At 40.1% G+C, this 57,671-nt stretch carries 54 protein-coding genes and 1 tRNA gene (1 of these 55 running past the window's edge); 32 read left to right on the top strand and 23 right to left on the bottom strand.

What is annotated here, in order from left to right:
* The 9 genes from H6G06_RS11800 to H6G06_RS27385 all read left to right on the top strand — a co-directional run.
* Positions 1-320, top strand: partial view of a CTB family bacteriocin gene (locus tag H6G06_RS11800; RefSeq protein WP_190560266.1) — the 3' portion only. 31 nt of this gene lie to the left of the window's left edge; 320 of the gene's 351 nt are visible here — the last part of the coding sequence; its start codon lies beyond the left edge, outside the window; the stop codon is at positions 318-320.
* Between the two features lie 20 nt (positions 321-340).
* Entirely contained in the window at positions 341-661 is a 321-nt protein-coding gene (locus H6G06_RS11795) for a CTB family bacteriocin (RefSeq protein ID WP_190560264.1), read from the top strand.
* A gap of 25 nt (positions 662-686) precedes the next feature.
* Complete coding sequence (locus H6G06_RS11790; RefSeq protein ID WP_190560262.1) at positions 687-1,007, top strand: hypothetical protein; 321 nt, start codon at positions 687-689, stop codon at positions 1,005-1,007.
* Between the two features lie 1,116 nt (positions 1,008-2,123).
* Positions 2,124-3,647 (top strand): beta-barrel domain-containing protein, encoded by a 1,524-nt coding sequence (locus tag H6G06_RS11785; RefSeq protein ID WP_190560260.1) that lies wholly within the window; start codon positions 2,124-2,126, stop codon positions 3,645-3,647.
* Between the two features lie 63 nt (positions 3,648-3,710).
* Positions 3,711-5,879 carry a peptidase domain-containing ABC transporter gene (locus H6G06_RS11780; protein ID WP_190560258.1) on the top strand — a complete coding sequence of 723 codons (2,169 nt, stop codon included), beginning with the start codon at positions 3,711-3,713 and terminating at the stop codon, positions 5,877-5,879.
* Positions 5,880-5,907: 28 nt separating this feature from the next.
* Entirely contained in the window at positions 5,908-6,225 is a 318-nt protein-coding gene (locus H6G06_RS11775) for a hypothetical protein (protein ID WP_190560256.1), read from the top strand.
* A 342-nt stretch (positions 6,226-6,567) separates the two neighbouring features.
* On the top strand, positions 6,568-6,756 hold the full coding sequence (locus tag H6G06_RS11770) for a hypothetical protein (RefSeq protein ID WP_190560254.1): 189 nt from the start codon (positions 6,568-6,570) through the stop codon (positions 6,754-6,756).
* 497 nt (positions 6,757-7,253) lie between these two features.
* Positions 7,254-7,490: a hypothetical protein gene (locus tag H6G06_RS11765; RefSeq protein WP_190560252.1), complete on the top strand. Its 237-nt coding sequence runs from the start codon at positions 7,254-7,256 to the stop codon at positions 7,488-7,490.
* Positions 7,491-7,862: 372 nt separating this feature from the next.
* Positions 7,863-8,087 (top strand): pentapeptide repeat-containing protein, encoded by a 225-nt coding sequence (locus H6G06_RS27385; protein WP_422387049.1) that lies wholly within the window; start codon positions 7,863-7,865, stop codon positions 8,085-8,087.
* A gap of 146 nt (positions 8,088-8,233) precedes the next feature.
* Here the strand turns inward: H6G06_RS27385 and H6G06_RS11755 are convergent, their stop codons facing one another.
* Positions 8,234-9,127, bottom strand: a complete 894-nt coding sequence (locus H6G06_RS11755; protein WP_190560431.1) for an alpha/beta fold hydrolase — start codon at positions 9,125-9,127, stop codon at positions 8,234-8,236.
* 348 nt (positions 9,128-9,475) lie between these two features.
* Here H6G06_RS11755 and H6G06_RS11750 point away from each other — a divergent pair, with 348 nt between their 5' ends.
* The 4 genes from H6G06_RS11750 to H6G06_RS11735 all read left to right on the top strand — a co-directional run bounded on the left by H6G06_RS11750 (position 9,476) and on the right by H6G06_RS11735 (position 12,615).
* Entirely contained in the window at positions 9,476-10,042 is a 567-nt protein-coding gene (locus H6G06_RS11750) for a thioredoxin family protein (RefSeq protein WP_190560247.1), read from the top strand.
* Between the two features lie 81 nt (positions 10,043-10,123).
* Complete coding sequence (gene pyrH, locus H6G06_RS11745; RefSeq protein ID WP_190560245.1) at positions 10,124-10,852, top strand: UMP kinase; 729 nt, start codon at positions 10,124-10,126, stop codon at positions 10,850-10,852.
* Positions 10,839-11,387 (top strand): ribosome recycling factor, encoded by a 549-nt coding sequence (frr, locus tag H6G06_RS11740; RefSeq protein ID WP_190560243.1) that lies wholly within the window; start codon positions 10,839-10,841, stop codon positions 11,385-11,387. Before pyrH ends, frr begins: the two co-directional genes overlap by 14 nt.
* 106 nt (positions 11,388-11,493) lie before the next feature.
* A complete protein-coding gene (locus tag H6G06_RS11735) occupies positions 11,494-12,615 on the top strand; it encodes a geranylgeranyl reductase family protein (protein WP_190560241.1) in 1,122 nt (373 codons plus the stop codon).
* Here the strand turns inward: H6G06_RS11735 and H6G06_RS11730 are convergent.
* From H6G06_RS11730 to H6G06_RS11715, 3 genes are all read right to left on the bottom strand, one after another.
* Positions 12,612-13,508 (bottom strand): CPBP family intramembrane glutamic endopeptidase, encoded by an 897-nt coding sequence (locus H6G06_RS11730; RefSeq protein ID WP_190560239.1) that lies wholly within the window; start codon positions 13,506-13,508, stop codon positions 12,612-12,614. The genes H6G06_RS11735 and H6G06_RS11730 overlap by 4 nt on opposite strands.
* 191 nt (positions 13,509-13,699) lie before the next feature.
* Positions 13,700-14,137 (bottom strand): AbrB family transcriptional regulator, encoded by a 438-nt coding sequence (locus H6G06_RS11725; RefSeq protein ID WP_190560237.1) that lies wholly within the window; start codon positions 14,135-14,137, stop codon positions 13,700-13,702.
* A 449-nt stretch (positions 14,138-14,586) separates the two neighbouring features.
* Positions 14,587-14,733 (bottom strand): hypothetical protein, encoded by a 147-nt coding sequence (locus H6G06_RS11715; RefSeq protein ID WP_190560233.1) that lies wholly within the window; start codon positions 14,731-14,733, stop codon positions 14,587-14,589.
* A gap of 920 nt (positions 14,734-15,653) precedes the next feature.
* On the opposite strand from H6G06_RS11715, the gene H6G06_RS11710 reads away from it, so the two are divergent.
* A complete protein-coding gene (locus tag H6G06_RS11710) occupies positions 15,654-16,652 on the top strand; it encodes a succinate dehydrogenase/fumarate reductase iron-sulfur subunit (RefSeq protein WP_190560231.1) in 999 nt (332 codons plus the stop codon).
* A 98-nt stretch (positions 16,653-16,750) separates the two neighbouring features.
* Here H6G06_RS11710 and H6G06_RS11705 read toward each other — a convergent pair whose 3' ends face one another.
* From H6G06_RS11705 to psbX, 4 genes are all read right to left on the bottom strand, one after another.
* Entirely contained in the window at positions 16,751-17,278 is a 528-nt protein-coding gene (locus H6G06_RS11705; RefSeq protein WP_190560229.1) for a TolB family protein, read from the bottom strand.
* Positions 17,279-17,389: 111 nt separating this feature from the next.
* Positions 17,390-17,950 carry a PD40 domain-containing protein gene (locus H6G06_RS11700; RefSeq protein ID WP_190560227.1) on the bottom strand — a complete coding sequence of 187 codons (561 nt, stop codon included), beginning with the start codon at positions 17,948-17,950 and terminating at the stop codon, positions 17,390-17,392.
* Between the two features lie 58 nt (positions 17,951-18,008).
* Positions 18,009-18,929 (bottom strand): Ycf66 family protein, encoded by a 921-nt coding sequence (locus tag H6G06_RS11695; protein WP_190560225.1) that lies wholly within the window; start codon positions 18,927-18,929, stop codon positions 18,009-18,011.
* Between the two features lie 195 nt (positions 18,930-19,124).
* Positions 19,125-19,244: a photosystem II reaction center X protein gene (gene psbX / locus H6G06_RS11690; RefSeq protein WP_190560223.1), complete on the bottom strand. Its 120-nt coding sequence runs from the start codon at positions 19,242-19,244 to the stop codon at positions 19,125-19,127.
* A gap of 213 nt (positions 19,245-19,457) precedes the next feature.
* On the opposite strand from psbX, the gene H6G06_RS11685 reads away from it, so the two are divergent.
* Positions 19,458-19,751 carry a YggT family protein gene (locus H6G06_RS11685; RefSeq protein WP_190560221.1) on the top strand — a complete coding sequence of 98 codons (294 nt, stop codon included), beginning with the start codon at positions 19,458-19,460 and terminating at the stop codon, positions 19,749-19,751.
* 127 nt (positions 19,752-19,878) lie between these two features.
* Here H6G06_RS11685 and accC read toward each other — a convergent pair whose 3' ends face one another.
* The gene (gene accC, locus H6G06_RS11680; RefSeq protein ID WP_190560219.1) at positions 19,879-21,225 is read right to left on the bottom strand and encodes an acetyl-CoA carboxylase biotin carboxylase subunit; all 1,347 of its coding nucleotides are present in this window, start codon (positions 21,223-21,225) and stop codon (positions 19,879-19,881) included.
* Positions 21,226-21,483: 258 nt separating this feature from the next.
* Here accC and H6G06_RS11675 point away from each other — a divergent pair.
* Positions 21,484-21,564: transfer RNA gene (locus tag H6G06_RS11675), tRNA-Leu, on the top strand.
* Between the two features lie 222 nt (positions 21,565-21,786).
* Here H6G06_RS11675 and H6G06_RS11670 read toward each other — a convergent pair.
* Positions 21,787-22,785 carry a metal ABC transporter solute-binding protein, Zn/Mn family gene (locus H6G06_RS11670; protein WP_190560217.1) on the bottom strand — a complete coding sequence of 333 codons (999 nt, stop codon included), beginning with the start codon at positions 22,783-22,785 and terminating at the stop codon, positions 21,787-21,789.
* Between the two features lie 66 nt (positions 22,786-22,851).
* On the opposite strand from H6G06_RS11670, the gene H6G06_RS11665 reads away from it, so the two are divergent.
* Complete coding sequence (locus H6G06_RS11665) at positions 22,852-23,571, top strand: metal ABC transporter ATP-binding protein (protein WP_190560216.1); 720 nt, start codon at positions 22,852-22,854, stop codon at positions 23,569-23,571.
* Positions 23,572-23,640: 69 nt separating this feature from the next.
* Here the strand turns inward: H6G06_RS11665 and H6G06_RS11660 are convergent, their stop codons facing one another.
* A complete protein-coding gene (locus H6G06_RS11660; protein WP_190560214.1) occupies positions 23,641-24,030 on the bottom strand; it encodes an SCO5389 family protein in 390 nt (129 codons plus the stop codon).
* Positions 24,031-24,329: 299 nt separating this feature from the next.
* Here H6G06_RS11660 and H6G06_RS11655 point away from each other — a divergent pair, with 299 nt between their 5' ends.
* The gene (locus tag H6G06_RS11655; RefSeq protein WP_190560212.1) at positions 24,330-25,214 is read left to right on the top strand and encodes a metal ABC transporter permease; all 885 of its coding nucleotides are present in this window, start codon (positions 24,330-24,332) and stop codon (positions 25,212-25,214) included.
* Between the two features lie 43 nt (positions 25,215-25,257).
* Here the strand turns inward: H6G06_RS11655 and H6G06_RS11650 are convergent, their stop codons facing one another.
* Positions 25,258-26,331 (bottom strand): WD40 repeat domain-containing protein, encoded by a 1,074-nt coding sequence (locus H6G06_RS11650; RefSeq protein WP_190560211.1) that lies wholly within the window; start codon positions 26,329-26,331, stop codon positions 25,258-25,260.
* Between the two features lie 168 nt (positions 26,332-26,499).
* On the opposite strand from H6G06_RS11650, the gene H6G06_RS11645 reads away from it, so the two are divergent.
* Complete coding sequence (locus H6G06_RS11645) at positions 26,500-27,708, top strand: NupC/NupG family nucleoside CNT transporter (protein WP_190560209.1); 1,209 nt, start codon at positions 26,500-26,502, stop codon at positions 27,706-27,708.
* A 140-nt stretch (positions 27,709-27,848) separates the two neighbouring features.
* Here H6G06_RS11645 and H6G06_RS11640 read toward each other — a convergent pair whose 3' ends face one another.
* The 8 genes from H6G06_RS11640 to hemB all read right to left on the bottom strand — a co-directional run bounded on the left by H6G06_RS11640 (position 27,849) and on the right by hemB (position 35,287).
* Complete coding sequence (locus H6G06_RS11640; RefSeq protein WP_190560207.1) at positions 27,849-28,580, bottom strand: metallophosphatase; 732 nt, start codon at positions 28,578-28,580, stop codon at positions 27,849-27,851.
* Between the two features lie 103 nt (positions 28,581-28,683).
* The gene (locus H6G06_RS11635) at positions 28,684-29,493 is read right to left on the bottom strand and encodes a metallophosphoesterase family protein (RefSeq protein WP_190560205.1); all 810 of its coding nucleotides are present in this window, start codon (positions 29,491-29,493) and stop codon (positions 28,684-28,686) included.
* On the bottom strand, positions 29,490-30,263 hold the full coding sequence (locus tag H6G06_RS11630; protein ID WP_190560203.1) for a CobW C-terminal domain-containing protein: 774 nt from the start codon (positions 30,261-30,263) through the stop codon (positions 29,490-29,492). Before H6G06_RS11630 ends, H6G06_RS11635 begins: the two co-directional genes overlap by 4 nt.
* Before the next feature lie 12 nt (positions 30,264-30,275).
* Positions 30,276-30,623: a phosphoribosyl-AMP cyclohydrolase gene (gene hisI / locus H6G06_RS11625; RefSeq protein ID WP_190560201.1), complete on the bottom strand. Its 348-nt coding sequence runs from the start codon at positions 30,621-30,623 to the stop codon at positions 30,276-30,278.
* A 391-nt stretch (positions 30,624-31,014) separates the two neighbouring features.
* Positions 31,015-31,665, bottom strand: a complete 651-nt coding sequence (gene folE / locus H6G06_RS11620; protein ID WP_190560199.1) for a GTP cyclohydrolase I FolE — start codon at positions 31,663-31,665, stop codon at positions 31,015-31,017.
* 96 nt (positions 31,666-31,761) lie between these two features.
* A complete protein-coding gene (locus tag H6G06_RS11615; RefSeq protein WP_190560197.1) occupies positions 31,762-32,865 on the bottom strand; it encodes a CobW family GTP-binding protein in 1,104 nt (367 codons plus the stop codon).
* A gap of 89 nt (positions 32,866-32,954) precedes the next feature.
* The gene (locus tag H6G06_RS11610) at positions 32,955-34,184 is read right to left on the bottom strand and encodes an FAD/NAD(P)-binding protein (protein WP_190560195.1); all 1,230 of its coding nucleotides are present in this window, start codon (positions 34,182-34,184) and stop codon (positions 32,955-32,957) included.
* 92 nt (positions 34,185-34,276) lie between these two features.
* Entirely contained in the window at positions 34,277-35,287 is a 1,011-nt protein-coding gene (hemB, locus tag H6G06_RS11605; RefSeq protein ID WP_190560193.1) for a porphobilinogen synthase, read from the bottom strand.
* Between the two features lie 312 nt (positions 35,288-35,599).
* On the opposite strand from hemB, the gene H6G06_RS11600 reads away from it, so the two are divergent.
* The 3 genes from H6G06_RS11600 (at position 35,600) to ccsB (ending at position 39,488) form a co-directional block, all read left to right on the top strand.
* On the top strand, positions 35,600-36,220 hold the full coding sequence (locus tag H6G06_RS11600; RefSeq protein WP_190560191.1) for a chorismate lyase: 621 nt from the start codon (positions 35,600-35,602) through the stop codon (positions 36,218-36,220).
* A 316-nt stretch (positions 36,221-36,536) separates the two neighbouring features.
* Entirely contained in the window at positions 36,537-38,240 is a 1,704-nt protein-coding gene (locus tag H6G06_RS11595) for a DUF3352 domain-containing protein (protein ID WP_190560189.1), read from the top strand.
* A gap of 204 nt (positions 38,241-38,444) precedes the next feature.
* Positions 38,445-39,488, top strand: a complete 1,044-nt coding sequence (ccsB, locus tag H6G06_RS11590; protein WP_190560187.1) for a c-type cytochrome biogenesis protein CcsB — start codon at positions 38,445-38,447, stop codon at positions 39,486-39,488.
* A gap of 90 nt (positions 39,489-39,578) precedes the next feature.
* Here the strand turns inward: ccsB and H6G06_RS27380 are convergent, their stop codons facing one another.
* On the bottom strand, positions 39,579-39,797 hold the full coding sequence (locus H6G06_RS27380) for a hypothetical protein (RefSeq protein ID WP_242039667.1): 219 nt from the start codon (positions 39,795-39,797) through the stop codon (positions 39,579-39,581).
* 151 nt (positions 39,798-39,948) lie between these two features.
* On the opposite strand from H6G06_RS27380, the gene H6G06_RS11580 reads away from it, so the two are divergent.
* The gene (locus H6G06_RS11580; protein WP_190560185.1) at positions 39,949-40,113 is read left to right on the top strand and encodes a hypothetical protein; all 165 of its coding nucleotides are present in this window, start codon (positions 39,949-39,951) and stop codon (positions 40,111-40,113) included.
* On the opposite strand, the gene H6G06_RS27990 is transcribed toward H6G06_RS11580, so the two are convergent.
* Positions 40,053-40,235 carry a hypothetical protein gene (locus H6G06_RS27990; protein WP_338422936.1) on the bottom strand — a complete coding sequence of 61 codons (183 nt, stop codon included), beginning with the start codon at positions 40,233-40,235 and terminating at the stop codon, positions 40,053-40,055. The two genes, H6G06_RS11580 and H6G06_RS27990, sit on opposite strands and share 61 nt — an antisense overlap.
* 955 nt (positions 40,236-41,190) lie before the next feature.
* Between H6G06_RS27990 and H6G06_RS11570 the strand changes: the two genes are divergently transcribed.
* The 4 genes from H6G06_RS11570 to tilS all read left to right on the top strand — a co-directional run bounded on the left by H6G06_RS11570 (position 41,191) and on the right by tilS (position 44,865).
* Complete coding sequence (locus H6G06_RS11570; RefSeq protein ID WP_190560183.1) at positions 41,191-42,225, top strand: tetratricopeptide repeat protein; 1,035 nt, start codon at positions 41,191-41,193, stop codon at positions 42,223-42,225.
* 308 nt (positions 42,226-42,533) lie between these two features.
* Complete coding sequence (locus H6G06_RS11565; RefSeq protein ID WP_190560181.1) at positions 42,534-42,962, top strand: hypothetical protein; 429 nt, start codon at positions 42,534-42,536, stop codon at positions 42,960-42,962.
* Between the two features lie 374 nt (positions 42,963-43,336).
* Entirely contained in the window at positions 43,337-43,849 is a 513-nt protein-coding gene (locus tag H6G06_RS11560) for a type 1 periplasmic-binding domain-containing protein (RefSeq protein WP_190560179.1), read from the top strand.
* Between the two features lie 26 nt (positions 43,850-43,875).
* Entirely contained in the window at positions 43,876-44,865 is a 990-nt protein-coding gene (gene tilS / locus H6G06_RS11555) for a tRNA lysidine(34) synthetase TilS (protein WP_190560177.1), read from the top strand.
* Positions 44,866-44,888: 23 nt separating this feature from the next.
* Here the strand turns inward: tilS and hmpF are convergent, their stop codons facing one another.
* The gene (hmpF, locus tag H6G06_RS11550) at positions 44,889-46,649 is read right to left on the bottom strand and encodes a pilus motility taxis protein HmpF (RefSeq protein ID WP_190560175.1); all 1,761 of its coding nucleotides are present in this window, start codon (positions 46,647-46,649) and stop codon (positions 44,889-44,891) included.
* 389 nt (positions 46,650-47,038) lie between these two features.
* Here hmpF and H6G06_RS11545 point away from each other — a divergent pair, with 389 nt between their 5' ends.
* The 5 genes from H6G06_RS11545 (at position 47,039) to H6G06_RS11525 (ending at position 57,655) form a co-directional block, all read left to right on the top strand.
* Entirely contained in the window at positions 47,039-48,244 is a 1,206-nt protein-coding gene (locus tag H6G06_RS11545; RefSeq protein WP_190560174.1) for a response regulator, read from the top strand.
* 195 nt (positions 48,245-48,439) lie between these two features.
* Positions 48,440-48,805, top strand: coding sequence for a response regulator transcription factor (locus H6G06_RS11540; RefSeq protein WP_013193093.1), 366 nt, complete (start codon positions 48,440-48,442; stop codon positions 48,803-48,805).
* Between the two features lie 13 nt (positions 48,806-48,818).
* A complete protein-coding gene (locus H6G06_RS11535) occupies positions 48,819-49,379 on the top strand; it encodes a chemotaxis protein CheW (protein ID WP_190560172.1) in 561 nt (186 codons plus the stop codon).
* 16 nt (positions 49,380-49,395) lie between these two features.
* Complete coding sequence (locus H6G06_RS11530) at positions 49,396-52,515, top strand: methyl-accepting chemotaxis protein (RefSeq protein WP_190560170.1); 3,120 nt, start codon at positions 49,396-49,398, stop codon at positions 52,513-52,515.
* A 289-nt stretch (positions 52,516-52,804) separates the two neighbouring features.
* Positions 52,805-57,655: a hybrid sensor histidine kinase/response regulator gene (locus H6G06_RS11525; RefSeq protein WP_190560168.1), complete on the top strand. Its 4,851-nt coding sequence runs from the start codon at positions 52,805-52,807 to the stop codon at positions 57,653-57,655.
* The last annotated feature ends 16 nt before the right edge of the window (positions 57,656-57,671 follow it).

Here is a 57,671-nt window from a genome sequence, read left to right as displayed (position 1 = left end):
TTGCAGATTTATCTGAGCAGCAACAGGAGATCATAGCCGGCGGTGCAGACTTTGAGTTATCTGGCAGTAATTTTGCTAACAGACTGGTGGCGTTACAGGGGTCTGTATTTTCTGGGCCAAATGGTAGTTTTGCAAATTCATCAGGTCAAAGTTCAGAAGTCAATACCGCAGCACAAGATTTATTGGGATTGGGTGCGCCATCTATACCTGATTTTCCAGCTTTGGGTTCTGCTCCAGTTCTCACTGGCTTACCAGCATTACCAAGAATTAGTTTGGCAGGTTTGAGAAGATTAGATGGTTTAGGTGACTTGAGAATTTGAGTTAAGCGAGGCTAACAATCATGTCATGTTCAATGATTACATCGGAACGGTTGATTGAGCTATCTGATCGGCAACAAGAATTATTAACTGGTGGTAATCAACCTCAGATTAGCAATAACAATTTTGCTCAAAGAAACGAAAATACAACAGAGACTAACCGCACTACTCCACTAGGCAAGGTTTCTAAAACTAATACAGATTTTGCTGATATCAATAGTGGCGCACAAACTATATTGTCATCTGATGCTCCCAGAGTTGCTCCCTTGGGATCTGTTAACAATCTATTACCTCCATTACCCAACAACCCCATATCAGTCAACAGTCCTCTAGGAATGTTTTAAGGGATTAACAAAAAGGTGAACAATTATGTTACAAGATGTCATGAAATCAGATTCACTAGTGCAGTTATCTACAGAGGAACAGGAAGTTTTCTTTGGCGGTCAAGCTTTGAATGATCCATTTATTGCACCTCTTGCAGCCCTACGAGATCGGCCTATTACTGCGTTGGGTCAAACCCTAAATGATGGTTCAAGCACTGTATTGGGCAATAATACTATAGAAGGGTCAACTACTTCTGGTCCCCTTGGCAGTTTTGGTAATTCCACTGTACAAGGTAAAGGTAAGAAGACAGGTGCAGAAGATATTATGATTCTGCCACCATTTTCGGCTGCAAGCCAAACACGCTAACACCAGAAGAGAGCAAAGCTGGAAAACTTTTTAGATTTTGGATTTTAAAATATTCAATCCTACATCTAAAATCTACAACTCTCTCATAACTGCCTTATCTTTGCCACCCATACTTTGCTTAAGAAATTGCTACTGGCAAAGTTAAATAAGCAACTTTTATACAAAATTTATTGTGGAATAATTTCGGGATTATGAGACTGTTAAAATTCAGGCAATAGGAAATTTTTACATCCGGGTTATTGTTCGTTTTTGTTGGGGCTAGTGAAAACTGACCATTGACTGATTGTAATACTGCGTAATCCTAGAAGTTATCATCTCATTTTTATTGGCTAAATCAGTAATTTAAAGTAAGAATTCAGGTAGGGCAATAAGATCCCCGACTTCTTTTGTTTATTGTGTCCACAAATTATAAATTGATGTCAGAAGTCGGGGATCTAGGTATGAACGAGTGCTATAGCTGAATACTTACAATTTAAAACTCAATCTGCAAGTAGATATCTAGAATCGAGTGTTTGTAATTAGGAAGGGGGGAGAGGAGATTCTTACTACTCGCTCAACGTAAGTGAGGTCTTTGAGGGAGTTTGAGCGTTCTCCTCGGTTTTTTCTCAGCGTTGCCCACGTCAGAGATGTCAAGAAAAGTTTTTGCTATGGACAGCGGTTACTTTTCTTATCCCCCACTAATGATTATAGAGGATTCTTCACCACGATGTTTACTGTTGTGAGCAACATATTTTATTCTGGCTCTGTTTCTTTAGGTCAACCCTTGTTGTTATCTAGTGTTTGGCAATTTTGATACTTTGGGTATTACTTAATATTCACCAAAAGATAGAGGCAAAGATACCTTTTCTGAAGGTTATTTGTCGAGAGATGGTTTTGAATCATCACCGGATGAGAAAATGCTGAACTTAGCTGATTAGTTGATGATATTTATTAACATGGAACAAAGAAAACAATTTTTTACTACTATCTGAGGACATATTACCTCAGACAGTTATTTTTCGGTGAGATGGGATTTGCAATCAAGTTATGTGGAGTTATCTAAGCCGCTTAGATATCAAACGCGATATGAGATAACCCTCATGTTTGTTGATGTTTCAATTGAAAAGGTGCAACGCCGTGGACTCTTTACGCCGCCATGAAAACTATGTTTGGAATGGGTCTGGTGATCCAGGTTCTGAACATCTGCATTCAGTTGAAGTTAATGAGTTTCTGCCCCAAATTCACAAATGGACTAGCGTTGGTTTGGGGGTAATGCTGACTATTTGTGTGGTGGGTGTAGGTTTAACCACTGTACTTACTTATAAAGTGACGGTGAAAGTTCCTGCCAGTATTAGACCAGTAGGAGAACTACGGCTAGTTGAGTCGGCTATTTCTGGACAGGTGCAGAAGATTGTGGTCAAAGACAATCAGGTGGTAACTCAGGGGGATGCGATCGCTTATGTTGATGATTCTCGTCTGCAAACGCAAAAAAGCCAACTGGAAAGCACTATTCAACAAAGTCAATTACAACTAGTACAAATTGATGCTCAATTAGGTGAAATCAATACTCAAATTCTGGCCCAGGGAAATTTCATCAATCGCACAATTGTAGCGGCACAAGCTGAGTTAGGTGGTACTCAACGCAACTTTGAAGACCAACAAATCAAAGCTGATGCAGAAATGCTGCAAGCAGAATTGGCTTCAAGATTTGCAAAATCACAGCTTGAACGTTTGCAAGAAGAAGGAGTATTAAAAACCACTATAGAAGAAGCACAGACAGCTTTGAATCTTGCCAAATTGCAAAGAGATAGATTGCAAGCGATCGCTGATTCTGGTGCAATATCTCAGAGTATGCTTGAAGAAAAACAACAAGCTGTTCAATCTGCTCAAGCCAAGTTAGAACAAGCTAAAAACAATACTAAAACTCTTTTGGAGGAAAAACAACAAGCCCTAGAAGTTGCTCAAACAAATCTATATAAAGCGAGAACAGCTATCAATCCTAATAATTCTGCTGTCATCATCGCATCGGAACGAATTAAACAAGAACAAGCTAGGGGTGAAGCTACCTTAGCCGCTTTGAAAAAAGAACTCCAGACTCTATTACAGCAACGTCTGGAAATTCAAAAGCAACTTATTCGTACTCGTCAAGATTGGCTACAAACAAAAACAGATTTGAATCAGAGTGTAATTCGCGCACCTGTTAGTGGCACATTACTACAATTAAAACTTCGCAATCCTGGACAGGTAGTACAACCTAGTGAAGCTGTTGCTCAGATCGCTCCCCTGAATGCACCTTTACAAATAAAGGCTTATGTACCTGCTCAAGAGATTAACAAAGTAGAACCAGGTCAAAAAGTCCAAATGCAAGTTTCTGCTTGTCCTTATCCAGATTATGGCACTCTTAAAGGCATTGTCAAAAACGTTGCTCCAGATATTTTACCAGTTGCACAAACCCAACCTCAAAGTAATTCAGCCGCAAATATTTCCCAGGTTAATGGTTACGAAGTTACTATTGAACCAGAAACATTATATGTAGGTAGAGGCGAAAATAAATGTCATTTACAACCAGGAATGCAAGGACGTACTGATATTATTTCCCGTGAAGAAACCGTACTGCAATTTATTCTCAGAAAAGCTAGATTAATTACTGATTTTAATTAGTCATTTGTCAGATCTCAGTAGTTTAGTTACGCAATCTTTCTGTTTTGGAAACTTGAATTGTTTATGTTTAACATATTCAGACCTCGAAGAAAGTACCAATCTGTTTTACAGGCAAGCGAAGAAGACTGTGGTGCTGCTTGTCTAGCTTCCATTTGCAAATATTACGGACGCTTCTTAAGCATAAATAAAAGCCGAGAAGCCGTAGGAACAGGACAACTAGGAACAACTTTATTAGGTTTAAAACGTGGATCTGATAATTTAGGATTCAATGCTAGAGCCGTTAAAGCCTCACCAGAACTTGTAGATAGAATTACAGAAATTCAACTACCAGCAATTATTCATTGGCGTGGTTATCACTGGGTTATTTTATATGGAAAACAAGGTAAAAACTATGTTATTGCTGATCCGGCCGTAGGAATTCGCTATATTAAACGCGAAGAATTGCTGTCAGCTTGGAACGGAGTCATGCTCTTATTAGAGCCAGATCCAGAGCGTTTTTCTCAACAACCCCAAGAAAAACCCCACGGTGGTTTGTTGCGCTTTTTTCTGCGAATTCTGCCCTATCGGGGATTGCTAACTCAAGTTTTGATAATCAATATTATCCTGGGTATCTTATCTCTCGGAAGCCCTGTTTTAATCCAATTACTAACTGATGATGTTTTAGTCCGTGGAGATATACAGTTACTAACAGTTGTTGTAACCTCTGTTGTTTTCATGACTATATTTAGTAGTAGTTTGCAAGTCATACAATCTACTATGATTGCTCATTTTGGTCAACGATTGCAATTAGGGTTAGTCTTGGATTTTGGACGGAGAATACTGCAATTACCTTTAAGTTACTACGAATCTCGCCGCAGTGGTGAAATCACCAGCCGATTGGGTGATATTAATGAAATAAATCAATTAATTTCTCAGGTAGTAGTGCTTTTACCTAGCCAATTTTTTGTTGCTATTATTTCCTTTTGCTTGATGCTATTTTATAGCTGGCAATTGACAATAGCAGTAATTATGTTTGGGGCTTTAATGACTCTATCTACCCTCCCATTTTTACCTATACTGCAACAAAAAACACGCAGCTTACTAGTTTTAGGTGCAGAAAATCAAGGGGTATTAGTAGAAACTTTCAAAGGCGCGCAAGTAATCAAAACAACTAATGCTGCTCCTCAATTTTGGGATGAATTTCAAAGCCGTTTTGGTCGTCTGGCTAATCTTACTTTCAGCACAATTCAAATCGGAATTATTAACGGTACTGTTGCTAAACTTCTTTCTACTCTTGGTGGTGTAATTCTACTGGGTATAGGCAGTATGTTAGTAATTAACAACAAATTAACTATTGGTCAAATGCTGGCTTTTAATGCCTTACAAGTGAATGTTTTGGCTTTAATTGGTTCTTTGGTGGGATTAGTAGATGAATATTTCCGTTCTCAAACCGCAATTTCTCGTTTACTAGAAGTTATTGATGCCACACCGGAAGTAGTTGGAGGTAGTCAAAAGCCCATTGCACAAATCTCAGGTGATGCGGATATTCATTTTTCTCATCTGACATTTCACCACGTAGGAAGAGTTGATTTATTAGAGGATTTTTCTCTTAAACTTCCCGGTGGAAAGGTAATTGCTTTAATTGGTCAATCAGGTTGTGGTAAAAGCACCTTAGCAAAACTAATTGCAGGTTTATATGAGCCAACTTCAGGTAATATCCGCATTGGTGTTTTTAATATCCATGATCTTTCCCTTGATTGTTTGCGTCAACAAGTGGTTTATGTACCTCAAGAACCACATTTTTGGAGTCGTACAATTTTGGAAAATTTTCGCTTAGGAACGCCTTCTATTCCCTTTGAGCAAATTGTGCAAGCTTGTGAAATTGCTGATGCAGATGGTTTTATTAGTCAATTACCTAATAAGTATCAAACTGTGTTAGGAGAATTTGGTGCAAATCTTTCTGGTGGACAAAGACAAAGATTAGCGATCGCACGCGGAATACTCACCAATCCACCCATTTTAATCTTAGACGAAGCCACCGCAGGACTAGACCCAGTTAGTGAAACTCATGTCTTAGATCGATTGTTGGCATCTCGCAAAGGTCAAACCACAATTTTGATCACCCATCGTCCCAGTGTGGTTAATCGAGCAGATTGGATAGTGTTAATGGATAAAGGTCAAGTAAAACTACAAGGTAGTCGAGATAGTTTCCTAGCTCAACAAGGAGAGCATATGAAGTTTTTAACTATATAACTATCTTACTTGTGTGAGGAGTAATAATATGGCAGATTATCCCAAATCTAACCTTCAGAAATTATTTTATGATTTATCTGAGGCAGAACAACAGAGTTTAATTTCTGGACAAGGTTTTGATGTGATCGGGAAAACTGATTTTTTCTTCCAAACTACTAACATTGAAAGTGCCGCAGATAATGACCTAAATCTGGGAGAAAATGAATCTAATTCACAAAGTAGTAAATATAAGTTATCGCAAATAAATCTTGGTGCTTCTTTGACTTTTGGCTTAAAAACAATTAGCCCAGGTAGTAATATATGGAGTCACTTCTTGCCTAACATCCTCAATAAATTGTTTTCCTAAATTGCAAGTTTTAAGTTTAAATATTTTGGTGTAGAGATAGATTAATTTTTAGCTCTACATTTCTTTGCCTAGCTAAAGAAGAGATAAGGAAAACTCTTACAATAACAAAATGTACAATCTTAATGCCAGAAACATGAGCTAAAAGAAAGAATTTTTTTTAAGATAAATATAACCAGAGAATAATTTAATTAAGATGCAAATTATTAATAATAAAAGCATAGGTGGTTACACACCTAAATAAGTTTGTGAGGTCAAAAATCATGTCAGATCAAATCAACAAATTGGATTTACTTGCTGAATTATCCACCGAAGAACAAGAGCTTATCTCTGGAGGACAAATGGGTGGCTTCCCAGGCGGTGGCGGTGGCTTCCCAGGCGGTGGCGGTGGTTTCCCAGGCGGTGGCGGTGGCGGTGGCTTCCCAGGGGGCGGTGGCTTCCCAGGTAGTTACCCACAACGTTACCCCAATTACATCTGTAGCTGTCGTCCCGTTTATGGCTACGGTTCCTAAATTAGCACCGTCCACAGACTAGTAGTTTTGTAAGTGAGACTCTTCAATTAGTATAGGTAGGAGAAAATTGAGTATCGGCTCAATCAAATAAATCAAAATTTGAGCGAGTTTTAACAATCTCTTCTTCTCCTCCCTTATTGATGATGCGCCCTGTTTGCAACCTACTCATTTGTGTGATTTTCCAACTTTCCCATCTTTTAAACACAGGGGGTATTACTTAAACATTACAGGGGGTATTACTTAAACATTGGCCAAGCCCTTCGGCAGGGAACTCTGAATAGGGAACAGGGAAAAGTCGTAAAATCCTGGCCGAATCATGGGTTTCAAGCCCCTAAATTTATTGATGAAAAGAGGTAAAAACAGTGGTTTCGAGCCACGTAGTGCGTTCGCGAAGCGTCTCTTAGAGAGAAAAATACGTCCGTTTCAAATCCCGTAATTTTGATTATGGGGATTTCCCTGTTGCCCGTTCCCCGTTCTCTGTTCCCTTTTAAAACCCTAAAAATGTAAGTGAGGCAATTAATGATGTCAACTCAAATCAATAAATCTCATTTAGTGGAATTATCCACAGAAGAACAGCAACTTATATCTGGAGGATATGGAAATTGTTCTCCTTGTTATCAACCGCGTCAAGGTTGTGGCTACAAACCTCATAGTCAAGGTTGTGGCTACAAACCTCATAGTCAAGGTTGTGGCTACAAACCCCAGTATGGAGGTATGCCCTATCAAGATTACGGCTATTCTCCGGAATACTGTTAGCAATATTGCTAGATAGCTGAATTCTGCAAATCTACAAACTTGCAATTATAGGGTGAGGATAATACTTTTATCTTCTCCCTTTTATTAATATCATTTTTTTGTAATTTGCCAATCTTCAATAGTCTATTTACAGAGTTGTATTCAGACATCAAATATGAGCTATATATATCACAAGATATATTTATTGAATATGAGATTGTAACTATAGCATTATGAATTTACCAATTCATTTTCTTATTCTTATAAATAGATTATGGGTGCAGAACGCTTGTCACCAGTATTATAAATCGAGGGCAACAATTATGTCAGATCAAAACATCAAATCTGATTTAGTTCAAGAGATATCTACTGAAGAACAGCAACTGCTATCTGGTGGTTACTGGGGCGGTCGTCCCTGGGGCGGTCGTCCCTGGGGCGGTCCTCCGTGGGGCGGTCCTCCGTGGGGTGGTCCTCCGTGGGGTGGTCCTCCGTGGGGTGGTCCTCCGTGGGGTGGTCCTCCGTGGGGCGGTCGTCCCTGGGGCTGGGGACATCACGGACATCACGGACATCACCGTTGGTAGTAGCAAGCTAGACAAGACAAGTCCACAAACTAAATAGACCTCCAATTCCTTTCTGTTAAGGGGTAAAGAGCAAATGTGGAATGTTTTAATCACTACTTACTCTTTACTCCTTAACCTACAAACATACAAACATTTGCTGTAAAACCTATGTACGAAAGTCAGGTTGAGGAAATGGGGAAAATATCATATTGATAACTCACGAATCCAATCCTGTAAAATTGGATTCACTAACTCAGGAGATTCATCTTGGGGACAGTGTCCCACTCCTTCTAAGGGTATAAATTTTTGCACTTGGGGGAAATTGGCTAACTTTCTACCTAAATCAATCGGTTCCCAAGGGTCAGCCGTTCCCCATAAAATAATCGCCGGACAAGGCAGTACGGGTAAAAGGTCTTCTGGTAATGGTCCACTAGAATAAGCTGTGAAGGCCAGAAATACTGCTGCTGCACCAGGATCACTTGCTGGTGTCATGAGAATCTCTACCAACTCATCTGTAACTGTATCTCCATTGGCATAAGCTTGGAGAAGAATCTTTCTTACTGTTTTTGGTTTGGCTAGTTGACTAAAAAAGAAGTTACCAACTGCTTGATAGGATAAAAGCTTTTGTAAAATTGGCGCTCCAACGCGCTTTGTCCAAGGTAAAGTTAGCCGTTTGCGATCGTGTAATAGTCTGAGAGAACAGTTAAGTAAGGCGGTTCCTAAAGCTATATCTGGGTTAGTTACCGCAGTCTGCATAACTACTATACAGCCAATGGAATTACCTACTAAAAACGCTGGTTCACCCACTACTTCACGACAAAAATCTGCTACTTGCTGTCCCCAAGTTTCTAGTGTGTAGGTTATTTTCTCTCCTGGTTGCGGTTTAGCGGAAGCACCAAAACCAATCAAATCAATGGCATAAACCCGACAACTTTCTCCTAAAACTGGTATATTTTTGCGCCAGTGTCCCCAGGATGCACCAAAGCCATGCACCAGAATCACAGGAGGTCCACTAGTGCCTTGGGTTTGGTAACAAATGGGGAACCCCTGCCACATCCAGGTTTGGGTTGAGGTAAATGTATTGGTAAAAGTTTTCATAGAAAATTCATAATTCATAACTGATAATTCATAGTTCATAATTCAGGATAGCTGCCTGACCACTCGTATTATATATACTTTCATCTCTGAAGTTGGGACGCTAGGTTTTAATTAAGCAAATATATGCTGCTTCACACAATTTTCAAAGAAGATTTACCTAAAAATCATGAGATTGAATGCTTAAATTTACACTAGCACTTGCTTCGGTAGTTTTACAATTTACGCCAATTCGATTAGTATATAAAATTAATTGGATATAAAACAAATACTAAGGCTTGGTTTTACACCTAAGAAACTAACGCTGGTTTTGCAAAAGTTTTTGTTCCTAGTTCCTTCTGGCAAAAAACGATGAATATACTAGAAACTATTGATACTCCTATCGGAAGTTATGCTCCAGATTTTGAGTTGCCAGGAATTGATGGCCGTGTACACCATCTAAGCCGTTATCTAGAGAATTCGCGCTCAGTATGTGTAATTTCTATGTGTAACCACTGTCCTTATGTGGATGGGTATATAGACAGGTTAAAAAACATTCAAGCGGAATTCTCACCTAGCAACTTCACACTAATTGGACTAAACGGTAGTGATGTTAACTCTGGGGAAGATATAAACGCTGGATCAAACTTTGAGGATATGAAAGTTTTTTCCCAACGCCATGAATTAAGTTTCCCCTACTTATGGGACACAACACAAGATGTAACTCGTAGCTTTGGTGCGATTAGCACACCTACGGCTTTTTTAATTGATAATGAGGGAATTTTGCGCTATAAAGGTCAAATTGACGATCACCCTCAAGATCCATCAGCAACCGGGGTAGATTATTTAAGAAATGCGATCGCCTCTTTATTTCAAGGTCAAGAAATCCAGCCAGCACAAACACAACAAGTTGGTACACCATTAGTATGGCGAAAATAAATCGGAACTAGACACAGATTGTCACTGTACTGCTATCTTAAATTGGAGGCAATTGCAACTTATTTGATAAAGCGTAACTTCATGGGAACGAATTACCGACGGGTTTTACTTAAACTGAGCGGTGAAGCCTTGATGGGCAACATGGGCTATGGCATTGATCCAGAAGTAGTCAAGGGAATAGCCGAAGAGTTGGCAGAGGTGGTAGCCACTGGCGTTCAAGTCGCTATCGTAGTTGGCGGCGGCAACATTTTTCGAGGCGTTAAAGCGGCATCGGCGGGAATGGATAGGGCAACTGCTGACTACATAGGGATGATTGCCACGGTAATGAATGCCATGACGCTACAAGACTCGCTAGAACGGATAGGGATACAGACGCGGGTACAAACCGCGATCGCTATGCAAGAATTAGCAGAACCTTATATTCGTCGTCGCGCTATCCGTCATTTAGAAAAAGGACGGGTGGTAATTTTTGGTGCTGGTTCGGGAAATCCCTTCTTTACCACAGATACCACTGCCGCTTTAAGAGCAGCAGAAATAGAAGCGGAAGTGATTTTTAAAGCCACCAAAGTAGACGGAATCTACGACGCTGACCCCGAAATTTATCCTGATGCCAAACGGTACAAAACCCTCACTTACGCCCACGTTTTGGCTCAAGATTTGCGAGTCATGGATAGTACCGCAATTGCCTTATGTAAAGAAAATAATATTCCCATTCTGGTATTTGATTTAACAACGCGAGGAAATATCCACCGCGCAGTAATGGGAGAATCTATTGGCACCCTTGTGGGAGGTTCTTGTGAAATTAGCTGAAGCTGAAAGTACGATGCAAAAGACCGTTGAGGCTACTCAACGAGCATTTAACACCATCCGCACTGGTCGCGCCAATGCGAGTCTACTAGATAAGGTACAGGTCGAATATTACGGGACACCTACCCCCCTGAAATCTCTGGCAAACATTACCACACCTGATGCCTCGACAATCCTGATTCAGCCTTATGACAAGAGCAGCTTGAATATAGTTGAAAAGGCAATTTCTCTGTCAGATATAGGTATAACCCCCAGTAATGACGGTTCTGTAATTCGTTTGAACATCCCACCTTTGACAAGCGATCGCCGGAAAGAATTTGTCAAAATGGCTGCTAAGTATGCCGAAGAAGGTCGAGTTGGCATTCGGAATATCCGCCGTGATGCTCTGGACTCAATTCGTAAACAGGAAAAAGCTGCGGAAGTTTCCGAAGACGAATCACGAGATCAGCAAGACAAACTGCAAAAACTGACAAACAAGTACACTGCCAAAATCGACGAATTACTGGCAGATAAGGAAAAAGACATCACAACTGTCTAAGTTGGGGACTGGGGAGATGGGGAGAAATATTTACCTCCCTCCTACCTCCTGCCTCCTGCCTCCTGTCACCTATTACCTATTACCTATTACCTATTCCCTTAATTTTATGTACGACTGCATCATCGTCGGTGCTGGTCCTGCGGGTGGAACAGCAGCATATCATTTAGCCAAGCAGGGACGCTCAGTATTAGTTTTAGAGAAAGCATCCCTGCCTAGATATAAACCTTGTGGCGGTGGTGTGTCACCAGCGATCGCTCAATGGTTTGATTTTGACTTCAGCCCTGCAATTTCTGTCAAAGCTGACTCTATACGTTTCACCTGGAAATTAGAAGATTCCGTAGAAGCTAAAATTGCTACAAAAGAACCTGTTTGGATGGTGCAGCGAGATGTCTTTGACCATTTTCTAGTTCAACAAGCCCAAAAACAAGGAGCAGAACTGCGAGATAACACAGAAGTGACAGGTATTGAATTTAAAAATGATCATTGGCAAGTTAACACAGCCAATGAACCAGCTATAGGTCGGTACTTAATTGCAGCCGATGGTGCTAAAGGTTCAATGCCAAAATGGCTGGGTTTTAAAGACCGTAAACGTCGTTTAGCAGGAGCATTAGAAGCCGAAGTGCCGGCAAATGTAGAGAATAAATCTACAATTCACTTTGAGTTTGGCTTAGTCAAAAACGGCTATATTTGGAACTTCCCCAAAGCCGATAGTTACTCTATTGGTGTGGGTACATTTATTGGTGGCGAACCTCAAGATTTTAAGAAAATTTTAGATGAATACGCCCAATCTTTTAATGTAGATGTTAAAACTAGCAAACAATACGGTTATCCCATCTCTTTGTGGGACGGTCATCAAAAACTACATACCCAAAATGCGGTGTTAGTTGGTGAAGCTGCTTGTATTGTTGACCCCTTTACCGCAGAAGGTATTCGTCCCTCGATATTTAGCGGTGTCCTAGCAGCACAATTCATTAATGAGGCGCTCAGTGGTGATATCAACGCCTTGGAAAATTATAGTGAGGCCATTAATGAACAGTGGGGTTCAGAAATGGCTTGGGCGCAAAAATTAGCTGGAGCATTTTATCGTTTCCCCGGTATTGGTTACAAGGTCGGTGTTAAACGTCCCTCTGGCGCTCAAGTCATGGGTAAAATCCTCTGTGGTGAATTACGATATGGTGATGTCGCCGGTCGCGCCCTGAAGCGTTTAATCTCTGGTTTTGGTAGTTAGGAAAATAATTCGTAATTACGAATTAAAACAATCTCAACAAAAAACCACAAAAGCACTCCTGTTCCCAGAACACATAGAACCCCAGCTAACCCTGCTAGGGGTTTTTTGTTTTTACCCGTAACCCATTCTGAGACTTTACCTGTGTAGGTAATGAGACCGGCTGTATCTATGGTAGCGATCGCCCATATCCAACCCGCATGAAGTCCCCACGCTATCCCTAAATTATTACCATCAGCAATCCTCGCCACTACTAAAACCATTCCCATCAGCCATAAACCAGGAAGTTGGGGTGCAGTTTCTTTTTGTTCCCAAACTAAATGCAGCAAGGCAAAAATCAAACTAGAAATAATAGCTGCTAACCATATCGGGTAATCTTTCTCCAGGGTTGTCAATAAAAAACCCCGAAAAACTAACTCTTCTATCCCACCCACAAACAAAGCTACCAAAGAAATTGGCAGCAAAATCCCAGGGATTAATTTGATATTTGATTTTTCTAAATAGCACCAACCTAGCCAAAATTGGCAGGAAAATACTAACCCTAATCCTAAAACACCCAAACCCACACCCAGCAGTAAAGAAACCAAAATCGAAAGGTTCCCCACCAAGCCATAATCCGCAAAAGATCCCACTCCTAACCAATTAACTCCCCACAGAATTAGGGGCGCTAATAAATAGAGTGATACCAATAAAGGTATTTTTTGTTCGGGTTGTAAAGGTTTGTTAATTTGCCAATTAAGCATGAAAGCTGATATCGCTGCTAATGGCAACCAACACACTACCCAAGCAATGAAAAAAGCCATGACAACAAACACTACTGGCGCATTTCTTAGCAACGCCAGTAATGTATTGACTGATGGCTCTACAAGTGATAAGAAAACCGACAAAAAAATCACGATAGACTTCTAGCCAAAATAGAGTTCTTGCTTATTCTTCAAGACTCTACTAGAATTTGTGACTCATGCAAAATGTCAAATCGTATTTTGTTGTGTGAAGAAATTTTCATACTACAAATACTATTTATTTGTAGCAGTAGGGACAAGTGAGGAAAGATTCACTGACAACTTACCCCTACTAGCAGAGAAATTTATTCCTCTTCTTCATTTTCTAAATCTGCTTCGTCAGCTTCTATATCTGGCGAAGTTAATTTTTTATCACTTTCACCAAGCTGAATCAAGTGGATATGCTTGTAACCTAAGCGAATTTCAAACTCATCACCAGGCTTTAAGCCCATTGCTTTGGTGTAGGTAGCACCAATGACAATCTGACGATTTTGATGAACACTCACCCGATATGTCGGTTCGCGACCACGACCATCTTTAGGTGCTTCTGGACTGAGAGGAATACCTCTAGCTGACAGTAAAGCATCATAAAAATCGGTGAGATTAACACGCACCTGGTTATTCTTGGTAACGGTGTAATAGCCGCACTGCTTTGCTCTTTCTCGGCGTGGTAAATTAGAAAGCTCTTTTACTTTAGCCAGCAGTGCTTTTCCTGTTAATGGGGCGGTTGCAGTTTCAGTCATTATGCTCAAAATTTCCTTAATATCTCGAAGCGGATCATCAATGTAGCCTTATTTTTGCATTTGGCTTTTTAGCCAATGTACAGAGCTACTGAAGACTTGAGGGTGAGATGTGAATTCCTGCTGATATCATCAGCCCAAGTACCTCTATATATGGTTATCCACATTAAATTAGAGGTCATGGTTGTCACAAACATTTATTCCGGTGATTTTACAGCACTTTTAACCATCATTCGCCATTAGAAACAAAAGTATTTTATTTTTTGGCGCTACTGTAGCGGTGTCATTTGAAGACACCTTTACAAATCAGGTTAGTTCTACTCCAAAAAAGTCGTAGATACAATAAATTGCAGGTTTTTCACTTTCTGTGCTTGCCTTTCTTGCTCTTGAGTTGTAGGTTTGTACCCACTCGTCATCTCAAGCTTAGGACAGAATAGTATTTGCTTATGGTCTTACAGACATACACCCTTTTGTCTAGCCGATAGAGACATGAATTTTTCTGTCTCTACATTACGAATAAACAAAGCAGTAGCAGCCGCACTTGTACGGACTTTGGTACTGGTTTTGTGACTTCGTAATTTTATATTAAATACTATCATGGACTAATAATAGCAAAATATTTGTTTAATTTAAAATTCAAGTTGCAAATTAATTTTTTTTTCAAATCACTGGAGTTGGGGAGAGAAAAAGCAGTGTGGATTTTACTCTGGCTTATACTCTGATGAGTATGGAGTCAAGACTTTTATAAAAGTTTATATAATTTAGGCGAGCCGTTTTGAGTGAGTGACTTAAATCCAGGTTTTCTTGATGGAGATCAGACAAAAAGCCACTGGGATTTTTTGCCCTGTTTATTAGCATCAGGGAAAATCTCTCAGATTCTTCTCCACGTCTGTCTAGGGGAAGAATCAATTTACCACATCTATCCACTGCTTGATAGCTACAATCAGATAATTATCTGCCGCTTTAACACTTGTATATATTTAAAAAATTTTTACTTCGCTATTGCTTGAAGACTTTTTACAAATGGGACTTGACGGAAGAAGTGTAAAGTGTAGAGAATGAACTACTTAACGGTAGATCCCTCCCCTGTTATAAGAGAAAAGCAAAAAAATATTTTCAAAATTGATCTTCCATGCGTGTACGGGTGGAAACTGCCTTAGTTCAGCTTTCAGGCTTTAGTTGAGTTCAATTCACATCCATCAAGCTGTAATAATAGCCTAAGCTGCATAGGTTAGCACATCTCTAGGTTAAACACCTCCATTACTCTCCAGCAGGTAAATTAAAGGGAAAGGGATGATTACTTTTTGCTGTTTCCTTGCTGCCAGTAGATAAATTTCACCAATTGCACTTGGAGCAACTAAAATTTTAATAGTTATCCTTGAACTGTAATCGTTAGCCCCTTCAGCGTCAGATTATTAGGCACTGAAGTTAAATAAAGGGCTAATTGATCACAACGACCTGCTTGTATTCGTGATTTTTGCAGCAGGTAAGGCAATTTTAAGAATTTGGTTGGTAATATATGGAAGTTATTTTTAAGATTATCAGGCAGCAACAAAACTCTGCCCCTGTTGTACAAACTTATCCTTTACAGGTAGAACCGGGTAATACAATACTCGATTGCCTCAATCAGATCAAGTGGGAACAAGATGGAACTTTGGCATTTCGCAAAAATTGCCGCAATACTATTTGTGGCAGCTGTGCCATGCGAATCAATGGACGTTCAGCTTTAGCCTGTAAGGAAAATGTTGGCAGTGAACTGGCTAGACTACAACAAATTTCATCACCAAAAAACCATCATAATACCATTCACGAAATCACGATCGCTCCTTTGGGAAATATGCCCGTGATTAAGGATTTGGTCGTGGATATGAGCAGTTTTTGGAATAATTTAGAAGCAGTTGCACCTTATGTAAGTACAGCAGCGCGACAAGTACCAGAGAAAGAATTTTTGCAAACACCACAAGAGCGATCGCTTCTGGATCAAACTGGTAATTGTATTATGTGCGGTGCTTGTTATTCAGAATGCAACGCCCGCGAAGTTAATTCAGACTTTGTTGGTCCCCACGCTCTCGCCAAAGCATATCGCATGGTGACAGATTCCCGCGATAGCAACACTGAAAATCGTTTAGAAAACTACAACGAAGGTACTAAAGGAGTTTGGGGTTGTACTCGCTGTTTTTACTGCGATTCAGTTTGTCCAATGGAAGTTGCACCATTAGAGCAAATCACCAAAATTAAACAAGAAATTCTTGACCGCAAACAAGCAAGTGACAGCCGTTCAATTCGTCACCGCAAAGTATTGATAGAGTTAGTAAAAACGGGTGGTTGGATTGATGAACGCCAATTTGGTATCCAAGTAGTTGGTAACTATTTCCGCGATTTGAAAGGTTTACTCAGTCTTGCACCTCTGGGTTTGAGGATGCTTGTTCGGGGTAAATTTCCCCTTTCCTTTGAACCCTCAGAAGGTACTCAAGAAGTGCGATCGCTCATCGAATCAGTTCAGAAAACCGAGTCATAGGGACTGGGGACTGGGGACTGGGGACTGGGGACTGGGGACTGGGGACTGGGGACTGGGGACTAGGTAGTGGTTTATAATTGCTAATTATGAATTATGAATTACCTTGGTTCTTGAGGGATATTCAGCTTTTGACCAAAACGGTCATATAGTAAAATATCCCATTGCCCATTATTGCTAAACTCAAACGCAATCTTACTACCATCAGCACTAATTGTCGGATTGCGGATTTCTGCTGGCAAATTAGCAGTTAAATTTCGTGATTGGCGTGTTTCCCGGTCGTAGAGAAAAATAGCAGATCGCCCCTGACGACTGCCAACAAAAACAACATAACGACCATCTTGGGTGACAGAAGGATGAGAAGCAATAGTATCAAAGGAATTTAAACCTGGTAAATCCACCAAATTCCGTGTCACCGTATCCAACATATAGACATCTTGGCTACCTCGACGGTCAGTAGTAAAAACAATGTATCTCCCAGAAATTTGCGGATTTAATTCTGAAGCCAGACTATTTAGACCCCGACCACCCGGATCAAAGGGATAACTTAATATACGTGGATAACCAAAACACCCAGTTAACAAAGTTGAGCTTAAAAATAAAATAATTGCTAATTTGTAATTGGTCATTAGTCATTAGTCATTAGTTATTAGTCATTAGTCATTAGTCATTAGTCATTAGTCATTAGTCATTGGTTAGTTTTTCCCAGTCCCCAGTCCCCAGTCTCCAATCCCCAGTCCCTACTGTGGTACAGTCACCGTTGCACCATTAGGGATATCTAACTCTACAGTTGGACCTCGGTCTAAAACTTCAATATCCCATTGTCCACGACTAGCAGATTCAAACACAACATAACGACCATCAGGGCTGATATGAGGATTCCTGACCCAACCACGATAGGTAGGAGTGATGATTTGTGATTGTTTCATAGCGCGATCGTAAAGTGCTACAACTGGTCTACCTTGGTCACTCGTTAGGTAACAAATATAACGACCCGTGTAGCTCAAACTGGGACTCTCAGCAATAGTTTCTCGTCGGTTTAAACCTGGAGTGGGAATAAAACTTTGCGTTTCTAAGTCGTACACCAACAATTGCTGATTACCATTACGATTCGAGACAAAAGCTAAAAAGCGTCCATTACCACTTAAAGCAGGTTGTTCCTCCGTATAACGACTGTTGAGAGAAGAAACCCCCAGAGGAATATCACCAGCACCACAAGACACAAGCAAACTAGTCAAACTAAAAACAAGGCTCCAATGAATACGTTTTTGGAGCCACAATATAGACGTAAATGTTTTCACATCAACCGCTTTCCGTCGCCTTTAAAACTACCATCACCATTAATTCACCCCAAATATTTTAGATATCATCAAAATCGTTGGAATTATCTGATCCCTCATTTGGCGTTTCTATTGGGTTATATGGTACATAATCAGTGGGAATAGCCTCATCATCTTCCCTGTTTCTGCGAGAGGATGAGTCAGCGGGTGGACGGCGCTTTCTGGGTCTGGTAGCAGTAACATCATCCTCACGGCTTTCTGGGCGTTGAGGTCGGTTATTACTGCGACGTGGTGGTTTTCTTACTTCGTCTTGGGGGCTTTCCCAGTCATCAACTTGCCTAGAAGCAGAACCCCAATTTTCTTGTTCAAAACTTTCACTAGGGCGAGTTACTGAACGCCCAGAACCAGAACGACGTTTTCTTTCTCCTGCTTCTGGTTTTTCTCTGTTGTTACTACGTTCTGAACGACGCGGGGGTTGATCCTCATAGTAATTATCACGGCTGGAACGCTCATCTTTGCTACCGCGAATTCTGGCACGTGGGGGACGTTCTTCTTCTTCCTCTTCTTCGTAATAAGGTAGGGGTTCTAAATCTGCATCCATTTCAGCTTGATAATTGCGCCGTTCAGAGTAAGAATATTTTCTGCTTACTTCTCGCTCATCGTCCACAATTGGAGTATTGCGTTTAGCTTGTTGAGTAGCAATACTTCGCAGACGAATACTTTCAACGGCAAAAAATACAGTAGTACCAACTAACAGCAACTGACCAAATTGCAAAATGGGGTCAAGTCGCCATCCTTGGAAGATGAGAATAAAACCACACAGTAAGCCCACAGCCGCAAAAAAGATATCTTGATCTCGTGACAGTTCTGGACGCACAGTGCGGAGAAAATATAGTGCTGCCCCAGCCACAGCCAGGAAAATTCCTAGAACACTGGCTGAGTTAGCCCCAAAATTTACCTGAGCCAAAACACTGGCTGAGTTCAGCCCAAAATTTATCATTGCTTTTTTCCCAATATCAAATCTATGTTAGCGAGTCACAATTAAAATCACTATTCTAACTATTGACAATATATTTAAGCTTCAAAGCATCTGCAAAGAAGCTCTGAAGCTGTTTACTATTATTGGTGATTGGTGATTGGGAACAACATAATTAATTACCCAGTCCCCAGTCCCCACTCCCCAGTCCCCAATTGCTTAATTTCGCTGGATTTTATCTTTCTGGCTGATGAAAATTAAGCCAACAGTAGCGGGGATGACCACAATCGCAGTACCCCAAACCAGACTCCAAAGAAAATTTGCTAAAGAGGGTGTCATAGTTCTCAACCTTTTTTTACACAGTTCATTTTAATTTTAATGGTGTATCACTTTCTTGAGAAGCCGTTATTTATTTATCAGTTAGAAGTTCCCCGTTAGAGAAAATGACGGCATTTGGTTACAATGTGAAAGAGAATGCTTTACAAAGCTTAAACTTTTTTGGTTTGCGCCCCCAAGTTCTTTTGATTTCTTCACAGATAGTAGCTCAAAGCCATGACTGGTGTTAACCTGACTGTTTGGATTCTAGGACCCGTTTTGGGACTGATGACATTTTTGTTTATTTTCCGCATCATTCTCACTTGGTATCCACAAGTGAATCTCAATCGTTTGCCTTTTAATCTAATCGCTTGGCCGACTGAACCATTTTTAGTGCTATTGCGAAAGCTAGTACCCCCTATTGGTGGGGTAGATATTACCCCCATCTTATGGGTTGGTATTTTCAGCCTGGTGAGAGAAATTTTGCTAGGTCAGCAAGGATTACTGACCATGATGGCGCGTGTAAATTAGGAGGCAGGAGTTATTTATTTTGGATTTTGGATTTTGGATTGTTTTTGTTAACTCCAATCTAAAATCTAAAATCTAAACTTTTTCTCCCCTGTTCCCTGTTCCCTGTTCCCTGTTCCCTGTTCCCTGTTTACTGCAATTTCATTTCCTGAACAAAGTTGGTGTAAACATTACCCTGTAAAAACTGTGGGTTTTCCATGATTTTTTGATGGAAAGCGATGGTGGTGGGTAGTCCGGTGATTGCACACTCTCTCAATGCCCTTTTCATGCGGTTAATAGCTGTGGCTCGGTCGGGTCCCCAGACAATGAGCTTACCGATGAGGGAGTCGTAATAAGGGGGAATTTGGTAATCTGTGTACACATGAGAATCAATCCGCACGCCTGGTCCTCCGGGTGGTAGATAGCCGCTGATTTTGCCAGGGGAAGGACGAAAATCATGATCTGGGTCTTCCGCGTTGATGCGGCATTCAATCGAGTGACCTCGTAAAATCACCTGTTCTTGGGTTAACTTGAGTCTTTCACCTTGAGCAATGCGGATTTGTTCAACTAGCAGGTCTACACCAGTTACCATCTCTGTGACTGGATGCTCAACTTGTATCCGGGTGTTCATTTCCATGAAGTAGAATTTACCGGATTTATCTAGGAGAAATTCAATAGTTCCTGCACCAGTGTAGTTGATGAATTGGGCTGCTTTTACGGCTGCTTGTCCCATTTTTTCCCGTAGTTCTTCATCGAGAGCAGGGCTGGGGGCTTCTTCTAGTAACTTTTGGTTACGGCGCTGAATTGAACAATCTCTTTCGCCAAGATGGATAACATTACCGTAGTTATCGGCCAAAATTTGAAATTCAATGTGACGCGGACGTTCGATAAATTTTTCTATATAAACGCCGGCATTACCAAAAGCGGCTCCGGCTTCACCTTGGGCTGCATGGAAAAGTTTGACAAATTCATCTTGGGAATGAACAAGCCGCATACCCCGGCCACCTCCTCCGGCTGTGGCTTTAATCATGACAGGGTAGCCGATATCTTTGGCGATCGCCATCCCTTCCTCTTCTGTTTCTACTAAGCCATCGCTACCGGGTACTGTGGGAACTCCGGCTTTTTGCATGGTTTCCTTGGCGGTGGATTTATCCCCCATCAAGCGAATAGCTTCAGGCGTAGGTCCAATAAACGCAATTTGATGGTCAGCACAGATTTCTGCAAATCTGGCATTTTCTGCCAAAAAGCCATAACCAGGATGAATGGCTGTAGCACCACGTGTTAAGGCAGCTGCAATAATATTGGGAATATTCAGATAACTTTTACTGCTGGCTGGTTCACCAATACAAACGGCTTCATCAGCCAGTTGGACGTGTAGAGCATTCCGGTCAACAGTGGAGTGAATAGCAACTGTGGCAATTCCCATTTCTTCACAAGCGCGGAGAATGCGAAGAGCTATTTCTCCCCGATTAGCAATTAAAATTTTGTCAAACTTCATTTTCTAGTTGCGATATTAGTACCAGTAGATTGACATTCTCTCCCATCCCGTTGAAATAAAGCTGTCGCATTACTGTAAATTCTCACAAATTTGTCAGGGAACAGGAAACAGTGAACAGGGAACAGGTAAAACATCTTCTCCTATCCCCAGTACCCGTTACCTGATTAAAGCATTGGACAAAATATTTGGGGGAAAAATTTGCAAAAAATATTTTCCATCATAAATTTTTTATGCTATAGTGTTGTTCTAGGCAAACGTGCGGATGTGGCGGAATTGGTATACGCGCACGCTTGAGGTGCGTGTGGCTTTGCCTTGCGAGTTCGAGTCTCGCCATCCGCATTAATATTTTTCAAAACTAAATAAAGTGAGAATAAGAGTTAGCGTAATTTGAGAGGTGTTTCAGGTGGCGCTAAAAAATAGATATTTCCCGAAAAGGCGTAGGGACAATTTATGAACTGTCCCTCAAAAGTGTGTAATTATTGACGTTGAAATTCTATATACAGCAGATTGCAGATCAGTGAGGTACAGAATCAAGATTTAACCGTATATACCAAGCCAGTTTTACTCCTGACTCCTGAATTCTGAATTCTGAATTCTGCTGTATTTACCTCCTAAACCTTCAACGATTGTCTTTGTATTGGCAATTAGCATTTTCTGATAAGTCTCACCTGCTGAACCTTTTTCACCTAACCCATCGGCAAATAATTCTTGTTCTGCTACTTTCACTTTGGCTTCTTGGGCTACGGCTTGAATTAGTTTAGGGTTAATTGTTGTTTCTGCAAAAATTGTCGGTACTTTTTCTTTTTGAATTTCTCTCGCTAATGCGCCTACTCGCGCTGGTGTTGGTGCTTCTTCTGTACTAATTCCCCCTAATGCTCCTTGAATGGTAATTCCATAAGCTTGGGAATAATAACCAAAAGCATCATGAGTGGTTACTAATTTGTGCTGCTTTTTTGGAATTGTGGCAATTTGCGATTTGATCCAGGTGTCTATTTGGCTGATTTCTTGGGTTAATTTTTCGCTACTGGTAGTATAAATGGCGGTATTATTAGGAGACAATTTGACTAATTGTTGGGCAATTGTTTCTGCTATTGCTATACCATTTTGGGCATTTTGCCACACATGGGGATCAATTACTGTTTGACCATCTTCTTGAAACTTTTGCGGGTTGGGTACTGCAATTTCATGTACAGCTACTTTGGGTGCTGGGTTGGAAGTGGCTTTAATTAATTTAATTAACCCTGCTTCAAAGTTGTAACCACCATAAAGAATTAATTCAGCTTGTTCAATTGCTTTGCTGTCATCTGGCTTGGGTTGGTAAACGTGGGGATCTGAACCTGCATCAATTAAGCATTTTAAATCAATGGTATATCTGGCAATTTCTTCGGTTAAACCACAAATGACCGTGTTGGTAGCTACTACTAGAGGCAGTTTTTCCGTAGACTGGTTTTCTGTACCTGTGGGAGTAGATGGGTTGTTTTCACCTGCTGGACTACAGCTAATGATACCAAAGGTTAAAGCTACAGAAGCGAGAAATTTTAGTTGTGAGTTGCAAAACATTGTTAATCTGAATGCTAAAATACAATGATTATCATTATCATATAAATAGTAAAGTTATTCTTATTTATGTTAGAAGTTGAACATTTAGCCGTGAACTACCGAGGAGTGACGGCTGTGGAGGACGTGAGTTTTCGTTCCTTGCCGGGTCAGATGGTGGGTGTCATTGGTCCTAATGGTGCTGGTAAAAGCACGATGGTAAAGGCAATTTTGGGTTTAGTACCTATTAGTAGTGGAGTGGTGAAGTTTCGCGATCGCTCGTTAAAACAACAATTAAATTCTGTAGCTTATGTACCACAGCGATCGCAAATTGATTGGGATTATCCCATCACTGTATGGAATGTAGTTATGATGGCAAGGACTGTACATACAGGTTGGTTTCGGGAACCTTCCAAACCATCTCAAGAAATAGTCAAAGAAGCTTTAGCAAGGGTAGGGATGTTAGAGTTGCGATCGCGTCAAATTGGGGAGTTATCAGGAGGACAACAACAACGAGTATTTTTAGCACGAGCTTTAGCCCAACAAGCGGAATTATTATTTTTTGATGAGCCGTTTGTGGGTATTGATCAAAAAACCGAAGCCATCATGTTTGATGTATTTGCAGAATTGAAATTACAAGGTAAAATTTTGCTGGTAGTCACCCATGATTTAGGTACAGCCTTGACAAAATGTGACCAATTATTATTATTAAATAAACAAATTATCGCCACAGGTTCACTCAAAGAAGTAATGACAGCGGATAATATTCAACGTGCCTATGGAGATAGTGTTTTATTATTAAATAGATAGAGATTATAGGGCATAGCACATAGATGGAAACTATTAATATGTTAATTTCTATGCACTATACCCTTGACTTTAACAGTCTACTAATTCAGGTGTTTGGTTGAGTATTTGACTACGAATGGAAATGAAATCTAGATATACAGAAGAATCTAGTTTATCTGGTCTAAAAACAGCGACATTATGGCAATTTTGAAACGCTAATTTAATGCCAAAATGACGCTCAACTGCTCCACGAATTGCATCTCCACCCATCATCCTTAATAATTGAGCGCGTGCTTGTTCACTTGGTGGGGGAAATTCATGATTAGCCCATTCTTCACCTTTAATGAGACGTTGTGCAAGACTTTCTACAATACCCCAGGCATAAGGTAATGATTGTCTGATGCTTTCGACAAACTGCTTTTCATCAACCTTACCTGCTTTCGCTTGTTCAATAAGATGCACACTTACATTTAATGACATTTAGTTTTCCTTCGTTGAATTTTCTAGTCAAGCTTAACCTGAAAATGATAATTATAATCATAATTTCTAAATTGTTGCTACCAGCGCAAAAAACCTAATTTTTACATACATTGTTTGTGGATTTTGTCAATTTTTATGCAACAATTAACAAATAATATGAAACTGCATAGAATAATAAATCAAGAATAATTGAACGCGGATAAACGCAGATAAACACAGATGAGGATGAATACATTAATGGATTTCATGATTTTGTGCATCCTCACATAAAATTTGTATAAATATGGAGATATTTATCAATGTTAAATTTTCTTTTAGAACCTTTAAGTTTTGAATTTATGCGCGGAGCAATTACCACAGCCATTCTGTTAGGTATTCTCTGCGCTGTGGTTGGTACTTTCCTAATTGTGCAACGCATGGGATTATTAGGAGATGTCATTGCTCATGCAGTTTTACCAGGATTAGCCATAGCCTTTTTCTTAGGGATTGATATTTTCTTAGGTGCATTTATATCGGGAACTCTTAGCACCTTTGTTATTGCTTGGATTCAATCTCAATCGCGGATTAAAGTTGATGCTGCAATGGCTTTAGTTTTTTCGGGATTTTTAGCATTGGGTATTATGTTAATTACCCTATTAAAAAGCAAATTAGACCTACATCAATTTCTATTTGGTGATATTTTGGGTGTGACAACAGATGATGTCAAACGCACTGTAATTATTACAGTAGTTGTCTTGATTTTGGTTAGACTCTTTTACAAAGAATTACTATTTTATACTTTTGACCCCTTGGGCGCTCAAGCTAGTGGTTTACCTATTAATTTGATTCACTTTGGGTTAACTGGTGCTATTACATTAACGATTATTGCGAGTATGCAAACTGTGGGAGTAGTTTTAGTTGTTTCTTTACTAATTGGACCGGGAACTACAGCTTATTTATTAGTTAAAGAATTACATCAAATGATGCAATTGGGGGCGGTTATCGGTGTAATTAGTAGTGTCACCGGAATGTATATTAGCTATTATTTGAATGTTCCTTCAGGAGCGGCTATAGTGTTAGTTGTTTCTGGGTTGTTTGTATTAGCATTATTTTTTAGTCCTAGTCAGGGAATTTTTACTAGACCAGAAATGGCGCAGCGTTCAGCTAAACTTTTGAATTTGTTTAAATCTGCAAATAATAAATGATTCAGGAGTCAGGAGTCAGAATGTTTGAGAAATTGGTTTATTATCAACGACGACCAAAACCTTGACCGCGCGTTCCTTTTGACCAGATAATTAATTCACCGTTCTTTCCTCCAGCTGCTAATGTAGATTCATGAGGATGCCAAGAAAGGCAAGAAAATCCATTGTTAGCACCATAAAGAACTTGCAGCAGTCGTTTACCTTGATTCCATAAACAAACGCTACCATCTTCAGAAGCAGAGGCTAATAAATGGGTATGGGGTTGAAATTGAATTGATAGGACATTACCTTCATGTCTGGGTAAGACTCTACTATCCCAGTTATCAGCATCTTTTTCCCAAACCACTATACCTTCAATACTGGAAGCAGCCAATAAGGGTGCGCCTGATTTTGTCGGTATATTTGACCATGCTAAATTGCGAATTTTACCAGGAAAACCGCGCATTACCCAAGGATCTGGGTTATTCCACTCCAAAACCGTGATTGAGCAATCCATATTCCCAGAAGCGATATATTTACCATCGGCTGACCATAATATTACTAAACTGGTTGAATCAACTGGTACAAGCGAGGGATCATCATCCCAATTTTCCGACATCCAAATTTTCAGACTCTGATAACCCGCAACGGCTAAACTTTCTCCATTGGGATGCCAAGTAATATATTGGACAGAGGATGTATCAAAGTTAAGGGTTGTTTCTGTGTTACCTGTGTCTGCGTTCCATACCTGCACATAGCGACCACAGCTAAAAGCTAGTTGATTTTTGGTGGGACTCCAGGCCATGCGGTCTACCCAGGTGCGGTTATTTTCTAGAACGCTGATCAGTTTTGCTTCCTCTGAGTGTAAACGCCAAATTTTCACTTGTCCATTTTGCCCACCTGCGGCTAGAAATTCTCCATCTTTGGAAAAAACAAGACTGTCTATAGATTCTCCATTAGAAGTTTGTAAATATTTGACTAATTCCTGTTCTAGATTATGGTATAAAATTACTTCTCCAGCAGATGAACTCGCAGCCAGAATTTTACCTTGGGGGGACCAAGCGATCGCTGTCACATAATCTGACAACATCCCTCCCCAACACTGCTGAAAATCACCCTGTATCTTTGCTTTTAAGGACATAATTAATATTTAGCAATACATTTTTGAGGATTCATTTTCATAGCCTAGAAGCAATGAGAATCGTTATCAGGATAGCGCAAATAGTCTGATCACACAAGATTTTTTTAAATTGGGTTTTCTGGGCGTTAAAAATATTAATATTTTTAGAAATGCTGTTTAGGAATCAAAATGGAACGGGCTATTTCGGCGCTAGGTATTTTAGTTTTTATTGGTATATCTTATGCCCTTTCTGTTAACCGTCATGCTGTGCGTTGGCGAACTGTGGCCTGGGGTTTAGGGTTAGAATTTCTTTTAGCATTGGTAATTTTGAAAACTTCCTGGGGTTTAAATCTCTTTAAGTCTTTGGGGGATATTATCGGTAATTTCTTAGCTTTTTCTGATGTAGGTGCTAAATTTGTCTTTGGCGAAAATTTCAAAGATCATTTATTTGCTTTTCAAGTTCTACCGACAATTATCTTTTTCTCTGCTTTTATCAGTGTTTTATATCACTATGGCATTGTCCAGAGGATAGTCAGTAGCTTGGCTTGGGTAATGATGAAAACCATGAAAACAACTGGTGCTGAGTCTTTATCCTGCGCTGGAAATATCTTTTTAGGTCCGACAGAAGCGGCGTTAATGGTTAAGCCCTATGTAGCAAACATGACTCAATCAGAACTATTTGCGGTGATGACTGGTGGTTTTGCTACTATTGCCGGTGGTGTACTGGGTGCTTACCTTTCTTTCGGTATTCCCGCAGAACATTTGATAGCTGCTTTTTTTATGACTGCTCCTACTTCTTTGATAGTATCAAAGTTACTCTATCCAGAAACAGAAGTATCGGAAACTGCTGGTAAAATTAGTGTGGAGACAAAGAGTAATTCTGTCAATGTCATTGATGCCGCAACGACAGGGGCGCTTGATGGTGTTAAGTTAGCGGTTAATGTCGGTGTGATGATTATTGCATTTTTGGGTTTGCTGGCTGCTGTAAATGCATTGTTAGGATGGTTGGGGGCACTTGTAGGTTTACCGCAATTATCCTTAGAGTGGATGTTATATTTTATTATGGCTCCTGTAGCTTGGTTGATGGGCATACCTTGGGCTGATTGTGGCAAAATCGGGGCTTTATTGGGTAAAAAGACGATTTTAAATGAATTTGTGGCATATTTGGATTTAGGTGAAATGATTAAGCAGCAGCAAATTTCTCAACGTGCTGCGATTATTACTACTTATGCTTTATGTAATTTTGCTAATATTGGCACAATTGGGATTACTATTGGTAGTATGACAGCTATGGCTCCTAACCGTCAAAATGATTTAGCGCGGATGGGTTTTAAATCAATGATTGGCGGATTACTTGCGAGTTTTATTACTGCTGGTATTGCGGGGATGTTGGTTTAAGTGAACATTTAGGTTTTCTGTGCAGATCAGAATAGCTTAAAATTTATCTTCGTTGCATCAACCCAACCTTGTATCTTAGAGGTATGTTAGAAGAAGTGGTAGAGCGATAGGAAATTTGGGAATTAAACACCAGATTTAAATTATTTACTCTCATGCCCTTTAAATCCCTTACTATTCCCATAATAAACAGTTTTAAATTCCACTTTATTATTATTAGGATTATAGATAGTATAGGTAGCTTGACCGGGAGTACGTCCCACATTTCCCACCCCAATCACTTGACGGGGTGTAACAGTCATTATTTGCGAAGAAATTTGGCGGTCAAGAGTTGTAATTTCACTCGTGACAGAACCACCTTGTAACTGATATTGAAAAGTTAAACCAGAACGACCACAAAACAAATTATTTGCTTGCATTCTTGACAGTCTATCTAACATTTGAATCGGGGGAGTTTCTGGAGTAAGTTCCTCACTCACACCTACCGTTGAACCATGAATTAATAAACAATCTAACTCAAAAAAACCAAAGTCCAAATTTCTCAACCATTGTACAGTGGGACGAGAAACACATTCCCAGAGCATTTCTACAGTATCACCTCCATATTTTTCCAACAAATCAGGAGCTTCTCCAGTTGGTCCCAAACCATGCAAAATAAAACATTGTTCTTCCCACCAACCTTTACAAATCATTGGTTCTAACTCACCACGACGGGGAGACTTTACCCTTTCTACCAGTTTTTCACATTCTTTATTTGGTCCAACTAAATCACCCAAAATATATAAAGCATCTACATAACGTTGACGCTTAATATCTGCCATCACAGCTTCATAAGCTGCTAAATTACCTTCAATTCCACTCAAAATAACCCACATAATTTTAGATTTTATATAATAATTCAGGAGTCACGAGTCAGGAGAAAGAATTAATTTGTCACTGCAAGTCCCCAGTCCCCAGTCCCTAGTACCCAGTCACCAATCATCTTGTACAAACATGAGTAGGATCATCTGCTCTTTCTGCAAATTCTAAACCATTTGCTAAACGCCAAGCAAATATTTTTGGTAATCCCTTTTCAATAATTGCAGCACAGGTTTTTTGATAATCATAAGCAACTTCTCTTAATGTCACCTCTTGAGTTTCATTGTCATAAATTACATAAGTTGCATTAGGTCTACCATGTCGCGGTTCTCCTACTGAACCTACATTGATAATACGCTTGATAGGAGATGTAAAACTAATTTCCTGTAATTTTTCTTGACTATCAACTCTTATCTGTAAATTACCTGCATTTAAAGTTCTGACATAAGGGACATGAGTATGTCCACAAAACAGCACATCTGCACCTGTAGAAAGTACCCGTTCTAAGGCCACAAAAGCATCAAGTTCGGGTAATAAATATTCATGGTTACTATGAGGACTACCATGAACAAAAGCTAAATTTTCCCATTGCATACTGTAGGGTAAATTAGCTAAAAACTCGCGGTTTTCTGGATGAATTTCTTTATTAGTCCATTCATGAGCTTGGATTCCTCTTTTTTCTGCTAATAATGAAGGATAACTACAATCACAAGCATTCAAACCTTCTACTATATCTTCATCCCAACAACCAGCACAGGTAGGAATATCTAAAGAGCGAATTTTGTTAACAACAGCATTGGGATGGGGTCCATATCCCACTAAATCACCAACACAAAAGATTTTTTCTGCCTTTTGCTGTTCAATGTCTAATAATACAGCATCTAAGGCTTCATAATTACCATGAATACATGACATTACAGCTATCTTCATACTGGTTGTTCCTCTAATAAAATTTGTTTGACTTGTTGTTGATATTGGGAAATCAAGGAGTCAGATAAACAGCAAGCTGATAATGTTGCTTTTAACGCTGGTTCATCTAAGTTTTTTCCCGCTACTTCTAAACCACTAAACCGCTGAGGTCTACCTTCTAAATATCTTGGTAAATCTAATTCTAAAAACTCTGTTTGGGGAACACCTGCGACAAAATCACAGTAAAGAGAACGCCCATCATTAACATCAAAAATTCCCTTAGCGCGGATAACTTTACCATAAGCACCATGAGTTATTTCATACCAAAATTCTTCTAAACTATTTTCATCAATAACTTGACCGGTTGTACACACGCGCCAGATTTTTTCTACTTTGACTATTTCTGCTGGTGCGCCATTGATAGTTTCTTCAGTCCATGTATGATATTCTGAGTTTTGATAGTGGGGTGGTAAAATAGCCACAGCACGATAATTGAGATTATCTAATATTTGTGATACTGTTGATAATTCTAGGTAAGAACCTAATTCAATATAAACATGATTCGCTTCTGGAATTTGATAAATAAATTCAATTTCTTGACCATCACCAAAACAGTTAATTCCAGGAAATTCGGTTTTTATGCAAGTTTGATCAATAATAACATTCCCCGTTCCAGGACTGAAATAAATTACTTTTTCAAGAGATTTAATATCTCGGATTTGTTGACGAATCCAGGTGGTTTTTCCAGCCCCAGATAATCCAGCTACGACGGTAATACTTGGTATATTCATAATCCATTCAGCTTAAGATTGAGCAGGTAAAATTTCCACAGCATTAAAAAAACAACTTCTTGCTCCAGTATGACAGGCAATATCACCAATTTGATCAATTTTCATCAGAATTGTATCACCATCACAGTCATAAAAAAGCTCTTTGACTTTTTGAATATGTCCAGATTTTGCCCCTTTATGCCATAATTCAGAACGGGAACGACTCCAATAATGAGCTTCTCCTGTCGCTAGGGTTTTTTGAATTGATTCTGCGTTCATCCAAGCCATCATCAACACAGTACCATCACGGTAATCTTGAGCTATGGCGGGAATTAAACCTTGCTCGTTGAATTTCAAGTTTTTTATTATTTTTTCCATCATTTATGTAGCTAAAATCATATCTAAATAGGGCTTGCTGAATAAAACTAAAACTGTTTATTAATAAGGGTTTTGCGAATTTTTAGAACAAAAAAGTGCAAGGTTTTGGCTTATGGAGTCTCAAAACAGTTGCATTTTTCCTTGTCGGATATGGGAAATTGAGGATATCCAGATGGCTGAAACTGTTCCCTGTTCCCTGTTAAGAGTTCCCTAACCTCACAGACAACTTTTTCAGCAAACCCTAAATAAATCATCAATAAATTGATTAAGTAGTTAAAAGAAAAGTAGGTTGGGTTGACGCTAGGAAACCCAACATTATCAATGCTTTTGTTGGGTTGCGCTATCGCTTAACCCAACCTACAATTATCTCACTACTGTCACCTGTCACCTAACTTTAGTGAAAATTAGCATTGTGTCGAATCAAATTCATAAATTCTTCGCGGGTGCGTGCATCTTCTGAAAATACACCACGCATTGCACTGGTGACTGTCCAAGAACCGGGTTTTTGTACACCGCGCATCACCATACACATATGAGTTGCTTCTATCACTACTGCAACACCTTTGGGTTTGAGTAATCCTTGCAGTGCATCTGCAATTTGTAAAGTTAGACGTTCTTGCACTTGCAAACGTCTTGCATACATTTCACAAATGCGGGCAATTTTTGATAAACCAATGACTTTACCATTAGGAATATAAGCTACATGAGCGCGGCCAATAACTGGCAAAATATGATGTTCACAGGAACTGAAAATGTCAATATCCCGAACTAACACCATTTCATCAGCACTCTCTGTAAACACTGCTCCATTTAACAATTCATCCAAGGATTCATGATATCCCTTGGTGAGAAATTGCAAGGCTTTGACGACTCTTTTAGGAGTATCTTTCAACCCTTCCCGGTCAGGATTTTCTCCTAGTCCAATCAGCAAGGTTCGTACAGCTTGCATCATTTCTGCTTCTGTTACAGTGGGTTGTTGCTGAGTTGATAAAGATGACACAACTTGAGCAGCAGAATTGAGATCGGGACGAATGGATAAAGTCATTGTTTGCGTTGAATTCGATAAATTATTTGTTGATTAATAGCTAATGCAACATGAATAACTATTAACTGTTAGGGGCGATTTCTTAACACTTCTTTATCATAGCAAACTATTATTAAGTTTTGTATAAATTTCGTTTTTATCCAATTTTCTACCAATGAAAACTACCTGATTTTTAGGTGAAGTTTGCCATTCATCAGCGTGTAAGCTGTAACGGGGTCCACTCAGTTGAAAAATATGGCGCAACTCACTATCACTAAACCATAAAATGCCCTTGGCTCGAAATACGTTCTGTGGCATTTCTTCAGTGAGAAAATTCTCAAATTTATTCACGTCAAATGGTTGATCTGATTGAAAAGAGATTGACACAAAGCCATCATTTTCTAAATGATGGGAGTGATGATCATGATTTTCATGGTTATGGTGATGATGTTCATGATTTTCATGCTCATGGTGGTGATGTTCATGATGTTCATGATTTTCATGATTTTCATGATCATGATGATGGTGTTCATGTTCGTGAGTATCTTCTACATCATCGGTAATATACTCATCTTTTGGTGTTAAACCCACATCTAAAATTAGAGGTAAAGCGACTTGACCATATTGAGTATGTAAAATTCTCGCTCCGCTTTTTACATCACGGATAAAATTTTCTACTTCTTCCAGTTTGTCTCGGTTAACAAGGTCGGTTTTATTCAGGAGAATAATATCTCCATAGGTAATCTGTTGTAAAGCTGCTTCACTCTGAAAATGTTCTTCATTAAATGTCTCTGCATCTACAACAGTAATAATGGAATCTAGGTTTGTTAAATCTCTAAGTTCTGTCCCTAGAAAAGTTAAAATTATTGGTAATGGGTCAGCTACTCCCGTGGTTTCAATGACTAGATAATCAATACGTTCTTCTCGTTCTAAAACTCTATACACTGCATCAACTAAACCATCATTAATGGTACAGCATATACAACCATTGCTGAGTTCTACCATATCTTTATCTACAGTAACTAGCAATTGACTATCAATATTAATATCACCAAATTCATTGACAAGAACTGCAACTTTTAAATCTTGTTTATTTTGCAGAATTTGATTTAAAAGTGTGGTTTTTCCACTTCCTAAAAATCCGGTAATGATACTAACAGGCATTCCTTGTTTGGGAATATCTATGTTTAGGCTTGATATTGGTGCTGTTAATTGACTCATGATCTGTTTAATGAATGCAATTTACAAATGATAATCGTTCTCAGAATAGCACAAAAAAGTTGTTTAAGCTCACACCTGAAAATTTTGGGTTAGCTGGCTTTGACTTCAGTAATACTAGGTGAAAAAGCTACACTGGGCTTAACAATGGCGGGAACGATTTTCTCACAGGCCATTCTTGCACCGGATAAATTTCTAGCTGTTGGACCCACTTGCAATGCTGCTAAACCACCCATGATAAATAATTCACAGCCAGGCCAACGCAGATAAGTATCTAAAACAGGTAAACCGTTAACTATTTGGGTGGGATAGGCGGCTAAAATGTCCTGTAATAAGGGTTCTGTGGTGACATCGAATTTAGTACCTGTGGCTAACCAAATATAATCAAAGTTGTAAATCTTGCCGTTATTACATTCTATCTGCCAGTTATTACTTAACCATTCGGCTTTGACTATTTGACAGTTTTCATCAATTATGATATTACCACGATGCTTTTCTTTGCGTAATTGTGTAGCGATCGCAGGTGTGATAGAACCACCATTTCTAGCTTGTTGAATTAGCATCCACCGTTGTTGCCAATTTTGCTCAAAAAATCCTTTCAGATATTTGGGACCTAACCAACCCGGTGCAGCGTCAAATAGCTTTTCTGATAATTGTCGGCGCATCATTAAGTGAACTTTTGCACCACGGGAAATTGCACCGACGGCTAAATGTCCACTGGTTAAACCACCACCGACTATTAAAACTCTTTGACCTGCTAAACTGTGATATTTCCGTAAATCTACAGTGTGAGAATGGCTGAGTCTATCTTGAGAATACACTGATTTAATCTGATTCACCCAATCAGGGATGTGTATTTTACCGCTACCGGTTGCTAACACTACCCGCCGTGCAGTTACCGTTTGTCCATCTGACAGCCCTAATTGAAATTGAGGACGTAAATGATCTAAAAGGGGTTTAATCCTGGTTACAGCTAAAGGAATGACCTGATCCTGTAACTGATAGGATGCTATAACATCCTCGCAAAAATCCGCAAATATTTTAGTTCCAGGTAAGTCATAGGGGGGAAAAAGTTCCTGAGAACGAGATTCAGAAAATTTCCTTAAAGCGAAGGGGTTAGAGTGGGGATGATGAACAGCTGGGGATCGCAAATGGGGAATTTCTAAAGCTGCAAATTGCTGTTTCCACCGACTCATCCATGTACCACTAGGATCGAATACAGCGAATTTACCTTTAATAGATTGGCGTTTTTGCAACAGATGGGCAACTAAAGTTAGTGCATGAGGTCCAGCACCGACAATTGCTAAGTCAGTTTTCATCATTAGTTATTAGTCATTGGTCATTGGTCATTAGTCATTAGTCATTAGTTACTCGTATTTATTCTGAACTCCTGTAACTCCTGACTCCTGAAAAGTTACATCAACATCAAAGCGACTTCTTTAGCGAAGTAAGTTAAAATTAAATCAGCACCAGCCCGTTTCATACTGGTTAAAGTTTCTAAAATCACCTTTTTCTCATCTATCCAACCATTAGCGGCTGCGGCTTTGATCATTGCGTACTCGCCGCTAACGTTGTATGCTGCAACTGGTAAATTAGTATTGATTGTGACTTGATGGATAATATCGAGATAAGCTAGGGCAGGTTTCACCATGACTATATCTGCACCTTCGGCTATATCTAATTCGACTTCTTTTAAAGCTTCTTTGCTATTACCAGCATCCATTTGATAGGTTTTTTTGTCGCCAAATTTGGGGGCTGAATCTAAAGCATCCCGGAATGGTCCATAATAGGCTGAGGCGTATTTTGCTGAGTATGCCAAAATACCGACATTGATATAACCTTCTGCGTCTAAAGCTTTACGAATTGCCCCGACTCTACCATCCATCATGTCAGATGGAGCGACAAAATCAGCGCCGGCTTGAGCTTGGGAAAGTGCCATTTTTACCAACACTTCAACGGTGGGGTCGTTCAAAATAACACCGTTTTCATCGACTAAACCATCATGACCATGTGTGGTGAAGGGGTCAAGGGCAACATCGGTAATCACGATGATTTCGGGAACTGTTTTTTTAATAGCTTTGACAGTTTCCTGTACTAAACCTTCTGAGTTGTAGCTTTCTGTACCTGTGTCGTCTTTTTGGTTTTCTGGGATAACTGGAAAAAGTGCAACAGCACCAATTCCCAATTGTGACACTTCTGAAATTTCTTTCAGCAGTAGATCCAAAGAAAAACGATAACATCCCGGCATGGAAGCGATTTCTACTTTTTGTCCTTCCCCTTCCATCACAAACATCGGATAGATCAGGTCATCTACTGTGAGTGTCGTTTCCCTGACCATTTTCCGTAGGGTTTCCGTTCGACGCAGACGACGGGGACGGTGAACCAAATTTAATGACTGATCAGTATTTGAATTTGCAGACAGCATACAACCTTAAAATTAAAGCTTTTAAAAATGATAATCATTATTATAAAGTATATGCTGAGAATTTTTACTTTTCTTTTGACTTTAGGACTTACGCAAGATTGGAATAAAAACCTGATTCTTGCGTAGGGGTAATTCATGTAGCTTGCTTGCCCGTTGCGGTATTACCCCTACTTTCGTTCTGTTTTGCATAAGTCTTGTGCTACTGAAGGAGAGTTTTACTCCTGACTCCTGAATTCTGAATTCTGACTTGATTGCTCCCTCAGATTCTCTGATTGTGCTTTCATAGAGATAGGTGAAGTTTTGTAAACAAGATTGACTACTATCATTACGCCCACAACAACTACACTGCCAACCGCTTGGCATTGCCTAGATCCTATTTGGCAAGGTGGAGAAGAGGAGATACAGAAAGGGTTGCCTCATACTCAGTTAGCACCAGCATGGCAATTGCTGCTATTGGGTGATGGTTCTCCCACCAGACACTTACAATTACTCACTTGTGAGCCAATAGAAGTGGATGTCATCGATATGTCTTTGATTGGCATAAACTCGGATAACGCCCCTAACTTAATTGAAACAGTTCCAGGTCCACGACTGCGCCGACAGGTATGGCTGCGTACTTCCTCTGGTAAAAGGTTGGGTTATGCTACTTCCTGGTGGGAAGCTAGTCATGTAGATGAATTTTTGCAAAACCGTTCATTACCAATTTGGGCGAGTTTAGCTCGTATCCGTACAGAGTTATATCGAGATATTCGAGGAATTTACTACGGTTACTCAGCCGCGCTGGAGTCAGGCTTTGATCAAGTTGGTCCTTTTTGGGGTCGTCATTATTTATTTTGGCATCATGGACAGCCTCTAACCTTAATTTATGAAGTTTTTTCACCTTATTTAACTAAATATTTGGGTCCGACACAGTTGAGTGCTGATGGTGAATGAATTAGGATAAAACCACTCACTGAGAACCAATGATTTGCAGTCAGCATTTAAATGGTGACTAAGCCCTTTGGGCAGGGAACAGGGAACAGGGAACAGGGAACAGTCGTAAAATCCTGCCCGAATAATGGGTTTCAAGCTCCTAAATTTATGGATGAGAAGAGGTAAAAACATTTGTCGAAAGACACTGACTCTTCGGAAATCCCCGCGTCTTCAGACCGGGGAAGCTTAATGACTTTGTTCTCGTCAACAACAAGATTTCCGACTACTATAACAAGTCGGGAATCTTAACCGTATTCAATTATAGGTATCAGTTGCTATGGCACTACCTATTGTGTCTGGTGTGATGAAGAAAAAAAAGAAACCGTCTTTGGTGCTGACGCTATCAGCTGCTGGGTTATTGATTGGTGCGGGGAGTGCTGCATATTGGTTTTTTACCCAGGGACAACCATTTTCTAGAGATTTGCCAGTTGGTGCCAATATTATTCCTCAAGATGCCTTGTTTGCAGTTTCCTTGACAACGGATACTCAACACTGGAAAAAGTTACGGGAGTTTGGGACACCAGAAACTCAAAAGGAACTGGATAAAAATTTAATACAGCTGCAACAACGCTTGTTGACTAATAATGGTTACAACTTCGAGAAAGATATTCAACCCTGGGTTGGAGATGAAGTGACGATAGCCGTTTTGGCTCCTCCAGTGGGGAATGCTCCAACCAAGCCAGTAGCGACTGATGCTGATACTTCTGAGCAGTCAATGGTGATGGTGCTGCCGATCAGAAATCCAGAAGTAGCCAAAAGTATTTTGGCACAACCTAAACCACTTAAACAAGGTAAATGGATTGAGCGCACTTATCAAGGAATTCCGATTAAACAAACTGAAGGACAAGCTGGGGAAAAGCTGTCCGCCGCATTAATAGATCAGCGTTTTATTGTGATTACAGATAATGCTAAAACGACAGAAAGGACGATTGATGCCTATAAAAATAAAGCATCTTTAGCCACATTAGGAGGCTTTGCCGTAAATTTCTCAAAAACTGCTGGTTATCAACCTTTTGCTCAATTTTATGTAAATGTACCGATAGCTGCCAAAATAGCGACTACGGCTCCTAATCGGCGTTTACCTGCTCAGGTGCTGACGCAACTCCAGAATAACCAAGGTTTGGCGGGAACTATCACTTTAGAACCACAAGGAATCCGTTTAAAAGGTGTTTCTTGGTTAAACCCCAATAGTAAGCGCGTGCTGGCAGTAGAAAATAAAGCCGGAAGTATGCAAAATCGCCTCCCCAGCGAAACCTTAATGATGTGGTCTGGTAGTAATTTAAAGCGTTTATGGGCAGACTACGTTTCTACTTCTAGGGGAAATCCTTTCTCACCTATCAAGCCTGAACAACTGCGACAGAGTGTAAAATCTTTAACAAATTTGGATTTAGATCAAGATTTTCTAAGTTGGATGCAAGGGGAATTTTCAGTTGCAGTCATTCCTAATACTCCAAAAGATGCTACACCAGATAATTTTCGGGCGGGTTTAGTGTTTATGGTTAAGGCCAGTGATGCTAAGGGCAATTTACGTCAATCTGCTGAAACTGCTTTACAAAGTCTTGATGATGTGGTTAAAAATCAATACCAGTTTAAAGTTGAGTCAGCTAGTGTTGCAGGTAAACCTGTTGTTAACTGGATTTCACCTTTTGGGACTTTAACTGCTACTCATGGTTGGTTAGATGGAGATGTGCTTTTCTTCGTCTTGGGCGCTCCGATCAGCTATAAGATCGTTCCCAAACCTGGCAATACACTAGCCAGCACTCTCTCTTTTCAACAAACGATTTCTAAAGAGTCGAATCCAGCTAAGGGTTTATTTTTCTTAGATATGGAACGGACGGTTAAAAGTTTTACTCTCAATACTGCGTCTCCCAGTCAACAAGCTTTACTGGCTGCAATACGAACAATAGGGGTGACAACTGCTGTCAACGATAATCGTAGTCAGCAATATGACATTTTTTTGGAACTGAAAAAAAATAAATAACGTCAGTTGTCAGTTGTTATTATCCCCAGTCCGCAGTCACTCATCACCCATTACTAATGACCAAAACTAGATAGGATCAAGATAGTCGGAATGGAATCAGTAAAAAGTGGTCAGGGTTTGAGTTAAATTGATTCTCTAACTTGGTCTGATAACTGATAACTGATAACTGATAACTAATAACTGATTCACTAGGGAGAAGTGTTTATGAATCTGGTTGTACTCCAGAACTGGCTAGATAATGCCTCCTTTGCTGTCTTATTCTGCACTATGCTGGTGTATTGGGTGGGGGCGGCTTTTCCGAGTTTATCGGTGACTGCGGCTTTGGGGACGGCTGGAATGGCGATCGCCAATTTGTGTATTGCTGCCTTATTAGGAGCAAGATGGATTGAAGCTGGTTATTTTCCTCTCAGTAATCTCTATGAGTCTCTATTTTTCCTAACTTGGGGAATTACTGCTGTCCATCTCATTGCCGAAAATACGAGTCGTAGTCGCTTGGTAGGGGTTGTAACTGCTCCTGTAGCGATGGGGATTACAGCTTTTGCTACTTTGACTCTACCATCTGAGATGCAGGTTTCAGAACCGTTAGTTCCGGCTTTAAAGTCGAATTGGCTAATGATGCACGTTAGCGTGATGATGCTGAGTTATTCAGCTTTGATGGTGGGTTCTTTGTTGGCGATCGCTTTTTTAATTGTGACACGCGGCCAAAATATTCAATTACAAGGTAGTTCCGTTGGTAATGGTGGTTATCGTAGCAATGGTTACAAACTACTCAAAGCCGGAGAGTTAGTGACTCAACCCCCAACACCTCCATCTGAAAATAATGGTTTTTCCCGGTTGGAAAGTAGTAACAACGGTAATGGTACTGCTGTTTTGGATGTGGTTAAAACTACGCCTATTTCAACTGCTGAAATTCTTTCCCCCCAACGTCTCACCCTCGCAGAAACACTAGATAATATTAGCTATCGCGTTATCGGGTTGGGATTTCCCCTACTGACAATTGGTATTATTGCCGGTGGTGTTTGGGCTAATGAAGCTTGGGGTTCTTATTGGAGTTGGGACCCAAAGGAAACTTGGGCTTTAATTACTTGGTTGGTTTTTGCAGCCTATCTACATTCTAGAATTACTCGCGGTTGGCAAGGTAGAAAACCTGCTATTTTAGCTGCTGCTGGTTTTGTTGTGGTTTGGATTTGTTATTTGGGTGTGAATCTTTTGGGTAAGGGTTTACATTCTTACGGTTGGTTTTTCTAACCCACATTCTGCACTCAGTGGTGTCACTATCGGGTTTCAGATACCCGACTTCTTGAAGAAGTCGGGTATCTTGTGGCTTCTTGTAGCTGATTAACTGAACAAGAAATTAGCACCAAACAGGTTCATATTCACATTCGCACAAACAAAACCAGATGTAGCGGATAAAGTAGCTAATAACTCACCTGTACCAAAACCTGTGTTACCACCAATACCATCACCAATTCGGACTTCTGTATTTGCACCCAATGTAATCACATCAAGGTTAGTAATACCTGAGAAATTCAGTTTATCACCACCGACACCACGCATAAATTGATAAATTGTGTCTGCACCATCACCAAAAGCATAGTTAACATTATCTACAGCATTATCATTTAAACCTAAATACAGGATATCGTTACCTAAACCACCATTGAAGGTATCATTATTTGCACCACCAATAAGGATATCGTTACCACTAGTGCCTATCAGAGTCAGACTGGAAGGATTACCGATTTTGCCATCACCATTAGCATCTATACCAAAAACAGTTTCTTTACCCCAAGCATCAGCAGAATTTAATGCTCATTGTCCTTCAGAAGAAACCCAATTCCAGTTATTATCTAAACGCCAAATATGCAAATAGTTTTCAGCCACATTTTTCCAAAGAACTTCATTAACTCCACTGACGGTTTCTGCGGCTAGAGTTTGCCAGTCTGAACCGTAGATGTTTTGGTAGATTGGTTGCCCACCATTTTTAATACCGATTGGGCTATTTGTTCCGAACTGGGTAAAGTATTTGTTTGTTGGATCTGTGACTAATTTGGTATTACCTGCTGCTTCAATCGCAATATATTCAGGTAAATCACCAATATTAATGGTTAATTGTTTATCAAAGAATAACCCACCTTGATCTGTTGATTGTACCCGAATACTATAACTACTCTTAATTTCGTAATCAAAAACTTTATTAGCTTTGAGTTGATTCCCGACAATAATTAAATCGCCCCAACGAGCATGATCTAGGTCAATTAGAACTTCTGCGTGTTCGACTGAAAATGTGTCTGTGACTGAAAGGCTACGGGTTAAAGTGCAGGGAACAGGGAACAGGGAACAGGGAACGGGGAAGAGGGTTTTGGTGAATTTACTTTTTGTTACATACTTCGGTTTTTTCCCGCCGACTTACTTAGATTTATATTCACTGTGAAGTGTTCATGAATTTCCAACAATAAGTATAAAATTCAATAAAGAGTAATACTCTATAATTAAGGAATTATACTTACCCACTTAGAACCAGTAAATTGAAACCTGTTAAAATGTTGGGACTTTGATAGGATCTCCTGGTATCCAAAATTTAAAATCCAGTTGATTTCAACCTAAAAAACGAAATTATCTTGTGCTGGAAATCGTATATAAGTTTACTCAGTATTAGTGATCTACTAGAGTTTTAACGATACCAGTAAAACTTCTCTTTGTTCTGACTAGCTTTAGTTCGAGAAGCAAGCCTAATTTTTGCTTTTGTGACTTAGTATTTAATGATAATGTGACTGACATATTTGCTTACAGGTGTCAACCCCAAAACAGGGATTTAGATTTTAATATCACTTACGGGAGTGTCACAATTGCCCAAATTCTACTAGTGACAGAGAATTATTGATGTTAAATTGATGTAAAATAGTCACAAACGTGAACTAAACACCTACTCATATAAGTAAAATCAAGGATGAATCAACAAGAGTTTGAACACATATTCGACAAGCTGACAGATCGACGCAAACAAGTATTGCAAAAAATACTAGCTGGTGAGACAGATGGGGATATAGCTGAAGCCATGAACATTGGAGAAGCATCTGTCAGAAAATATATTGAAAGAATATGTTACGAATTTGGGCTGAGTAATGAACCTTCTGATACTCGTCGTTACAAACGCTCAGACTTAGTTGCCTTGTTTGCTAAATACAAACCAGAGTTATTAACTGACCCTCAATCTAAATTCACAAAAGAAATAGCCGAAAATACTGATGAAGATAATGAAAAAATTATTGATTCCATCTTACATTTGCTATTAGTTAATCAACCTAAGTCAGAAGATTTGAAAAGGTTGATCAATCGACTAAGCTTGAATGAACAAGAAAGAAAACAAATTGCTAAATCTTTCAATCAAATAGGACATAAAAACTACGTCAGCAATGATTTTACCATTGCTGCATCTTATCTAGAATTAGCAGTAGAATTTAACCCAAACTATGGTTCTGCTCACTATAATCTAGGAGCAGCTTATGAAAAGTTAGGCAATTTAGATGGGGCATTTCGTCACTATCAGATTGCAATTAGATATCAAAATCGCGCTGCTGATGCTGCTGTTAATAACTTAGCTCGTTTGCACATTCTCCAAGGAAATAGTGCAGATGCTGTGAAACTTATTGAACCAATTTTGTCAAGGGTGAAAGATGATACAGTTAAAGTAGCATTGCACAAAAATATTGGCTGGGCATATTTTCAGCAAAATTTTTATCACCAAGCAAAAAAGCATTTACTCATCTGTGTGAAATTAGAAAATGATTATGCTCCGGCTTATTGCTTATTAGCACAAGTCCAAGCAGCACAGGGAGATCAGGAAAGTGCGAGAGAATCATGGCAAAAGTTTCTAGAAATTTACTCCCATGAGCAGCAACTTAAAAAAGTCCGTTGGCAATTACCAGAATTAGAAGTTTGGAAGCTTGATGCAGTCAGAATTCTTCATTCTAGAACCAACTGATTTATATCAGATGAAAGTGCCTCTACCATTTAGATAAATACAGATTAATTAGAGAAACTTTCATCTATATAAACCACTATTATTCCTTATTTGTAGGAAATTTAAATCATCTATATTGCTTTCTCCCGATTGATGAGAAAGGCATTTTGAGCAATTAGTTAGGTGGAACTATTGGATCATCATCCTCATCCCCTCGCTGATAACCCTGTGTAAACAAAATATTTTTTATTTGCGATGATTGCACTGACATGAGCTGCAAAATATCATTTTGTCTGCTGATATTCACAACTTCTGTCGATGCTAACACCATGTTGACAGAGTTAGGACTTGTAAATCCAGGAATAGAACAATTAATTGAAATCTACAAAGGACATCCATTAGCTTTAATTCTGGCTTCTGAACCAATTAAAAATATTCATAATGGACAAATTTATGAATTTCTGGAAGGAACAATTTATATACCTGATGTGAACATGGGATTACTTGATAAACTTTTTTTTTATTTGAAAAACTTAGAAATTCAAATTATGCAAAAATTAGCAATAGCTACAGAGCCACTATTAGTTTCTCAAATATCTCAATTTTTCCCCTCCACCTCTCTGGGAGAAATTAGTCAAGCTATAGGTCATTTATGGCAACTTCGTTTGATTGAACAAGCTGATATATTAGCAGGAGATAAAATACTTTGGGTTCTAAATCCTTTAATTAAAAGATATATTAAAAGACGTTATAACTAACTTATTTTCAAGGTTGATTACATGAGACAATTCCGCAGAAACTTTCGTAAATACCCCATTAGGGCTAAAATAATATTTATGATCTTGATATTTAGTTTTACTGTCTGGGGATATTGGATTATTCATCCTCAAGATAATTTATTTATTGGGTTATATAATCATTATTTTTCTAATACTTGGTGTAAAAATTTTGAAATAAATGACAATTTTAGGACTTACGCATTGACAGAAAGGAACAAATAAGGGGTATGGGTTTCAGGGATTTAAACCTGGGTTTTTGACAATTTTTTAGCGATCGCTATTGATCTGAATTTCATCCTCCAAAGCCTGAAACAACCTAATTTCGTTCAAACACATGACGGTCAATTTGTACAGTGCGTAAGTCCTATAATCCTAATTTCAATGTTATTACAGCAGTAAATCAAGCGATTAATCTAGGTGCAAATGGGTTGTTTATCGACCCCGAACTTAATCAATTAAACACAGCAATTAATTTAGCGAATTTCAATGATGGCAGATTAGTTTTATTTGGCGAAGCAACTATATATACTAAAGAAATATTACAAGGACAGGTTGAAGGATTAGTGCTAGTCACCCCGTGGCATCCCGATTTAAATCCGTCTTTTGCCCAAAATATGCAATCTTTTTGGGGTGGTGCGGTTAACTGGCGGACAGCGACGGCTTATGATGCAACACAAGCTATTATTGCTGGGTTGCAGAAAAAACAAACTCGTCAGGGGTTACAACAAGTATTGGGAAGTAGGGGGTTTACTGCTATAGGTGAGAATGGTGAAATTAAGTTTGATTACGATTCAGGCGATCGCATCGGGACTCCAGTTCTTGTTAAAGTATCTAATAAGGACTTTAAATCTATCCCTGTCAAGTAAAATCATGCACTAGCTTCAACAGAAAAATGAGCTTATGGACTCCTCTTCACGCCCAAATACATCGTACCATTCGCGCCCGTGATTTATTTGCACGAAACCAAAAGCTATTAGTCGCAGTTTCCGGTGGACAAGATTCTTTATGCTTAATTAAATTATTACTAGATTTACAGCCAAAATGGGGATGGAGTTTAGCTATAGCCCATTGTGATCATCGTTGGCGTGAAGACTCCCAAGCAAATGCTCATCATGTCGAAAATTTAGCACAAACTTGGAATACACCTTTTTATTTAGAAACAGCTACAAATCCTGTTAATAGTGAAGCGACTGCTAGAAATTGGCGATATCAAGCTTTAACTCAAATTGCTGAAGTTCACAATTATCAATATATTGTCACCGGACATACGGCAAGCGATCGCGCGGAAACTCTATTATATAATTTAATGCGCGGTACTGGTGCTGATGGTTTACAAGCTTTAACTTGGCAACGTCCACTAACTAACAACATCCTGCTAGTTCGTCCACTCTTGGCAGTTACCCGCAGCCAAACTGAGCAATTTTGTCAAAACTTTAACTTGCCAATTTGGGAAGACTCGACAAATCAAAATTTACAATATGCGCGAAATCGCATTCGTAACGAACTCATCCCTTATTTAAAAGAAAATTTCAACCCCCAAGTAGAAACAAATTTGGCTCAAACAGCCGAACTCCTACAAGCGGAGGTAGAATATTTAGAACAAACAGCCCGTCAATTGCGTTTACAAGCCTCAGTAAAGGGAGAGAAAGGTGATTTACAAGTAAATCGTCGCTTTCTAAAAACAGAACCCCTAGCTTTGCAACGTCGGGTAATGCGTCAGGTACTCCAAGAAATATTACCTGATGCTCCCAACTTTGAACACATTGAAAAAATCACAGCTTTAATTACAGCACCGAATCGTTCTCAAACTGACCCTTTTCCTGGAGGTGCGACGGCAATAGCAGAAGGTGACTGGATCTGTATCCAGAAGAAGGATAAATGAGTATTTTTCACCTCTCATCCTTTCTAAGACGCTAACAACTCTCCTTGGGGAATCAAAGTTTGGATAGTCTGACGCATCTGGGTAATAGTCTGAAGTTGAGAATCACCAGTGGCTTGAACATGAGTTAAAGATTCAGAAATTGCTTGCAGCTTATCCCGTAGACCATCTAAACAATCTTGAATAGGTTGCAATGCTTCTTGATAGAGCTTTAATCTGCCCCAGCATTCAGCATTTGCTGTTTGCAAGTTGAGTAATTGTTCTTCCATCGATTTGAGTTCTTGGTGTTTTGACTCTAACTCATGGGTTTGATGATCAATTTCGGCTTGCTTAGTCTCAATATCAGCAGTCAGCTGCTCAATCTCAACTGCCAAAGTTTGCAGATCCTGGGACTGTTGTTGTCGTTGGGTTTCAATTCGGCAAAGGAGCGATTCTAAATTAATTGCATTATCACCTGTAGGATTGGGAACAGATTGTCCTTGTCGTTGCAGCAGAATAGTTTGATGTTGTTTAAAAATCTGCTCCTGCTTAATTAAATTATTGCGTTGTGGTTTTAAACTTTTATTAAGCATTTGATAGAGGTCTTTTTCTTCAGCCAGTTCTGCTTCTAAATTTTTTAACTCTTCTCCAGATGCTTGTTGTATCTTTACTTCGAGTTCTTGTATACCTTGTTCTTTGTAATTTAATTCTTGTTCCTGGTCTTGAACGAAACTAGAGTCAATTTCTAGTTTATTCTGCAAGTCTTGGACAATTTTTTGGAGTTCTTCCACAGGCAAGTTTTGCAACGTTTCCACATCAACTTGGTGTCCGAAAACCATATTTCCAGTTATAGCCAACAGACCATGGATCTGTTGGTATAAATCTTCTTGATTTCGCAACTGCTCTTTGAGGATGACAGAAAAATCCTGTTTATAGCCAAATTGTGCCTTACTCAGTTGCAACTGAGCTATATGTTGCTGCAAAGAATTTTGGATCTGTTCAAATTCCGATTGGCGATCGCCCAAAGTTTGGGAGAGTTGTTCAACTTCCCCCTGTTGTTGATCAGCCAAATTACGCTGCGACTCCAGTTGTTGCCAATGTGGGTTGAGAGTGGACTGCTGCTTTTCTAAGAGTTCAAAAGCAAGATTGAGGTTTTCCTGCAATATTCCCGTGTAACCAACGCCATTAGATAAGCGATTAAGTAAATCAGCGATTAGCTGACTTTGCCCCTCATCTAGAACTGCCCCTTGGGGGGAATCTGGTTTAAGTTCATCGAGACGACGCTGCTCTCCCCGTAAATGCTCCCAAGCACCTTCGAGTTCCTGACGATTGCGTTCAACTTCTGCCCGCAACTTTTCAATTTGCTCACGGGATGTTTCAACTTCCTGCTTTTCTTGCTCTAAGCGTTGCACGTCATTTTCCAGGTGTTGCAGTTGTTCCCACCGTGATTCCATGTCCATTTCTCGGCGATTTAGCTCCTGGACTTGGAACATTAGGGACTGCTTCCACTGGTCAATTTCATCTTCTTTGAGCTTAAATTTTTCCATTTGACGGGAAAAATTTTGCAAAATGTTTACTAGCGGCCGCCCGGCCTCTTGAATCCGTTGCACTTGACGATTCGGACTCAGTTCCACTAGTACGAGTGCGCCATCATTCAACTTGCTTGCTTCATCAGCAGCAATCGTTTCTTCTGACACATTACTCCAATTCTGGTCACTTCGTTGACAAGCCAGTAGTTTGAGTTCAGTTTTGGAACCGCCACTCAATAAACCGCCTTTTTGCTTTTGTACTTCTGCTAAATACAGCACACCGCTAGTCCTTTTGATGTACTTTACGTCTGTGTTTTGGTATATACCTTAGATTAATCTGCTAACTAGTCTTGTTGTTTAACCTTAGTTTAGCAGCACAAGACAGACAAAACATTTAAGCAAGTGATATCTCACATCTTGATATATCTTGATATTTGGTACATCTAGTTAGAGCGCATCTTTTATATCCTGTATACATAATAGTGACTATGACTACCGTGTGAACACTAACTTTGTCAAACATTTATCACAAAATGATCATATCTTAAAGTTCCCAGACTGTTTGTCACAGATAATCATCCTGTCATTCTACTTGAAACAGGGAAAAGCTGAAGGTGACAATTAATAAAGTAATTTTTAGAGAATGCCAAGGAGGATGTTGTAGGTAAATGCAGGGAAATTTAAATGAGATTGATATTTGTAGTATCCTACAACTGATTTCTTTAGGCCAAAGAACCGGACAGTTGTGGGTGGAGGCGCACAACACTTACCAAAGTTACAAACTGAGTAGCGAAGACACAGCCAAGCATCGTTTTGCCACAGAGAGCAAACCACTGTCTTGGTTTGTATTTTTTCTAAACGGTCAAATAGTCTACTGTCAAGCTGGTGAAAGTAGTTTATCCCGGATTAATGATTACCTACGTCATTACCGAGTTGAGCAAAGGCTTAACAAAATGCAACTTGCTACCTTAGAATCAACAAATTCCCCGGAGTATGCCTACATTTGGGCGCTTTTAGAGCAGAATATTATTACCCCAAAAGTGGCTAGGAATATTATTCACGGCTTAGTACATGAGACATTGTTTGATCTATTGAGTTTACACCAAGGCAGTTTCATTTTCGATTTAGGTGCAGCACTGGTTCCCCAATTAACCAGCTTAGATATTACAACTCTAGTCACAAAAATTACCAAGCAGGTGCAAGAATGGAAGCAGCTATATCCACATATTCAATCACCGGAACAGTTGCCAGTGCTGGCTGACATCGCTAGATTGACTGACTCACTACCAGTATCTATAGTGAATAAGTTACAACATTGGGCAGATGGTAAAACATCTCTCCGCCAATTGGCTCGTTATCTTAATCGTGATATTTTAACTGTTGCCAAAGCAATATATCCTTACGTACAACAGGGATGGTTACAATTAGTATATTCAGCTACTCCTAGTTCTAGTAATCAAATACCAAGCTGGGAGTTTCCAGACCACAACAAGGGGCGGATAGTATGTATTGAAGATGCGATCTCCATCTGTGAAACCGTGGAGTCAATCCTGAAACCACAAGGGTATGAAGCGATTTCCATCACCAAACCCTTAGAAGCCCTCAGCCTCGTTTTTCAACTCAAGCCAAATTTAATTTTATGTGACATTGCTATGCCGGAATTGGATGGATACGAAATTTGCGCCATGCTGCGACATTCCACAGCATTTCGACTTGTACCAATTATCATGCTCACTGGCAAAGAAGGATTTATTGATCGCGTCAGAGCTAGGATGGTTGGAGCTACAGATTATTTGACAAAACCATTTACAGATACTGAATTACTTATGCTTGTAGAAAAATATATCAACCTAGATTCTAGTGTGGGAATATAAACGCAAGACAAGACTTGTGGATTTGCTCAAAGATGGGGTAAAAAATGTTATCACAGAATCAGCTAACTCCAGTAAAACAACCATACTCAGTGAATTAGTTAAACAGTAGTTTTAATTTATACACTTATTAGCTAGTAAGAGAATTGGTGAAGATTCCAGAAAAGAAAGTCTGAAACAGGAGGTAGATAGGTATTTATGAGTACAGTTCTGATTGTCGAAGACAGTATCGCCCAAAGGGAGATGATTACAGATCTCCTCAAAGCTAGTGGCTTAACTGTCACCCATGCTGGAGACGGAGTAGAAGCTTTGGAAGCTATTCAAAGCACACCTCCCGATTTGGTAGTTTTGGATATTGTCATGCCCCGGATGAACGGCTACGAACTTTGTCGGCGGTTAAAATCCGATCCCAAAACCCAAAATGTCCCCGTAGTCATGTGTTCTTCTAAAGGAGAAGAATTTGACCGCTACTGGGGGATGAAGCAAGGAGCCGACGCTTATATAGCCAAACCGTTTCAACCAACCGAGTTGGTGGGAACAGTCAAACAACTGCTGCGAGGATAAGGATGACAAAAACATGGTCAGCAAACCAGACTTTTTAAGTGGTAGTGGTCAAAATCAATATCGCCCTGAATTACAACTAGAAAATCCTGATAGCGATAGCGTAGCGCAAGCCATAGACCCAAAAGGCGAGTTACATTTACGATTTTACATTCCTTCGCATCAGGAGTTTGCATTACCTGCAACTGGTATCCGGGAAGTCATTGAACTAAGCCCTGATCGTATCACTCCGATTCCTAATGCTTCTCCACTACTTTTGGGTACTCTAAATTTACGAGGTCGATTAATTTGGGTAGCAGATTTGGGTCAATTTCTGGGGGAGGCAACTCCGTTAAACACGGATAAGCCTGAGATACCAGTAATTGCTATTGAAGATCAAGACACAATAGTAGGCTTAGGAGTGGAGCAAATCTGTGGCATGGGTTGGCTTGATGTACAGTATCTAATGCCACCAAATAATGTGCCAGATACGATGGCTCCTTTTCTCCGGGGCGAATGGTTAGATACTGAACATAATAAGTATCTACGGCTGATTGATCAAACAGCAATTTTGCGGAGTGCTAGGTGGGCAGGATGAAGTCGGGAGGGAGGAAATGGTAGCAAATATAGATGATTACAATTCAAAATATCAGCAGGCATTAACAGCCTATACACAGGGAGATTATGAAGTTGCCGCTACTTTAATAGACCAAGCGGTGCATACTTTACCAGATGAAGCCAATTCTCATCTGTTGCGGGGTCATATCTACTATGTTTTGCAGCAGTTTGAGATCGCCAAAGCAGAATATGAAAAGGTGTTCCATTTGACAGATGATCAAGAAATGTTAGGTTCTGCTACCAACTACCTTGAAAGTATCAAACAATACTTTGATGCTTTTGGTGAAGATGAATTCGCAGTCGAGCCTAATCAACTGATAAATTCTGTAGATCTGTCTAATGGTCTGGTAACTGATGAAGCAGATTTACTAGATTTAGGAGTTAGTAGAGACTTGGATAACACCAACTTTGACCTGAAGTCTTTTAGTGACTATGAACCATCTAAAGATGATCTCGAAGATATATCTGTAAGTAATCCTTTTGAAAGTGATTTTGCTAGTTTCGATAGTATTGAATTTGACCAATTACCAGATAACTCAATAGTTTTTGGCAATGATCCTTTTGCGTTGGAACAACCATTTTCCGAGTTAGAATCAACTAACAATTATGCTGAAGAATTAGAAGCTTTAGAGTTGCCACTGACTTTAGATCAACCATTTTCCGAGTTAGAATCAACCAACAATGATGCTGAAGAATTAGAAGCTCTAGAGTTGCCACTGACTTTAGATCAACCATTTTCCGAGTTAGAATCAACCAACAATGATGCTGAAGAATTAGAAGCTCTAGAGTTGCCTTCTTTCTGGCAAGAAGGTATTTCACCAGAGAATATGGGCGAGTCAGAAGAAAATAGCTATTTTGCCAATCTGGATGTAAATTCCGAACAGGAACCTTCCGCAGCCAGTGCAGAGCAAATTAATTCACATTTGCAAGAAATACATCTATCATCTGACAATAACTGGCAAAGTGCGCCTGAATTAATGATGGAACAATATTCACCAGACGTTGAAGATATGATTCTGGAGAATTTGGGAGTTTCCAACAATATTCAGGACGATATTAATTTAGACATTGCTGAACAGGAAATCAATCATGATTTCATGGGCAATGATTTTAGAGACAGCAGTGCAAATACATCTTTGAGCAGCCCAGATAATTGGATAGAACCAATTCCAGAGGAATTAGATCTAACAGATCTCGACTCAAGTACCCAAATTTCATCATCTTTGAAAAATAATTTTGCTCTAGATGACCATCAGGTACATTTAGATACTAAATATGAGTCAAATGACTTTGATGATGATAGTTTCGATTTAGAGGCATTTGAGTCGGCCTTTGGTTCAGAAAGCTTTACCACTGATGAAGATGCCAATCCTGTAGTGCGGGGAGAAAATTCTCAAAACAATATAGAGTTTTTAGGCGATTTTGACGAATTCGATGATTTAGGTAGTATTCCCAGCTTTGACTTAGCAGGAGATTCTGGGTACAGTAGCATAAATGTATCATCTGAAACCAGGGAAAAGAGAGGAACTGGTAACAACAGCTTTAGCGAAGATACATCAATTAATAATGATGATGTTGACCGCGATGAGGAACTATTCACAATTACTGGCGCTCAAGAAGCAGTTCCTGTATTTACCCAACCAGAAGTTTCTAAACTAGAACCCAACGTCAGTGTTGAGCAGGGGCTATTTGCATTCTTTGAAAATGCCTCTCTAGAGAAAAAGCAATGGTATATCGCGGGTACAGTGGGCTTAACCTCAGCAGTGGTAGCCGCTTTAATCAGCTTTGGAGCCACCTCATTCTCTCCAGCTTCACAACGGGAGTCAGTGCGGAATACAGGTTGGGCAATGGCTTTAGCCGCAGGACTGGCAGGTGGGATGACCGCAGGCTTTATGGGTAATCTCGCACTCAAGCAAATTCGACGCACTACCAAAGATTTGCAAGCTCAGTTTGATGCTGTCCGAGAAGGGAATCTCAATGTCCAGGCTACAGTTTACTCGGAAGATGAATTAGGGTACTTATCCACCAGCTTTAACGATATGGCACGGGTAATTTTCATAACTACCAATGAAGCCCAACGGAAAGCGGTAGAACAAGAAGAAGCCAAAGAAAACCTGCAACGCCAAGTGATTCGCCTTTTAGACGATGTGGAAGGAGCCGCTAGAGGAGATTTAACAGTTCAAGCTGAGGTGACAGCCGATGTACTCGGAGCAGTAGCTGATGCCTTTAACCTGACAATTCAAAACCTGCGGGATATTGTGCAGCAGGTGAAAGTGGCAGCCAGGGAAGTGACCAAAGGCTCAACCAACTCAGAAACCTTCGCTAGAGCCTTATCAGGTGATGCTTTGCGTCAAGCAGAAGAGTTGGCTGTCACCCTCAATTCCGTACAGGTGATGACCGAATCGATCCAACGGGTAGCAGTGGCAGCGAAGGAAGCGGAAAGTGTAGCCCGTGATGCCAGTGTGATTGCTCTCAAAGGAGGTGAAGCAGTAGAAAATACCGTAGCAGGGATTTTAGAAATTCGGGAAACAGTGGCGGAAACGACCCGGAAAGTGAAGCGGTTAGCGGAATCTTCTCAAGAAATTAACTCTATCGTCGCCTTGGTTTCCCAGATCGCTTCTCGAACCAACCTATTGGCACTCAACGCCAGTATTGAGGCAGCAAGAGCCGGAGAAGCTGGAAGGGGGTTTGCGATTGTAGCCGATGAAGTGCGCCAGTTAGCAGACAAATCCGCCAAGTCCTTGAAAGAAATTGAACAAATCGTCATGCAAATCCAGAGCGAAACAAGCTCTGTGATGACCGCGATGGAAGAAGGCACACAACAGGTAATTCAAGGTACAAAACTAGCAGAAGAAGCCAAGCGATCTCTAGAAAACATCATCAAAGTAGCCGATCATATCGATAGTCTGGTGCGCTCAATTACCGCTGATACCGTAGAACAAACAGAAACTTCTCTCGCTGTAGCTCAGGTGATGCAATCAGTGGAACTCACAGCCCAAGAAACTTCCCAAGAAGCCCAGCGAGTTTCAGGAGCCTTACAAAACTTGGTAGGTGTATCCCGCGACTTGATCGCCTCTGTGGAACGCTTCCGAGTGGAAACTATTGAATCCAGGTAAAGGACGAATTCAATTTTGGATTTTGGATTTTGGATTTTGTTGAGACAGTGCGGTCTTGGGGGTTTCCCCCATGTAGACGCACGGAGTGCGGCTTCCCGCAGGGTGCAACTGCTGTTTACCGATAGCACAGCATGGCGTATGACTCCTACTTCGTTACGCAAGCTATAGCCATAGGTTTGCCGGAGGCATCACCCAGAGGGACTGAACAATCTAAAATTTAAAATCGCCAATCCAAAATTCAACCTTGATCCTGCATTAATCATTCATCCTTTATTCTTCATCCTTGTTTATGCAGCCTGAACAACAACAACGGATTTTAGGTTACTTTATCGAAGAAGCCAGAGACCACCTGAACACTATCGAACAGGGGTTACTGAAGCTGGAAGATACTCTCAACGACTCAGAAATGATCAACGAAGTCTTCCGGGCTGCTCACTCCATTAAAGGAGGGGCGGCTATGTTGGGACTCAGTAGTATCCAGCACACGTCTCACCGGCTGGAAGATTGTTTCAAAGTGCTGAGAGAGCATCCAGTTCAAGTAGATCAAAAATTAGAGTCTTTGTTTCTTGGTGTCTCTGATACTTTAAAAGCTTTGTTGGATCATTTGAGTAGTCCATTTGGACTGTCAGAGGAAACCGCAAAAACTTTGATGTCAGAAACAGAACCGATCTTCGCAGGACTGAATCAGCATCTAGAACTACTTTTACAATCGGCAGGTGGTACTATGCCTATGGCTGCATCTGCACAGCCAGAACTGCCAAAACAAGATGCTGTACCTCAAGAGCAGCGACAAAAACCACTAGTAGCCAGCCAAAACACTAATTGGTCAGAGTTTCAAAATCAAGTCCTACAATCCCTGCGGGAAATGCTGCAACTGTTTAAACACAGTAGCACACCTTCATCCAGGGCAAATTTACAGGAATGCTGTCAGCAATTGGTTAAACTTGGTGAGAAATTTAATTTGCCCAGTTGGAGTAAATTGTGTGAATCAGCAACCAATGCGATCGCCAATCCCGACAATAGTTATCTGACTTTAGCCAAAATTATTATTACCGAAATTAAACAAGGTCAAGAATTTGTTATTCAAGGTAGAGAAGCAGAAATAACTGTTAGTCAGGAACTAGAAGCACTTGAGTTAATTCCAGAACTTGAGTTCCCAGAACTACAATTGGATTGGGGTAATGACCAACCACAAACTGACACAGAAGTTACGGCTACACTAGAGATCCATACAGATAATTCGCTGTTACCAGACAACAGCACACTTACATTTGAACCAATAGAAGAATTTAATCTATCAACTACCAGCGATCACGAATTTGATAGTTTGCCAGAAACATCCCTAACCGACATAGATGCAACTGAAGTTAGTATCAATTCCTTATTGACTGATCAAGATGAACTACTCAACATCAGTAGTAGTTTTGTTGACATGAATGGTTTAGAGATAGGCATTGCTGAGTTAAATACTCTAGAGGATTTGTTTGGGGGAGAGACTGAGGAACTCGATAAAACCTGGCAACAAGAAGAAATAATAGACACTAGTAGCCATCAATTAGGAATTAGAATTAGTAATGATCCAATTGAGGATATGGATCACGATTTAGCGGAGTTACTCTCATTGGATAATGATGCCAGCAATGAGGAACTACAAACCCTTGACAATAATACAACCGAAGACCTCACTCTATTATTCGGCGAAACCTTTTTGGAATCAGAGAATTCAGAACTGCAAAATCAAACAACAATTCCTCAAACTCCAGAAACTAACGATGTTTCTCTTGCTAATGCCAATTTAGAATTCTTCCTATCTGATATTACCGAAGACTTGTCGGTAAGTTCTCCAGACGCATCCCAATCTTCTGAAGAAACTGATCAAGCAGTGGAGAGTCTTTTGGAATTTAGCCTAAAAGATAATGAGATATTATCATTCTCCCAAGAGGAAATAACTCAACCACAATCTACTGTCGTGTCAAACAGTATTGATGACTTATTAACGAATACAAATGCTGATTTTCCAGAGGAACTGACGTTGGGAGAACCTGCATCAGAACTGATCCAGCCCCAACCCGAAAGCTTGTCTTTAGATAATCTGTTTAGTGAACTTGAACAGGATACAACAGAAGCAACAGACGATTTAGAAATTGGTGATTTATTTGCTCTACCTCTAAACACAGGAGCAGAAGTTTCTGCCGCTGAATACGACTTCAATAGCTTCTGGGATCAGATAGGTGCAGCACCAGCCGAAGAACTCGCGGCTGAACTTGGACAAGATGTGGCCAAGGAATTAGAAGATAGTTTATTTGCAGCCTCTGGGGAAGCTTTAGCTGATAGTCAGCAGTCAGGTTCTAACCTCAACTTTTATTTGGGAGACTTTGATTTTACTGAAACTCAGCCAGAAGAGTTGGGAGATCCTTGGTTGACACAAGATAGTGGAGATGACTTATTTGCTGATTTAGCAAATTCTCAATCTACTTTCCAAACAGTAGATCATGATGAGTTGTCTTTACCGGAAATTCAAAACTTCTCCCAGGAACCAGAAGCACTGGATCTGTTTGCTAATTTTGATGACCACAGCAATGAGAATACAACAGTAACTGAGTCAATTGATCATGACCAGGAAACCATAGAGATTGCTGCCGAGCCGGCTGGAATTCTCAGTTTTAACGACCAAACACAGCCAGAGGTATTAAACCAGGATCTGAGCGAAAACTTGGTAGAAGAGATTGAACAGCCTTTAGAGGCTGATTTCCTAGAATTCGGTTTAGAAGCAGGGGAAGTCACAGCAGATGTATTTGATCAACTTGAACTTACGCTGGCCGAAGCAAATTCTCAGCAACCAGAATTAGAAACTACAACAGCAGATACCTCAGCAAATCCAGCCTCCGTCTCAGATGAATTTGCTATCTTAGACGCATTACTAGATGCAGAATTAGAAACCTCCAATCCAGTTTCCATACCAGAAGTTGATTTTGCCGCTTTAGAAGCATTACTGAGTACAGATAATGCTGAGGCAGCACAGATGCCGAAAGCGCCACCACAACAGAGCCAACCTGTAGTTGCAAAAGCTCAAAATGCTGCTGGGTCTTCAGAAATACCTGATGAATTTGGAGACTTGGAGAAGTTGCTGGCCGAAGCGGATCAAACAATGAACGCACCAGGAAGAGGAATAAAATCTAACACCAGCAAAACTCCACGTCCGGCTATTCGTCGTGTTAAAGAAGAAAGCATGAAGATTCCAGTTAAGCAACTGGATGAGATGAGCAACTTAGTTGGGGAATTGGTGGTCAATCGCAATACTTTAGAGCAGGATCAAGAGCGCCTGCGACAGTCATTAGATAACTTGCTGATTCAAATTCAACATCTTTCCGATGTTGGTGCAAGAATGCAGGAGTTATACGAGCGATCGCTCCTGGAAGCTTCTCTGTTGAGCAGCCGTAGATCCACCAGAGAACAAGGTCATTCTGGTAATGCCCATGACAGAGGTTTTAATGAACTGGAGATGGATCAGTTTACCCTCTTCCATACTCTCTCCCAGGAGACCATAGAATACATTGTCCGAGTTCGGGAGTCAGCGAGCGACATTGACTTTGTTACCGAAGAAACCGAGCGAGTAGCGCGGCAGTTCCGCCAAGTCACCACCCAGCTACAAGAGGGACTGACCAGAACGCGAATGGTATCTTTTGCCCAAGCTATTGACCGCTTGCGTCGAGGGGTGCGGGATAACGGCATCAAGTATGGAAAACAAGTAGAATTGGTGGCAGAAGGGGCAGATACATTAGTTGACAAGATGATTTTGGATCATCTCACTGACCCGCTCACCTATATGCTCAATAATGCGATCGCTCACGGTATTGAAACTCCAGAAGTCCGCACAGCTGCTGGTAAATCACCTGTGGGAACCATCTCTATCCGCGCTTTCCACCAAGGCAACCAAACCGTAATTGCCGTCACTGACGACGGTGCTGGTATTGATCACGAAAAGGTTAAGCGCAAGGCGATTCAAAAAGGTATCATTACAGCAGAAGATGCCAAAAATATGTCTCGCCAAGATGCTTATGAACTTTTGTTCCTGCCCAGTTTCAGCACAGCCGATGAAATTGATGATATCAAAGGCCGGGGCGTGGGTATGAACGTAGTTCAAAACGATATTAACGAAATTCGTGGCACGGTTAGCACTGATTCGGTACTGGGCAAAGGAACTACCTTTACCATTCGCTTACCACTTACCTTGAGTATTTGTAAAGCTCTCTGCTGTATCTCCAATAAGTCGAGAATTGCTTTCCCCATGGACGGTGTGGAAGACACACTAGATATATCCGTCACAGATATTCAAAAAGATGCTGATGGACAATCTTTTATTTGGTGGCGGGATACAGTTCTACAATTCCGTCCTTTACAGGAAATTTTAGCCTTCAATCGCCAGATTAGTCGCGGTAACATCTATAGCAGTACGCGAGATGATGACATGATTTCTGTTGTCGTCGTGCGCTCAGGTAATACAATGGTTGCTCTCCAGATTGACCAAGTATTAAGCGAACAGGAAATAGTCATTAAGCAATTTGAAGGACCCGCACCCAAACCCAGTGGTGTTGCTGGTGCTACAGTTCTCGGTGATGGTCGCATTATGCCTATTGCCGACGTTTTAGAAATTATTGACATCTTCCAAGGTAAGATGTCTAAACAAATTGGTGGTAGTTCTTGGCAAAGAAGAACGGTTCCTCCTATACATGAAATTCCAGAGGCGAAAATTGAGCCGACAGTGCTAATTGTCGATGACTCAATTACTGTGCGGGAATTACTTTCTCTCACTTTTACCAAAGCGGGTTATCGCGTTGAACAAGCCCGTGATGGTCAAGAAGCTTGGGATAAACTTCGTTCTGGTTTACCTTGCGATATCGTCTTCTGTGACATCGAAATGCCCCGCTGTGATGGGCTGGAATTGCTCTCACGCATCCAAAAAGATAGTAGCCTTAATCACCTACCTATAGCTATGCTGACCTCACGAGGTGCAGACAAACATAGACAGATGGCGGTTCAACTCGGTGCTAGTGGTTACTTTACTAAACCCTATCTAGAAGAAGCTTTATTGGAAGCTGCTTCTCGGATGCTCAAAGGTGAAAAACTTGTTACTGCTTAGGGGGAAGGAGCAGGGG

Source organism: Anabaena sphaerica FACHB-251, assembly GCF_014696825.1.
Taxonomy (GTDB): domain Bacteria; phylum Cyanobacteriota; class Cyanobacteriia; order Cyanobacteriales; family Nostocaceae; genus RDYJ01.
This window is presented reverse-complemented; position numbering and strand designations above follow the sequence as displayed.

Excerpts from the sequence above, each read along its gene's own strand:
- H6G06_RS11665 (WP_190560216.1), top strand. The coding sequence starts at position 22,852 with ATGTTAGAAGTTGAACATTTAGCCGTGAACTACCGAGGAGTGACGGCT.
- H6G06_RS11685 (WP_190560221.1), top strand. The coding sequence starts at position 19,458 with ATGACTGGTGTTAACCTGACTGTTTGGATTCTAGGACCCGTTTTGGGA.
- H6G06_RS11535 (WP_190560172.1), top strand. The coding sequence starts at position 48,819 with ATGGTCAGCAAACCAGACTTTTTAAGTGGTAGTGGTCAAAATCAATAT.
- H6G06_RS11630 (WP_190560203.1), bottom strand. The coding sequence starts at position 30,263 with ATGAATATACCAAGTATTACCGTCGTAGCTGGATTATCTGGGGCTGGA.
- tilS (WP_190560177.1), top strand. The coding sequence starts at position 43,876 with ATGAGCTTATGGACTCCTCTTCACGCCCAAATACATCGTACCATTCGC.
- H6G06_RS11650 (WP_190560211.1), bottom strand. The coding sequence starts at position 26,331 with ATGTCCTTAAAAGCAAAGATACAGGGTGATTTTCAGCAGTGTTGGGGA.
- H6G06_RS11715 (WP_190560233.1), bottom strand. The coding sequence starts at position 14,733 with ATGATAGTATTTAATATAAAATTACGAAGTCACAAAACCAGTACCAAA.
- H6G06_RS11530 (WP_190560170.1), top strand. The coding sequence starts at position 49,396 with ATGGTAGCAAATATAGATGATTACAATTCAAAATATCAGCAGGCATTA.
- H6G06_RS11525 (WP_190560168.1), top strand. The coding sequence starts at position 52,805 with ATGCAGCCTGAACAACAACAACGGATTTTAGGTTACTTTATCGAAGAA.
- H6G06_RS11775 (WP_190560256.1), top strand. The coding sequence starts at position 5,908 with ATGGCAGATTATCCCAAATCTAACCTTCAGAAATTATTTTATGATTTA.
- H6G06_RS11755 (WP_190560431.1), bottom strand. The coding sequence starts at position 9,127 with ATGAAAACTTTTACCAATACATTTACCTCAACCCAAACCTGGATGTGG.
- H6G06_RS11780 (WP_190560258.1), top strand. The coding sequence starts at position 3,711 with ATGTTTAACATATTCAGACCTCGAAGAAAGTACCAATCTGTTTTACAG.
- pyrH (WP_190560245.1), top strand. The coding sequence starts at position 10,124 with ATGGGAACGAATTACCGACGGGTTTTACTTAAACTGAGCGGTGAAGCC.
- H6G06_RS11655 (WP_190560212.1), top strand. The coding sequence starts at position 24,330 with ATGTTAAATTTTCTTTTAGAACCTTTAAGTTTTGAATTTATGCGCGGA.
- H6G06_RS11765 (WP_190560252.1), top strand. The coding sequence starts at position 7,254 with ATGATGTCAACTCAAATCAATAAATCTCATTTAGTGGAATTATCCACA.
- H6G06_RS11595 (WP_190560189.1), top strand. The coding sequence starts at position 36,537 with ATGGCACTACCTATTGTGTCTGGTGTGATGAAGAAAAAAAAGAAACCG.
- H6G06_RS11695 (WP_190560225.1), bottom strand. The coding sequence starts at position 18,929 with ATGATAAATTTTGGGCTGAACTCAGCCAGTGTTTTGGCTCAGGTAAAT.
- H6G06_RS11610 (WP_190560195.1), bottom strand. The coding sequence starts at position 34,184 with ATGATGAAAACTGACTTAGCAATTGTCGGTGCTGGACCTCATGCACTA.
- ccsB (WP_190560187.1), top strand. The coding sequence starts at position 38,445 with ATGAATCTGGTTGTACTCCAGAACTGGCTAGATAATGCCTCCTTTGCT.
- H6G06_RS11640 (WP_190560207.1), bottom strand. The coding sequence starts at position 28,580 with ATGTGGGTTATTTTGAGTGGAATTGAAGGTAATTTAGCAGCTTATGAA.
- H6G06_RS11735 (WP_190560241.1), top strand. The coding sequence starts at position 11,494 with ATGTACGACTGCATCATCGTCGGTGCTGGTCCTGCGGGTGGAACAGCA.
- H6G06_RS11750 (WP_190560247.1), top strand. The coding sequence starts at position 9,476 with ATGAATATACTAGAAACTATTGATACTCCTATCGGAAGTTATGCTCCA.
- H6G06_RS11615 (WP_190560197.1), bottom strand. The coding sequence starts at position 32,865 with ATGAGTCAATTAACAGCACCAATATCAAGCCTAAACATAGATATTCCC.
- H6G06_RS11705 (WP_190560229.1), bottom strand. The coding sequence starts at position 17,278 with ATGACCAATTACAAATTAGCAATTATTTTATTTTTAAGCTCAACTTTG.
- H6G06_RS11670 (WP_190560217.1), bottom strand. The coding sequence starts at position 22,785 with ATGTTTTGCAACTCACAACTAAAATTTCTCGCTTCTGTAGCTTTAACC.
- folE (WP_190560199.1), bottom strand. The coding sequence starts at position 31,665 with ATGACTTTATCCATTCGTCCCGATCTCAATTCTGCTGCTCAAGTTGTG.
- psbX (WP_190560223.1), bottom strand. The coding sequence starts at position 19,244 with ATGACACCCTCTTTAGCAAATTTTCTTTGGAGTCTGGTTTGGGGTACT.
- hemB (WP_190560193.1), bottom strand. The coding sequence starts at position 35,287 with ATGCTGTCTGCAAATTCAAATACTGATCAGTCATTAAATTTGGTTCAC.
- H6G06_RS11795 (WP_190560264.1), top strand. The coding sequence starts at position 341 with ATGTCATGTTCAATGATTACATCGGAACGGTTGATTGAGCTATCTGAT.
- H6G06_RS27380 (WP_242039667.1), bottom strand. The coding sequence starts at position 39,797 with ATGCGTGGTGTCGGTGGTGATAAACTGAATTTCTCAGGTATTACTAAC.
- H6G06_RS11565 (WP_190560181.1), top strand. The coding sequence starts at position 42,534 with ATGTTGACAGAGTTAGGACTTGTAAATCCAGGAATAGAACAATTAATT.
- hisI (WP_190560201.1), bottom strand. The coding sequence starts at position 30,623 with ATGATGGAAAAAATAATAAAAAACTTGAAATTCAACGAGCAAGGTTTA.
- H6G06_RS11540 (WP_013193093.1), top strand. The coding sequence starts at position 48,440 with ATGAGTACAGTTCTGATTGTCGAAGACAGTATCGCCCAAAGGGAGATG.
- accC (WP_190560219.1), bottom strand. The coding sequence starts at position 21,225 with ATGAAGTTTGACAAAATTTTAATTGCTAATCGGGGAGAAATAGCTCTT.
- H6G06_RS11725 (WP_190560237.1), bottom strand. The coding sequence starts at position 14,137 with ATGACTGAAACTGCAACCGCCCCATTAACAGGAAAAGCACTGCTGGCT.
- H6G06_RS11635 (WP_190560205.1), bottom strand. The coding sequence starts at position 29,493 with ATGAAGATAGCTGTAATGTCATGTATTCATGGTAATTATGAAGCCTTA.
- H6G06_RS11660 (WP_190560214.1), bottom strand. The coding sequence starts at position 24,030 with ATGTCATTAAATGTAAGTGTGCATCTTATTGAACAAGCGAAAGCAGGT.
- H6G06_RS11570 (WP_190560183.1), top strand. The coding sequence starts at position 41,191 with ATGAATCAACAAGAGTTTGAACACATATTCGACAAGCTGACAGATCGA.
- H6G06_RS11545 (WP_190560174.1), top strand. The coding sequence starts at position 47,039 with ATGCAGGGAAATTTAAATGAGATTGATATTTGTAGTATCCTACAACTG.
- H6G06_RS11645 (WP_190560209.1), top strand. The coding sequence starts at position 26,500 with ATGGAACGGGCTATTTCGGCGCTAGGTATTTTAGTTTTTATTGGTATA.
- H6G06_RS11790 (WP_190560262.1), top strand. The coding sequence starts at position 687 with ATGTTACAAGATGTCATGAAATCAGATTCACTAGTGCAGTTATCTACA.
- H6G06_RS11710 (WP_190560231.1), top strand. The coding sequence starts at position 15,654 with ATGGAAGTTATTTTTAAGATTATCAGGCAGCAACAAAACTCTGCCCCT.